At 43.8% G+C, this 57671-nt stretch carries 49 protein-coding genes, 3 tRNA genes and 3 pseudogenes; 33 read left to right on the top strand and 22 right to left on the bottom strand.

Going from position 1 to position 57671, the window contains the following annotated elements; genetic code table 11:
* Positions 1–84: 84 nt before the first annotated feature.
* From CLV59_RS10205 to CLV59_RS10215, 3 genes are all read left to right on the top strand, one after another.
* Positions 85–159, top strand: a tRNA-Val gene (locus CLV59_RS10205).
* A gap of 27 nt (positions 160–186) precedes the next feature.
* Positions 187–261 (top strand) — tRNA-Val (locus CLV59_RS10210).
* A gap of 32 nt (positions 262–293) precedes the next feature.
* Positions 294–368 (top strand) — tRNA-Val (locus tag CLV59_RS10215).
* 337 nt (positions 369–705) lie between these two features.
* Here CLV59_RS10215 and CLV59_RS10220 read toward each other — a convergent pair.
* Positions 706–2856: a cation:proton antiporter gene (locus CLV59_RS10220; RefSeq protein ID WP_111591933.1), complete on the bottom strand. Its 2151-nt coding sequence runs from the start codon at positions 2854–2856 to the stop codon at positions 706–708.
* Between the two features lie 150 nt (positions 2857–3006).
* Between CLV59_RS10220 and CLV59_RS10225 the strand changes: the two genes are divergently transcribed.
* Genes CLV59_RS10225 through CLV59_RS10235 form a run of 3 tightly spaced genes read left to right on the top strand, consistent with a single transcriptional unit; the run spans position 3007 to position 4610 of the window.
* Positions 3007–3315, top strand: coding sequence for an ATP-dependent Clp protease adaptor ClpS (locus tag CLV59_RS10225; RefSeq protein ID WP_111591934.1), 309 nt, complete (start codon positions 3007–3009; stop codon positions 3313–3315).
* 1 nt (position 3316) lies between these two features.
* Positions 3317–3961: a leucyl/phenylalanyl-tRNA--protein transferase gene (gene aat / locus CLV59_RS10230; RefSeq protein WP_111591935.1), complete on the top strand. Its 645-nt coding sequence runs from the start codon at positions 3317–3319 to the stop codon at positions 3959–3961.
* Positions 3962–4001: 40 nt separating this feature from the next.
* The gene (locus tag CLV59_RS10235; protein WP_111591936.1) at positions 4002–4610 is read left to right on the top strand and encodes a DinB family protein; all 609 of its coding nucleotides are present in this window, start codon (positions 4002–4004) and stop codon (positions 4608–4610) included.
* A gap of 86 nt (positions 4611–4696) precedes the next feature.
* Here CLV59_RS10235 and mtaB read toward each other — a convergent pair whose 3' ends face one another.
* Entirely contained in the window at positions 4697–5974 is a 1278-nt protein-coding gene (gene mtaB, locus CLV59_RS10240; RefSeq protein WP_111591937.1) for a tRNA (N(6)-L-threonylcarbamoyladenosine(37)-C(2))-methylthiotransferase MtaB, read from the bottom strand.
* Between the two features lie 82 nt (positions 5975–6056).
* Between mtaB and CLV59_RS10245 the strand changes: the two genes are divergently transcribed.
* From CLV59_RS10245 to CLV59_RS10260, 4 genes are all read left to right on the top strand, one after another.
* Positions 6057–6497: a DUF4258 domain-containing protein gene (locus CLV59_RS10245; RefSeq protein WP_111591938.1), complete on the top strand. Its 441-nt coding sequence runs from the start codon at positions 6057–6059 to the stop codon at positions 6495–6497.
* Between the two features lie 75 nt (positions 6498–6572).
* A complete protein-coding gene (locus CLV59_RS10250; RefSeq protein WP_111591939.1) occupies positions 6573–7340 on the top strand; it encodes a lysophospholipid acyltransferase family protein in 768 nt (255 codons plus the stop codon).
* Positions 7337–9781, top strand: coding sequence for a replication restart helicase PriA (gene priA / locus CLV59_RS10255; RefSeq protein ID WP_111591940.1), 2445 nt, complete (start codon positions 7337–7339; stop codon positions 9779–9781). The genes CLV59_RS10250 and priA overlap by 4 nt, the downstream gene beginning before the upstream one ends.
* 123 nt (positions 9782–9904) lie before the next feature.
* On the top strand, positions 9905–10471 hold the full coding sequence (locus CLV59_RS10260) for a hypothetical protein (RefSeq protein ID WP_146616159.1): 567 nt from the start codon (positions 9905–9907) through the stop codon (positions 10469–10471).
* A 53-nt stretch (positions 10472–10524) separates the two neighbouring features.
* Here the strand turns inward: CLV59_RS10260 and CLV59_RS10265 are convergent, their stop codons facing one another.
* Positions 10525–12498 carry a DUF3857 domain-containing protein gene (locus tag CLV59_RS10265; protein WP_111591942.1) on the bottom strand — a complete coding sequence of 658 codons (1974 nt, stop codon included), beginning with the start codon at positions 12496–12498 and terminating at the stop codon, positions 10525–10527.
* A 26-nt stretch (positions 12499–12524) separates the two neighbouring features.
* Positions 12525–13199, bottom strand: a complete 675-nt coding sequence (locus CLV59_RS10270; RefSeq protein ID WP_111591943.1) for an NAD(P)H-binding protein — start codon at positions 13197–13199, stop codon at positions 12525–12527.
* 76 nt (positions 13200–13275) lie between these two features.
* On the opposite strand from CLV59_RS10270, the gene murB reads away from it, so the two are divergent.
* The gene (murB, locus tag CLV59_RS10275; RefSeq protein ID WP_111591944.1) at positions 13276–14292 is read left to right on the top strand and encodes a UDP-N-acetylmuramate dehydrogenase; all 1017 of its coding nucleotides are present in this window, start codon (positions 13276–13278) and stop codon (positions 14290–14292) included.
* Here murB and CLV59_RS10280 read toward each other — a convergent pair.
* The 14 genes and pseudogenes from CLV59_RS10280 to CLV59_RS10345 form a co-directional block, all read right to left on the bottom strand.
* Positions 14289–15257: a YpdA family putative bacillithiol disulfide reductase gene (locus CLV59_RS10280; protein ID WP_111591945.1), complete on the bottom strand. Its 969-nt coding sequence runs from the start codon at positions 15255–15257 to the stop codon at positions 14289–14291. The two genes, murB and CLV59_RS10280, sit on opposite strands and share 4 nt — an antisense overlap.
* 64 nt (positions 15258–15321) lie before the next feature.
* Positions 15322–16203, bottom strand: a complete 882-nt coding sequence (locus CLV59_RS10285) for a class I SAM-dependent methyltransferase (protein ID WP_111591946.1) — start codon at positions 16201–16203, stop codon at positions 15322–15324.
* Between the two features lie 127 nt (positions 16204–16330).
* Positions 16331–17287, bottom strand: a complete 957-nt coding sequence (locus tag CLV59_RS10290) for a YeiH family protein (RefSeq protein ID WP_111591947.1) — start codon at positions 17285–17287, stop codon at positions 16331–16333.
* 94 nt (positions 17288–17381) lie between these two features.
* Positions 17382–18191, bottom strand: coding sequence for a hypothetical protein (locus CLV59_RS10295; protein ID WP_111591948.1), 810 nt, complete (start codon positions 18189–18191; stop codon positions 17382–17384).
* Positions 18192–18244: 53 nt separating this feature from the next.
* Positions 18245–18622 carry a hypothetical protein gene (locus CLV59_RS10300; protein ID WP_111591949.1) on the bottom strand — a complete coding sequence of 126 codons (378 nt, stop codon included), beginning with the start codon at positions 18620–18622 and terminating at the stop codon, positions 18245–18247.
* Positions 18623–18723: 101 nt separating this feature from the next.
* Positions 18724–19293 (bottom strand): hypothetical protein, encoded by a 570-nt coding sequence (locus tag CLV59_RS28870; protein ID WP_170137684.1) that lies wholly within the window; start codon positions 19291–19293, stop codon positions 18724–18726.
* A 240-nt stretch (positions 19294–19533) separates the two neighbouring features.
* Positions 19534–21465: pseudogene (gene nagB / locus CLV59_RS10310) on the bottom strand (glucosamine-6-phosphate deaminase); the annotation flags it as partial.
* A gap of 250 nt (positions 21466–21715) precedes the next feature.
* Positions 21716–24013: a beta-N-acetylhexosaminidase gene (locus CLV59_RS10315; RefSeq protein ID WP_211323793.1), complete on the bottom strand. Its 2298-nt coding sequence runs from the start codon at positions 24011–24013 to the stop codon at positions 21716–21718.
* Positions 24014–24028: 15 nt separating this feature from the next.
* Positions 24029–24793, bottom strand: coding sequence for an endonuclease/exonuclease/phosphatase family protein (locus CLV59_RS10320; protein ID WP_111591953.1), 765 nt, complete (start codon positions 24791–24793; stop codon positions 24029–24031).
* A gap of 6 nt (positions 24794–24799) precedes the next feature.
* Complete coding sequence (locus CLV59_RS10325; protein ID WP_111591954.1) at positions 24800–25684, bottom strand: alkaline phosphatase; 885 nt, start codon at positions 25682–25684, stop codon at positions 24800–24802.
* Positions 25685–25753: 69 nt separating this feature from the next.
* The gene (locus CLV59_RS10330) at positions 25754–26512 is read right to left on the bottom strand and encodes a copper homeostasis protein CutC (protein WP_111591955.1); all 759 of its coding nucleotides are present in this window, start codon (positions 26510–26512) and stop codon (positions 25754–25756) included.
* A 109-nt stretch (positions 26513–26621) separates the two neighbouring features.
* Positions 26622–27680, bottom strand: coding sequence for a N(4)-(beta-N-acetylglucosaminyl)-L-asparaginase (locus CLV59_RS10335; RefSeq protein WP_111591956.1), 1059 nt, complete (start codon positions 27678–27680; stop codon positions 26622–26624).
* A 13-nt stretch (positions 27681–27693) separates the two neighbouring features.
* Entirely contained in the window at positions 27694–28659 is a 966-nt protein-coding gene (locus tag CLV59_RS10340) for an ROK family protein (RefSeq protein ID WP_111591957.1), read from the bottom strand.
* Positions 28631–30544 carry an MFS transporter gene (locus CLV59_RS10345; RefSeq protein ID WP_211323794.1) on the bottom strand — a complete coding sequence of 638 codons (1914 nt, stop codon included), beginning with the start codon at positions 30542–30544 and terminating at the stop codon, positions 28631–28633. The genes CLV59_RS10340 and CLV59_RS10345 overlap by 29 nt, the downstream gene beginning before the upstream one ends.
* A gap of 183 nt (positions 30545–30727) precedes the next feature.
* Between CLV59_RS10345 and CLV59_RS10355 the strand changes: the two genes are divergently transcribed.
* From CLV59_RS10355 to CLV59_RS10370, 4 genes are all read left to right on the top strand, one after another.
* The gene (locus tag CLV59_RS10355; RefSeq protein ID WP_111591958.1) at positions 30728–32017 is read left to right on the top strand and encodes a sugar MFS transporter; all 1290 of its coding nucleotides are present in this window, start codon (positions 30728–30730) and stop codon (positions 32015–32017) included.
* A gap of 196 nt (positions 32018–32213) precedes the next feature.
* The gene (gene galK / locus CLV59_RS10360) at positions 32214–33356 is read left to right on the top strand and encodes a galactokinase (RefSeq protein ID WP_111591959.1); all 1143 of its coding nucleotides are present in this window, start codon (positions 32214–32216) and stop codon (positions 33354–33356) included.
* A gap of 154 nt (positions 33357–33510) precedes the next feature.
* The gene (locus tag CLV59_RS10365; RefSeq protein ID WP_111591960.1) at positions 33511–33849 is read left to right on the top strand and encodes a HipA N-terminal domain-containing protein; all 339 of its coding nucleotides are present in this window, start codon (positions 33511–33513) and stop codon (positions 33847–33849) included.
* Between the two features lie 115 nt (positions 33850–33964).
* Complete coding sequence (locus CLV59_RS10370; protein ID WP_211323796.1) at positions 33965–34771, top strand: HipA domain-containing protein; 807 nt, start codon at positions 33965–33967, stop codon at positions 34769–34771.
* Positions 34772–34828: 57 nt separating this feature from the next.
* Here CLV59_RS10370 and CLV59_RS10375 read toward each other — a convergent pair whose 3' ends face one another.
* Complete coding sequence (locus CLV59_RS10375) at positions 34829–36226, bottom strand: Gfo/Idh/MocA family protein (protein ID WP_211323798.1); 1398 nt, start codon at positions 36224–36226, stop codon at positions 34829–34831.
* A gap of 257 nt (positions 36227–36483) precedes the next feature.
* Between CLV59_RS10375 and CLV59_RS10380 the strand changes: the two genes are divergently transcribed.
* The 10 genes from CLV59_RS10380 (at position 36484) to CLV59_RS10425 (ending at position 48434) form a co-directional block, all read left to right on the top strand.
* A complete protein-coding gene (locus CLV59_RS10380) occupies positions 36484–38529 on the top strand; it encodes an alpha-L-fucosidase (RefSeq protein ID WP_111592331.1) in 2046 nt (681 codons plus the stop codon).
* A gap of 426 nt (positions 38530–38955) precedes the next feature.
* On the top strand, positions 38956–39750 hold the full coding sequence (locus CLV59_RS10385; protein ID WP_245950848.1) for a GNAT family N-acetyltransferase: 795 nt from the start codon (positions 38956–38958) through the stop codon (positions 39748–39750).
* A 45-nt stretch (positions 39751–39795) separates the two neighbouring features.
* Positions 39796–40989, top strand: a complete 1194-nt coding sequence (gene argG / locus CLV59_RS10390) for an argininosuccinate synthase (protein ID WP_245950849.1) — start codon at positions 39796–39798, stop codon at positions 40987–40989.
* A gap of 3 nt (positions 40990–40992) precedes the next feature.
* Positions 40993–41976, top strand: coding sequence for an N-acetyl-gamma-glutamyl-phosphate reductase (gene argC / locus CLV59_RS10395; RefSeq protein WP_111591963.1), 984 nt, complete (start codon positions 40993–40995; stop codon positions 41974–41976).
* 32 nt (positions 41977–42008) lie between these two features.
* A complete protein-coding gene (locus CLV59_RS10400; protein ID WP_111591964.1) occupies positions 42009–43133 on the top strand; it encodes an aspartate aminotransferase family protein in 1125 nt (374 codons plus the stop codon).
* A 2-nt stretch (positions 43134–43135) separates the two neighbouring features.
* Positions 43136–44089 (top strand): N-acetylornithine carbamoyltransferase, encoded by a 954-nt coding sequence (locus CLV59_RS10405; RefSeq protein ID WP_111591965.1) that lies wholly within the window; start codon positions 43136–43138, stop codon positions 44087–44089.
* Positions 44086–44874, top strand: a complete 789-nt coding sequence (argB, locus tag CLV59_RS10410; RefSeq protein WP_111591966.1) for an acetylglutamate kinase — start codon at positions 44086–44088, stop codon at positions 44872–44874. The genes CLV59_RS10405 and argB overlap by 4 nt, the downstream gene beginning before the upstream one ends.
* A gap of 2 nt (positions 44875–44876) precedes the next feature.
* Entirely contained in the window at positions 44877–45941 is a 1065-nt protein-coding gene (locus tag CLV59_RS10415) for a M20 family metallo-hydrolase (protein ID WP_111591967.1), read from the top strand.
* A 13-nt stretch (positions 45942–45954) separates the two neighbouring features.
* On the top strand, positions 45955–47289 hold the full coding sequence (argH, locus tag CLV59_RS10420) for an argininosuccinate lyase (RefSeq protein WP_111591968.1): 1335 nt from the start codon (positions 45955–45957) through the stop codon (positions 47287–47289).
* A gap of 224 nt (positions 47290–47513) precedes the next feature.
* Positions 47514–48434, top strand: coding sequence for a hypothetical protein (locus CLV59_RS10425; RefSeq protein WP_111591969.1), 921 nt, complete (start codon positions 47514–47516; stop codon positions 48432–48434).
* Positions 48435–48494: 60 nt separating this feature from the next.
* Here CLV59_RS10425 and CLV59_RS10430 read toward each other — a convergent pair whose 3' ends face one another.
* Positions 48495–48902, bottom strand: coding sequence for a hypothetical protein (locus tag CLV59_RS10430; protein WP_111591970.1), 408 nt, complete (start codon positions 48900–48902; stop codon positions 48495–48497).
* A 1103-nt stretch (positions 48903–50005) separates the two neighbouring features.
* Between CLV59_RS10430 and CLV59_RS10445 the strand changes: the two genes are divergently transcribed.
* The 4 genes and pseudogenes from CLV59_RS10445 to CLV59_RS10460 all read left to right on the top strand — a co-directional run bounded on the left by CLV59_RS10445 (position 50006) and on the right by CLV59_RS10460 (position 52151).
* Positions 50006–50473, top strand: a complete 468-nt coding sequence (locus CLV59_RS10445) for a hypothetical protein (RefSeq protein WP_111591973.1) — start codon at positions 50006–50008, stop codon at positions 50471–50473.
* Between the two features lie 278 nt (positions 50474–50751).
* Positions 50752–51285 (top strand): annotated as a pseudogene (locus CLV59_RS10450) (RHS repeat-associated core domain-containing protein); the annotation flags it as partial.
* A 62-nt stretch (positions 51286–51347) separates the two neighbouring features.
* Complete coding sequence (locus CLV59_RS10455; protein ID WP_111591975.1) at positions 51348–51677, top strand: hypothetical protein; 330 nt, start codon at positions 51348–51350, stop codon at positions 51675–51677.
* A gap of 27 nt (positions 51678–51704) precedes the next feature.
* Positions 51705–52151, top strand: coding sequence for a hypothetical protein (locus CLV59_RS10460; RefSeq protein WP_111591976.1), 447 nt, complete (start codon positions 51705–51707; stop codon positions 52149–52151).
* Positions 52152–52282: 131 nt separating this feature from the next.
* Here CLV59_RS10460 and CLV59_RS10465 read toward each other — a convergent pair.
* A pseudogene (locus CLV59_RS10465) lies at positions 52283–52525 on the bottom strand (helix-turn-helix domain-containing protein); the annotation flags it as partial.
* A gap of 61 nt (positions 52526–52586) precedes the next feature.
* Here CLV59_RS10465 and CLV59_RS10470 point away from each other — a divergent pair.
* From CLV59_RS10470 to CLV59_RS10495, 4 genes are all read left to right on the top strand, one after another.
* On the top strand, positions 52587–53033 hold the full coding sequence (locus CLV59_RS10470; protein ID WP_111591978.1) for a hypothetical protein: 447 nt from the start codon (positions 52587–52589) through the stop codon (positions 53031–53033).
* 1 nt (position 53034) lies between these two features.
* A complete protein-coding gene (locus CLV59_RS10475; RefSeq protein ID WP_111591979.1) occupies positions 53035–53433 on the top strand; it encodes a hypothetical protein in 399 nt (132 codons plus the stop codon).
* 914 nt (positions 53434–54347) lie between these two features.
* Positions 54348–54788: an SMI1/KNR4 family protein gene (locus tag CLV59_RS10485; protein ID WP_111591981.1), complete on the top strand. Its 441-nt coding sequence runs from the start codon at positions 54348–54350 to the stop codon at positions 54786–54788.
* 630 nt (positions 54789–55418) lie between these two features.
* Positions 55419–56018: a hypothetical protein gene (locus tag CLV59_RS10495; RefSeq protein WP_111591983.1), complete on the top strand. Its 600-nt coding sequence runs from the start codon at positions 55419–55421 to the stop codon at positions 56016–56018.
* A 128-nt stretch (positions 56019–56146) separates the two neighbouring features.
* Here CLV59_RS10495 and CLV59_RS10500 read toward each other — a convergent pair whose 3' ends face one another.
* Positions 56147–57550, bottom strand: coding sequence for a hypothetical protein (locus tag CLV59_RS10500; protein ID WP_111591984.1), 1404 nt, complete (start codon positions 57548–57550; stop codon positions 56147–56149).
* Positions 57551–57671: the final 121 nt, after the last annotated feature.

A 57671-nucleotide genomic window follows, 5' to 3' on the forward strand; every position in this document is an offset into this window, starting at 1 on the left:
GAAAAAATATTTGGTAGAATAAAAATAGATTATACCTTTGCAATCCCATCGAACGAAAGGCTCGACGGTTACGAAGAAAAAATTGGGAGTTTAGCTCAGCTGGTTTAGAGCATCTGCCTTACAAGCAGAGGGTCGATGGTTCGAATCCGTCAACTCCCACTTCATAAAATATTAAAGATCTTTTTAGGGAGTTTAGCTCAGCTGGTTCAGAGCATCTGCCTTACAAGCAGAGGGTCGGCGGTTCGAACCCGTCAACTCCCACTACTTCAAATAACTATAAAGATCTTTTTTAAGGGAGTTTAGCTCAGCTGGTTCAGAGCATCTGCCTTACAAGCAGAGGGTCGGCGGTTCGAACCCGTCAACTCCCACAGATAAAGACTCGCGTTTTACGCGGGTCTTTTTTTTGCTCGCAAAGCAGCAGAGCAGCAAAGATTTTGTTTTTATCTGATAAAGCAACGGGAATAGCAAGTGCATGTAGGTCTGGAAGCCCGTTGATATAGCATCCAAAATAAAAGAGCGAAGGCAGGAGATTTTCTCCTGCCTTCGCTCTTTTTATTTTAACAAGTATGCCATTAAAAGCAATCCTTGTTGTTATCCCAATGCTAATTAAACAACAAAATTTAGGTCCTGCTGCTTTGCTGCTTATGCTGCTTTGCGAGCAAAAAAATTCGCTCAACAGCGCCAAAGGCGCCTTTGCGAGAAAAACTACTTCTTCCCTTTGAAGATGCGTTTCACCACCTTGCCGAGTTTGTTCAGATTGGCGAGTTGTTCCTGAATAGGAGCCAGCGTAAGATCTTCCGGTTGAATACCCGCTTCCATATAATCGATGGCTGTCTGTTCCGGATATAGCAGAATGACGTTATTATCCTTGAAATGGCGGTCTATTTTGCCTGGGAGGGATTCCATATAAGCATTGTAGGAAAGCGTCCCTTTACGGGCTGTAACCACTACTACAAGGTCATCACGGGTTACTTCCCTGCTGAGTACAAGAAAATCTTCCATACCATCGAAATCCTTGAAGGTAATTTCAATACTCATTTTGGATTGTACCAGGTAATTTTCGATTTCTTTTTTAGTATTAGGTGCAGAGAATATAACGAGACGCGCGCCTGCCTGTTTGGCCAGCATCAACATTTTTTGCAGATAATGAAGGAAGCCCAGTTCATACTCCGCATTTTTAGGGAGGGCCAGCACCATTTTCTTGGTAGTGTTCAAAGGATGCTGAAAGCTGCATACATATACTGTTTCCCAGACACTCTGCAGTACGTTGTCCAGCGTACTACCGAAGAATGAACCGAGGAAACGGTCTGTGGCACTGGTTTTATCGGTCCAGCCAAGAATCACATCACTTACCATCAGTTCTTTCGTGGCGCGGGCAATACCATCCGACACGTTGAGATCTATTCTTGTAACTACCTGTAGTTGACTCTCCGTAGCGGCAGCGTGGATAACGGCTTTTTCCATCATCTTGTTGCTCGCATGGATACTCTCTTTCGCTGCCGCATTATCCTGGATGATTGCCAGCGGATAAATAGGTGTGCTTGCATGCGGGTCCTTAATCATCACCGCGAAATCCAACATGGATTCAATACGTTCCGGATTGGCTACGGGAATGAGTATACGTTCCGGTTGATCTGGTATTTCATGTTTCTCTGCGGCTTCCTGAATCGCCAGTTTACGGCCCGCACTCTCGGTGACGAAAGAGCCTACCAGACAGGTGATCAGGATCAGTACCACGGTGCCGTTCAATACATTCTCATCAACGATATGCATATTGAATCCAATGAGTATAACGGCAATCGTAGCGGCAGCATGGGCGCTGCTCAAACCAAATATCACCCTGCGTTGTACAGGACTGTAACGGAATACCAGTTGCGTGAACCAGGCCGCCAGCCATTTACTGCTGAGCGCCATTAACGTTAGCGCGCCCGCTATAATCAATGCTTCCGGACCTTTCAGCAGTACGCGTAAATCTACCAGCATACCTACGCTGATCAGGAAGAATGGTATAAACAGCGCATTACCTACAAACTCAATTCTGTTCATGAGCGGCGAGGTATGAGGGATCAGCTGATTCAATGCCAATCCGGCAAGGAATGCCCCGATAATGCCCTCTACGCCTGCTAGTTCAGCGAGGAATGCAGCTGCAAACACTAACGCCAGTACGAAAATGAAGTGAGATGTTTTGTCGTCCTTGATTTTTTTGAAGAACCAACGCCCCAACATAGGCATCAGCCAGAGTATAATGGTGGCAAATATGGCCAGGGAAATACCAAGTTTTACCCAGAATTCTGTATTGAGATTGCCTGCTTCAGCGCCGGTAATCACCGCCAGAATCAATAATACGGCGGTATCTGTGATAATCGTTCCACCTACGGCTACCGTTACGGCTTCATTCTTTGTAATGCCCAGCCGACTTGCCAACGGATACGCCACCAGCGTATGTGTGGCAAACATACTGGATATCAGCAAGGTGGCCATAAAGTTGAAATGCAGTAAATACGTGCAGACGAGATATCCCATCGTGAGTGGGATAAAAAATGTGAATGCCCCGAAAACCATACTTCGGTAACGGTTCTTACGGAATTCATTCATGTCCAGTTCCAGGCCGGCCAGGAACATGATATACAACAAACCTGCTTTACCAAACAGGTCGATACTTCCTTTCTCAATAATTTTAAATCCATGGTCCCCAATCAGCATACCAGCCAGGATAAGCCCGATAATACTGGGTATCCTGAACTTTCTGAGAATAATGGGGGCCAGCAGAATAATAAACAATACCAGTGAAAAAATAGGAATGGGATCTTTCAATGGTAAGGCAAGTTTCATCAATAATACCAGGCTATACTTCATGTGACCGATTTTAGAAAGACTACCGGAAAAATAACTGAAAAATTAGTGATGATTTTCAGGCATTATCTCCAGACATCTATATTATCATTACTCAAATGTGGATAAATTAACGAATATTCCGCGTAATTTTGCATAAAGCTTTCTTTAACAATGCTCGAACACACTAATACAGAAGTAATTACGGAAGAACAGGACGACGTTCTGGTGGCAGAGGATGAGCAGTTTCCGTATAATCTGATTGTATGGAACGACGATGTAAATACATTTGACTGGGTCATTACTTCTCTGATGGAAGTTTGCGGCCATACTCATGAGCAGGCGGAACAATGTGCGCTGATTATACATTTTAATGGCAAATACGCCGTTAAACAGGGTGAGTACAAGAAATTACGCCCTATGTATGAGGCATTGCTGGAGCGCGGTCTGAGCGTTACTATAGAGGAAGCGGTTAATCAATAACATGGTGTTCCGTCTGTCGAAAGACTTAATATTTCCGGATGTCTCTTATGCGGAGCCGGATGGACTCCTGGCAGTGGGGGGCGATTTGAGTCCTGCACGGCTGTTACTGGCATATCAATCCGGTATTTTTCCCTGGTTTAGCGAATCGCCTATTCTCTGGTGGAGTCCTGATCCCCGTTTTGTACTCTTTCCCAAGGATTTGAAGGTATCTGCCAGTATGAAGCAGGTACTGCGTAAAAAGACCTTCCAAATAACTTATAACCGCAATTTTCCCGCTGTTATCCGGGCTTGCAGTCTTATGCCTCGTCCTGGTCAGGATGGTACCTGGATTACCAGGCAGATGGAAAAAGCTTATATCCGCTTGCATGAGCTGGGATATGCCATTTCTGTGGAGGCCTGGCAGGAAGGAACGCTCGTGGGTGGATGCTATGGTATTCGTCTGGGCAGAGCTTTCTTTGGAGAATCGATGTTTAGTAGCGTTAGCAATGCCTCCAAAGCGGCATTTATCACTTTTGTGCAGGATCATGCGGATCAGTTGGGTATGATTGACTGTCAGGTAGAAACCGATCACCTCCGTTCGCTGGGAGCGGGTTTCATTCAAAGAAAGGAATTCCTGTCATTGCTTCGTACCCTGGAAGTTTCGTAACTTACTGTGACTTTCTTTTTTACCACCAAATACCACCACGATGAAAAAATCACTCTTACTCATGCTCGTCGTGTTATGCGCTGGTTTTGTTCCCCCTAAAGTAGCCATCAATGCACATCGGGACGACAAAACGCTGCTCTTAACACAACTTACCGAAACAAAAAATAACCTGCTGAAAGAAGTGCAGGGATTATCTGAAGAACAGCTGAAGTTCAAACCCGCACCGGATCGCTGGTCTGTTATTGAATGTGTGGAACACATTACCCGTGTAGAAAAAGGAATGTATGACGGAGAACAGCAGTTGGTGAAAGAACCTGCTGATCCTTCCAAGAGAGCAAATATTAAGATCACTGATCAGCAGATCATCACAGGCGTGGAAGATCGTAGTAAGAAATTCAAAGCGCCGGAACAGTTTGTACCTAAAGACGATCAAACGCCACAACAAACCATTCAGAATTTTATCACACAACGGGATGCAGTCATAGCGTACGTGACCAACACTACGGATGATCTGCGTAATCACGTGACAGATAAATCTCCTATGGGTCCTATTGATGCGTATCAGTTGTTACTGCTGGATGCAGCACATACCAACAGACATACGCAACAAATTGTGGAAGTGAAGAACAGCCCTAACTTTCCTAAGTAAGGCACTTCATGTTGGACTGGTGATGTTGAAAAAAATAACCCCGACAGTATAGCTGCCGGGGTTATTTTTTGTGGAAATATTACGGATTAACGCAGTTCCCAGTCGATAATATTGTTGCTCCATTCTTCTCTGAAAGGAGTAGTGATCTTGATGTAATTATCGGTGTAACCTTCCATCATACCGTCTTTGTTATGAGATTCGAACAGTACTTTACGGGTTTGCCCAATATGTTGTTCCGTGAAGAACTGCAGTTTTTTATGACTGAGGTTACGGAGCATTTTATTTCTTTCATGGCGTACGTTTACAGGTACTACTGGTTTGATGTCCAGCGCCAGCGTATTCGCTCTTTCTGAGTAAGTAAATACGTGGAGGTAAGACACGTCCAGGCTATGCAGGAAATCGTACGTTTCGCGGAAATGCTCATCAGATTCAGAAGGGAATCCTACAATCACATCCACACCAATGGAACAATGTGGCATGAATTGTTTGATCAGACCTACTTTCTCTGCATAGAGCTCTCTGCGATATCTGCGGCGCATGAGGCCAAGAATATCGTTGCTGCCACTTTGCAAAGGAATATGGAAATGCGGCATGAATTTGCGGCTGTTGGCAACAAATTCAATGATTTCCGCTGTCAGCAGATTCGGTTCGATAGAACTGATACGATAACGTTCGATACCTTCTACCTTATCCAGCTCCTGTATCAGTTCAAAGAAGGTTTCTTCCCTTTTCTTGCCGCCTTCGAAGCCTTTTCCGAAGTCGCCTAAGTTAACGCCAGTGAGTACAATCTCTTTGACGCCATTGGCTGCCAGTTTTTCTGCATTTTTCACCACGTTTTCAACACTGTCGCTGCGACTTTTACCTCTGGCCATAGGGATGGTACAGAAGGTACAATTATAGTCGCATCCATCCTGTACTTTCAGGAAGGTACGAGTACGATCGTGGAGAGAATAGGAAGAATGGAAAGAATTGACATCTTCGATATCGCAGGAGCAGATTTTAGCGCTGTCTCCTTTGGTGAGGTTTTTCAGGTGTTCTGCGATATTGAATTTCTCTGCAGCACCGAGAACGAGGTCTACCCCTTCGATAGAAGCGATCTCTTCCGGTTTCAGCTGTGCATAGCAGCCGGTGATCACCACCATGCTTTCGGGAGCGCGGCGCTGAATACGGCGTACCAGCTGACGGCATTCCTTGTCAGCATTATCTGTTACTGAACAGGTATTGATCACATATACATCTGCAGTGTCGTCGAAATCCGTTTTCACAAACCCGTCCTGTTCCAGTAACCTGCTCAGAGAGGAGGTTTCTGAAAAGTTCAGCTTACAGCCGAGGGTATGAAAAGCTACTGTTTTTACTTGTTCCATAAAGGACGGCAAAGGTAGGAACTTTTTATGTCATAGTCAGGTCAGGAATTTTCCCTAACTTACGCGCCGTCCGAAAAAATTTATGAAAACTGCACAGAAATATCTGCCGGTCGTATTATTGGCCCTGCTGTTGATTGCGGGCTGGCAGCAAAAATGGTGGAGGAGTGAGCCCTCCACGGCAGCTAGAACAAAATCTGTTGTCACTCGTCCTCCCAGGTCTGCCGCGGATTATTCCGGTAGCCTGTTGAATCGTCATGCGAGACTGGAATATACCAAGCACGCCAGATGTCGCATGGAATGCAGACATGTGACAGAGGGGGAAGTGCAGGAAATCCTTGCCAACGGGGAAGTAAATCTTGAGAAATCTAATCCAAACGATCATCCTTGTCCAACATTCGCCCTGGAAGGGCATTCGCAGGAAGGGCAGCATCTTCGCATCGTTTTTGCGCCTTGTGATGAGAATAATGCCCGGGTGATTACCTGTATCGACCTGGATAAAGACTGGGCCTGTCATTGCGAATGATGAATCTTGTCTGAAGAATTCATATTTAAATCGTAGTTTTCCGGTTTAATTCAAACCACTGTTCAAGGGGCGTTTATGAAATTATTATTGAAATTGTTGCGTGTTATTTATGTAGTATACGCCGCCATTATCTTCCTGGGAATCATGTTTCTCATTCTTCCGCCTATATTTCTGGCGTCTTTGCTGGGTAAGGAGAAGGGAGGAAATATTATTTTCTATTTTCTCCGGTTCTGGGCACATGCCTGGTTTCCGCTTGTAGGTATGCGTGTAACCAAGGAGCATCTTTGCAAAGAAGGTAATGAACCTTGTATTTTTGTTGTAAATCACCGTAGTTACCTGGATGCTGCCATTGCTGTGAAAGTGATGCGCCTTCCATTTCGCCCGCTTGGTAAGGTGGAAATGTCCAAAATTCCCTTTTTTGGCTTCATTTACAAGAATTCTGTTGTACCAGTAGATCGTTCTAATGCTCCGGCACGCGCGAAGAGCGTACGTGAAATGATGAGCATGCTTAAAGCCGGTATTTCGGTGTTAATGTTCCCGGAAGGAACCACCAATGAAACAGAAGCTCCATTAAGACCATTCCACAACGGCGCTTTCCGTATGGCGATAGAAATGCAGATTCCCTTGAAACCAGTACTCTATGTAGATGCAGGAGATCGTTTTCCTGCCGGAGGTCTGATGAAACTGAATCCGGGCAAATGCCGCGTTGTATTTCTGGACCCTATTCCTGTGGATGGCCTGACCCTCGACGATATCAATACGCTCAAACAACGCGTTTACGATGTAATGGACACAGAGCTGCGTAAACGCCGCAAATATCCAACATTGGAAGTCACCCGATGAAATATGCAGATGTAATATTGCCACTGGCATTACCTAAAAATTATACCTATTCTGTTCCCGATAACATGGTGGATAGTATCCAGGTAGGCAGTCGTGTGGCTGTACAACTGGGTAAACAGAAGAAGTATGCCGGTATTGTAAAGGCAATCCATCAGCAGGCGCCGGCCGACTATAAAACCAAACCTTTGCTGGATCTGCTGGACAAGGAGCCCGTCGTATATCCCACACAGTTAGCTTTCTGGTCCTGGATTGCCAGCTATTATATGTGCAGCGAAGGCGAAGTACTGAATGCCGCTTTACCTGCCCACCTGAAACTCTCCAGCGAAACATTATTGCTGCATAACGACGCTTTCGGCGACGACTATACGCAGTTGGATGATGATGAATATCTCATTGCGGAAGCCTTGCAGATACGCAAGGAGCTGCGCATTGAAGAGGTGCAGTTGATACTTGATAAGTCCGAAGTATACTCTGTGATCAAGAAACTGATTGAGAAAAAGGTTTGCCTGATCTATGAGGAACTGAAAGAAGTATATAAAGAGAAAACAGAAAATTTTGTACTCCTTCATCCTGATTATGTGGAGGAGGAAAAACTGGCGGCGCTCCTGAATGATTTCGGGCGTGCTCCCAAACAAATGGAGTTGCTGCTGGCTTATCTGCACCTGTTGAAAACAACAGGAGAGGTAACGCAGAATGCATTGCTCCGCAAATCGGGCGCTACTACCGCCCAACTGAAAGGGCTGGTCGACAAAGGTGTGCTGATGGTAGAAAAGCGAGCGGTAGACCGAATCAAACAGCATAAGCTGGAAGCCCAGATTGATTTTAGTCTGAGCCCTTCTCAGGAGCAGGCTTTGACGCTAGTAAAAGATCACTTCCAAACCAAGCAGGTTACTTTACTGCATGGAGTGACGTCTTCTGGGAAAACACAGATATATGTAAAATTGATGGAGGAATGTCTCGCCTCCGGAAAACAGGTGCTTTATCTGCTGCCTGAAATAGCCCTTACCGCCCAGATCATACGTCGTCTCCAGAAACATTTCGGACAACATATCGGTATTTACCATTCGCGTTTCAACAACAACGAAAGAGTGGAAATATGGAATAAAGTAAAGAATGGTGAGCTGAAAATTATACTGGGCGCACGTTCCAGCTTACTGTTGCCGTTTCAGGATCTAGGGCTGATCATTTTGGATGAAGAACATGATTCCTCCTATAAGCAACAAGATCCGGCTCCTCGTTATCATGCGCGGGATGCTGCGATCTATTATGCAGGACTCTTCAAAGCCAAAGTGCTGCTGGGTTCTGCCACGCCTTCCCTGGAATCTTATTACAATGCGAAACAGGGAAAATATGGATTGGTAGAGCTTTCTGAGCGATTTGGAGGTGTGGAGATGCCCGCCATGGAAGTGGTAGACATCAAAAAAGAGATGGCAGAGAAGACCATGGATGGTAATATCTCTCTGGCGCTTAAAACTGCTATCACAGAAAGTATTGCGGCAGAAAAACAGGTCATCCTTTTCCAGAACAGGCGCGGTTATGCACCTTTCCTGATGTGCACTACCTGCGGATGGATACCGCATTGTAAGCAATGCGATGTATCGCTGACCTATCACCGTAATCAAGATAAACTGCATTGTCACTATTGCGGTACGCGTTATCCTTATGTGTATACATGTGCTGCCTGTGGTAGTCAGTCGCTCATCCCTAAAAGTTTTGGTACAGAAAAGATAGAGGATGATCTGCAACAGATTTTCCCGGAAGCCCGTATCACCCGTATGGACGTGGATTCTGTCAGGAATAAAGACAGTCACAATAAGATGATCAAACTGTTGGAAGACCGGGAAGTGGATATCCTGGTAGGTACACAGATGGTGGTGAAAGGACTGGATTTTGAAAACGTAAACCTTGTAGGTATTCTGAGTGCGGATAGTCTGCTCAGTTATCCTGATTTCCGGGTAAATGAACGGGCCTTCCAGTTAATGGAACAGGTGAGCGGACGTGCAGGGCGTAAACATGCCAAAGGAAAAGTATTGGTACAAGCCAGCAATACCCGACATCCGGTACTGCATTATGTGTTGGAGCATGATTATAAAGCAATGTACGAAGCGGAGATTGCCGAGCGGCAGTTCTTCCACTATCCACCGTTTTATCGTCTGCTGAAACTTACTTTAAAACATAAAAATCAACAAACAGTAGAACAGGCCGCACAGGTACTGGCTAGCTGGTTGCAACCTCATATAGGCCAACAATTGGTAGGGCCGGCAGCTCCGCCGGTAGCGAGGGTAAGAAATAATTATTTGCAGGAAATGCTGATAAAACTGCCCCGCGATACAAAAGTTATTAATCAGACGAAATACATGCTGAGAGAGTATTTCATTCAGTTATTGGCAGAGAAGAAATTCAGGTCGGTGGTGATAGTGCCGGATGTGGATTGTGTGTAGATCTATAGCACATTTGCGTCTAGAAGGGCAACAAACTTGGTATTATAACTAATGCTATTGGTTGAAAAAAATATGTTATTTCATATCGTACCTTTGCCCCATATATCCTATAACCTAATACATATGATCTATTCTAAAGTAATCCTGACAGCCGCCATTGGTCTGTCGATTGTAGCTTGTAATGCTTCGAAATCCACCAATCCGCCTATTGATGCTGTAAAAACAGCAAGTGAACCTGATAGTCTTATAGGAAAGAATAACTACGCCAATCCGGTGGATGGAAAAGTGTATGCAAGTAGTGAAAAATTCAAGGAATACACGCCTGATGGAGGAACGCGCAAACCGAAAGGTCCCAATTACGTGAAGAATGTCACGTTATTAACCACCCAGCAAGAGGTGCCTGGCATTGTAAGTATTGATACGCTCGCTGAGTTTATTAAAGGGCAGGAAGCTTTTGTGTTGAAAAATATACAGGGAATAAAAACAGTAGGGAGATTGCTGATTCAGTTCCATCTGCATCATGGCGCGAAGCCCACTGTGATGGTATCTTATGATGGAGATTTTGATAAGAACCAATTACAACAGCTGGATGCTGATCTGCGTCAATATTGTGTGAATCATCGTACAAAAAAGGATTCTGTGGTTTATCAGATGCTATTTATGGTAAATGATGCGAACTACGCGAAATAATATTCAGGCATAAAACGAAGGGCCGGTATCGCAGATACCGGCCCTTCGTTTTATTATTTAATGAGTGTTAATTCCTGTTGTTTCAGTATCAGCACACGTTCCAGGATTTTCCGGAAGAGGTCTTTATCCGTGCCGTTGAAGCTGACATCCTTGAAATACTGTATTACAAAGAGATGTACCTTTTGCCCATCTTGTACCATGCGCATTTTTAAGCCTAACTTATCTGCTGCATTAGTGATATTCGCTGCAAAATCGTCTTTGTTTTTTATTTTATATCCCTGTGGAATATCCAGGTGGAGGCGGGTTTCGAAGTAAAATGGAAACGCCAGTTCTACCGGGTAATGACCCACTGGCATAATTGGATTCATCAACAAACTTCCACTGAGTAATTCGCCAAGTTTGATATGCTTGCTGCCATCTGCTTCATTGGTAATGAGTGAAGCGGTGAGCAGTGTGGAATTGACAACCACTGGTTTATCCATAGGTTGATAGGTAAAAGTTTCATTGGTAGCGCTGTATTTCAACACCTTTCTTTCATCCGAAGATAAAGGCAGGATGGAATTGAAAGTGCCATTCCGCATAGAAACGTCGCTGCCGGCGCGGGTAAAGGCGCGTTTCAGGTTGATGCCTGCATAGCCGCCGAACGACTGTGTTATTTCCCAGGTAGGGTTGTTGAAGTCTGTCAGGGTGGCGTCTGTACTAATATTACTTAACGTATACGCAGGCATTGGCGTATTCATCAGGTCTGTGAGTACCTGGTTTTGATCATTCACCAACGTATCCCTGGAACGTACTGCTAATAAATTGATCCAGTTGGATGGATAACAAGGAAAGCGTGTATCCATTTCCGTTGGCGCCAGCGCCTGACCTAAAGTAGGGAAATATATCAGGTTATTCTCTGCCAGTGCGGGATTCACAAGATCTTTACTGAGCGGCAATTCACTGCGGGAAGAGGTGAACATCATCTGGCAGGGAATATTGAGAAAATAGAAGAAAGAGTTAAAGAGCTTAATCATGCCCTGTTTGTCTGTTCTTTTATTGCGAATAGCTGTAGCGAGATTGCCAGGCTCTCCAAACATATCCTGATCCTCTGTGAGATCATAGGTGGTTTTGAGGTACTGTTCTATCATGTAGATCAGCTGTGGCATTGGATAGCGCTGTTTCAGGAAAGGGATGTTGTCGAGCTCTTTCTCTACCAGCTTGGCTTCCTGCTTACTGATGGCCACATAGGGAACATAAGTAGATTTCCCAAAGTCGCTCCAGGTGATAACGGTTGATTTCCCGTTTTCGGTAATGTTATGCAGTCCATATTCCACGCGCAGGAGGAATGGCTTCACATTATAGAGCGGATTAAGCGGAATGGAAGGCACATTATGCGTAGTCAGGGAGTAGATGCGGTTATTATCTTTCAGGTCTTCCCCTGGAGTAATATTAGACTGATTGGAGCGAACGAGGAATTCCATGTTTTTAGGTGCGATCAGCTTAAAATGGGCTTCTGCACAAGGAATATCCGACTGAATGATCATGTTGCCTGCGTAAGCACCCCGAACTTTCACCAGCAGTTCATATTCCACTTCATCTCCTTTTACGATATCGAGGTTATTGATAGAAATGGTGGTATTGCCAGTGCGACTGGGTGAAACCCGCACCGATTTCTCCAGACTGGTAACGGTACCATCAGCGCCGATCTTGCGTACATGCAGGCCGCGGGCCTCTTCATTTGGCTTGAGCTGAATCTGGATAGAAGAGAAGCTGTCTTTATTCAGGGCTTGCTGGACTTGCAGACTTTTATATAACGTTTGGTAATAAGAATAGCCTTCCGCTTTATCGCTGTTAGAGATATTAAAATCAACGATTTCGCGGTAGTACAGCATAAAGAACGGCACATTATACATGTTGCCGGTGGGAACAGTATGTTTTTGGGCTGTTCTGGACCAGCTTTCAGGGAAGCTATTGTCCTGCGCTTTACCGGGTTGGGATAAAGCCAATACAAATAATACGGTGAGGAGGAATATAAGTCGTTGCATAAGGAACTAAAGATACGTACAGTTCATCAAACCGAATCGGGTGTTTCTCCGATTTCCTGGATGGCATCGGATTCATAAATAGCCACTCCCGGTTCGTTCTTTTTGGCTATTTTATGCATGGCACTGGCTACAGTAGCGGCTTTGATTCCTCTGTACTTTTTCCATCTTCCCTGGAGGAGGAAGTAGAAGAGCTGGATAAGATATTTGCTGATCCACTCGCCGAAACGGAATTCCTGCCGCTGTCCGATGAGGAAGCTAGGGCGGAAAATAGAGGTGGAGGCGAAGCCAATGCCTTCAATCGCGGCTTCCAGTTGACCTTTCGTGCGTAAGTAGAAGCTGCGGCTATAAAGATTAGCACCGATAGACGACATCACCAGAAACTGCTTTACGCCATTGGCATGGGCGATCCGGGCGCATCTTACGGGAATATCAAAGTCTACTTTCCGGAAATTCTCTTTGGTGCCTGCTTTTTTGATGGTCGTACCGATACAGCAGAAGAGTACATCTCCCTGTAGCAAATTTTTTAAAGTGGCTTCATCTTCATAATCCACGATAATACTCTCCAAACCTGGTCTGGGATTGAATGCATGTTTACGTGCCAGCACGCGGACATGCGTATAATAACCGTCATGCAGTAGGGCGGAAACCAGGTGGGTACCTGTCAGGCCGGTGGCGCCAATTACAATAGCAGTTTTTTCCATGGACAGAAAGTGCTGATGTTAGTAAATCCAGTTTATCTTTGTCAGGATCTAAAGTTAAGTTTTTGAATGCTTAGTTATGCTCATATCTGAAAATGTTCTCCTGAAGCCGTATAATACTTTCGGAATCTCTGCTACTGCACGCTATTTTGCTCCTTTTACCAACAAAGAAGCCCTGGCGGCGCTGCTGGCTGATAGTCGCGTAGCCAACCATCCGCGCATGATCCTGGGCGGGGGTAGTAATATCCTCCTGACAAAGGACTACGACGGCGCTATGCTGAAAAATGAAATTAAAGGAATTGAAATTATTGGGGAAGATAACGAGCACGTATATGTGAAAGCCGGCGCCGGTGAAAACTGGAATGGCTTTGTGCAGCATTGTATCGGGCAGCAACTGGCCGGACTGGAGAATTTGTCCCTGATTCCGGGTAATGTAGGTGCCAGTCCCATGCAGAATATCGGCGCTTACGGAGTGGAGATAAAAGATTGTTTTCATGAGTTGGAAGCCTTTCATCTGCTGGATAAAAAAGTGGTGAAATTCAACAATGCTGACTGCAAATTTGGTTACCGGGAAAGTGTTTTTAAACGGGAGTTCAGAGACCAGTTTGCCATTCTGAATGTAACCTACCGGTTGAACAAGACGCCGCATTTTAATACCAGCTATGGCGCTATAGAAGCGGAACTGGAGCATATGGGTGTGAAAACGCTTTCTATCAGGGCGATTGCAGATGCTGTTATCAACATTCGTAGTTCCAAACTGCCTAATCCGGCAGAAATTGGCAATGCGGGAAGTTTCTTTAAGAATCCGTCTATTGATGCAGCGCAGTATGATGCTTTAAAAGGGGCCTTTCCGAACCTTGTAGCTTATCCTTTACCAGAAAATCATTACAAGCTGGCGGCAGGCTGGCTGATAGAGCAATGTGGGTGGAAAGGTTACCGCAATGGAGATGCAGGGGTGCATGCCAAACAATCGCTGGTACTGGTGAACTATGGGAATGCCAAAGGGGGCGATATCTACCACCTGTCGCAACAGGTAGTAGATAGTGTACAGGAGAAATTTGGCGTAACGCTGGAGCGTGAAGTGAATATTATTTAAACCCTGGTTTTGATATGCTGAATGATTTTATCAGCATGTTCGCGGGAGTTTTCTATAAACCAAACATGTGTGTCCATCCCGCCACAAACCACGCCAGCGAGGTAAATACGCGGCATATTGGTTTCCATGGTGATGGGATTATATGCAGGATATTTTTTGGCATCGTCTGAAAGGGCGATGCCTGTTTTTTCCAGGAAGCTGAAGTTGGGCTGATAGCCAGTCATCGCAATGACAAAATCGTTCGGAATCGTAACCAATCCTTCCGGCGTATTGATCACCGCTTCTTTTTCCCGTACTTCTGCCAGAGAAGAATGGAAATAGGCTTTGATACTACCTTCTTTAATACGGTTCTCTATATCCGGTTTTACCCAGTATTTAACGCGTTTTCCGATACTTTCCTCACGTATCACCATGGTGACATCTGCTCCTCTGCGGTAAGTTTCCAGGGCTGCATCCACAGCACTGTTGTTGGCGCCTACCACTAGTACGCGGCGGGTCGCGTAGAAATGAGGGTCCTTATAGTAGTGTGTTACTTTTGGAAGCTGTTCGCCGGGGATATTTAACATATTGGGAATGTCATAGAAGCCGGTGGCGATGATGACATGTCTTGCATGATATAATCCGTCCTGCGTATGGATCGTATATTCTTTACCGTTAGATTTGATTTCTTTTACCTCTTCAAACAGCCGCACATTCAGGTGATTGGACGTAGTTACTCTGCGGTAATATTCCAGTGCTTCTGGTCTGTTGGGTTTAGGATTGATACAAACGAAAGGGATATTGCCGACTTCCAGTCTTTCTGAGGTAGAGAAAAAAGTCATGTACAAAGGGTAGTTGTACAGGGAGTTGGTAAGACAGCCTTTTTCCAGTACGAGATAAGACAAACCTGCTCTTTGAGCATTCAGGGCGCAAGCTATTCCTATTGGTCCTCCGCCGATAATTATTACGTCGTATGCTGCATCCATAGTGATTGATTTTATGTATTGCCGGTGATGCTGCAAAGATATTTAATCGTGTGGAAGAGTCATGTTATTTTAATGCGGCCTGTAATACACGGAAGAATTCATAGCCTTTCATGCGTTGGCCTGATTTGCCGAAGTAGGTTGGCCGGTAGTCGTTGGCGCCGCCATCATAGGATACTTCCATATTTATATTTTGAAAGATATTATTCCATGAACCTGGGTATAGTCCGAAGTCCCAGGTTTCGCCGCCTTTTTCCAGGGAGCGGGAAGCTTCGTGAAACCCTTTGAACATATCCGGATTATCGAGGGCTGATTTATGAATGTAGGTCATGATCAGTTGTGTACCGGCAGGATAGCGGCTGATGTATTGAAAGAAGTCGGCTATTTCTTTGGCTTTCAGGTTGGAAGTAACACCTTCCCAGAGAAAGAGTGTTTTGTAGTGTTCGCGTTGCAGATGGCCGATCATTCCTTCTGAAAGGCTTTGCTGATGGATATTTACAGGGATATAATCAATAAAGGTTACTTGTTCTGGCAGGATGTTATATAATTTTTCCTGCTTTTCCAGTTGAGATTCTTTGAGATCTACTTCCACGAAATGTACGGGCATACTTGTTTTCAATCGATGTGCGCGTGTATCCAGTCTTGCATTGACAATGATGATCTGATTGATACCATGTTGATTGACGGCATTCTGAATCATGTCATCAATGAGCCGGGTGCGTGCGATGGCTGCGGTAAATGCGCCAGGCCAGCGTAATTGTAGTACCGACTTGGTTACTCTTCTGAGCAGCCCCACATTACAACAGGTGGTAACTGTTTGCATCCAGGAAGGTAGGAATACAGCAGCAAATGGATCGTAAATGATTCTTTTGGTGGCCGGGGCCGTACTTTCGATTGCTCTTGCGAATGCCATAAACAGGGTGGCGCGTCCGCCATGCATCCAACTCATAGGGGTAATAAGCGCATAATGGTTATTGAATGGGTGATTTTGGTTGCCAATCTGTTAATAACCTATTCTTCTGATTTTCCTTCAGTATTTCAAATGTAAGTAAATGCACTCAAATTACCACGCAGTATTAATGCAGCCAGAGGATGGCCATTAAAGCGCTTGCGCTGATGAATGCCCATAACAGTATTCCCAACAACAAAGGTTTCCAACCGATGCTCCGCAATACTTCTCTGGTCAGATTAGCGCCAATCAGAAATAATGTCAGGGATAATCCTGTTTTCGCACTGCTGGTCATGATATGGCTGATATTACCCAGTGTCAGGAAAGTATTTGCCAGCATGGCCAGGACGAAGATGCCTATGAACCAGGGTATTTTAATTTTGCTACCGCCATTGCGGAAGAGCAAAGAAGTAATTAAGGCAACAGGAATGATCCACAGCGCGCGGGAGAGTTTGACCATGGTGGCTACTTGCAGGGCTTCGTCTCCGTATTTGCTGGCGGCGCCTACAACAGAACTGGTATCATGAATGGCGATGGCACTCCAGAGTCCAAACTGTGTTTGGCTAAGTTCAAACAGGTGGCCTAATACCGGGAAGAGGAAGAGGGCTGCGCTGTTGAGCAGGAATATAATACCAAGGGATACAGACATTTGTTTCTCGTTGGCTTTCACTACCGGGGCTATTGCCGCTATGGCACTGCCTCCGCAGATAGCGGTACCACTGGAGATCAGGTGTCCGGTATGCTTATCTATCTTTAATAATCTGGCTAGTCCCCATCCGAGGAGGAGCGTGCAGGTAATAGAAGCGATGGTGAGCAGGAATCCTTCCTTTCCTGCTTTGAGGGCGCTGTGCGCATTCATGCCGAAGCCAAGACCAATAACAGACAATTGCAGCAGCCAATGCGTCATTTTGCCGGTAACGCGGGCAAATGGATTCCCCGTGGTTTGAGCCAGTAGAATCCCCAGCAGCAAGGCAATAGGAGGAGATACCACTGGCAGGAGCGTGGCTGCTGCAGCGGTAATAAATAAAGGCTTGCTGATGGCTGGTTGCTGTAATGTACGGGTGGTGGTTTCGGATTGTTGCATGATCTGAACTATTGATTTACAGTGCAAAGTTCAGGACATACCCCGCCGAAGTCAAATCTTTAAAAGTAATTACTCATAACCAAAAGTTATGACACTAATCAACAGAAACTATGAAGGAATTGAATTTCTTACAAAAGTCTTCTTTGAGGAATCCATCGATGCCGGGGAGGAAGTTGACCGCAAAACCGCGTTGCAGGCGGCGAGGGGAGGTTCCTTCTATGGTTAGCGGTCTGGAATGGAGCACGCCGATCAGTTGATTTCCCTGGCAGATGAGGGCCAGCCGGTAGGAAGGACTTGGATCGTCGATACCGCTTTCGTAATTATAGAAGAGGGCATAAGGGGCGAGGGTACTGTCGGCCTCCAGTTGGAAGTTATGAATAAAGGGTTGTAAGCCGGTAAGGCTGTAATCTTTATGTTGGTGGAGGAAATTAGCGGCAGCTACTTCGATGATGGTACCTTGGCGTATGCTTTTCTGTTCGGTAAATCCGTCGATGGTGGCCCACATTTTATCGCCGTTGGTAGAAACAGGCAATTTGATATCTGTGAGTAATGTGCCGGCAGGAATGCCATTAACAATGAGTTTCCGGCCTTTATGGAACAGTGGCTGACGGTATTCATCAGCAGTAATCTCGAAGTCGATATTTACTGGAAACCAGCCTTTGCGGATGGAGGCACAGCGTACAGGTACATAATCCAGGAGGGAGGCCACAGGGGAACCGTCGGGCTTTGATCTGACAGTAGCGGAGCCGCTGATACGTTCGCCAACGATTGGATTAACGGAGGCGGTGTTTTTTTGGGGGGTGTTAAACTGGGTGGAATCCAATGCACGATTGTATTTAGAGCCGCTTTTATTATCGCAGGCTACTAAAACTATGGCGCAAAACACAAAGATGATTTTCTTCATAAGTCACACATATACAGGCAACTAAGATAAAGAAAAAAGCTATACCTGGAGGATCATTGCTTCATGGAATACAGCAGTTGGCCTTCTTGTCTGATTTCTTCGATTTCGTTAAGGCTGGAGAATGGGTCCAGTGGGGACCAGGCGTGTGCGATGAGCAACTGTGTTTCTTTGCCGGCAAGTTTCTGACGGAGGGCGTTTACGGTGAGTCCGTGATTATTTTTGGGCGCGATGAAATAGATTTTAGGGTCGTTGCGGAGATGCACTACGATGCCGGGAGAGGCTTCATTGACGGTTTCCACGATGGCGGAGCGGTTTGCACATTTGTTACGGGAGACGGAGCGGCCCGGAATTCCGGACAGCAGCAGAACAACGATTAGCACACCTGCTAAAAGCAGGCCGGCAACGCCTTTGGTGGAATTACGTTTAGTCATAGTTGTAGGCATCAGGTTTAGGAAGTATAGGTCGGTACAAATTAGAAAATATTTCCGGATAAAAAATCCCCTCCTTGTGGGAGGGGACGGAATATTTTTAATTAATTTTTCTTGGATTCATCTTCGTCTTCCCAATCTTCCTCATTCCATTCTTCATCTTCCCAATCTTCATCTTCATCTTCATCTTCATCGATCAGGAGGCTGGCCGGGGAACCTGGTTCCACCTGGTTGTTACGCCAGTAGGAAACGATATCGTTGGCTTTGAGCTGAACGGGTTCAAATGATTGGATCGCGTTACCATCGAGTAGTACTTCTGTTTCCAGGGAAGATTTGATGGTATTAAAGCATTCTTCCAGGAGGCTGATGGTTTCCGGTGTGTTGCGAAGTGCGCTGTAGGAAAGGCGGATCGCATCAAAAGGGCCGCTGTTATGGAATACTTCTTCGCCGTTTTGCATAGGGAAGAGCCATACCAGTACATCGTCGCCAGTTTCTTCAGTGTTCAGGATGCCGAAAAAGTCATCCAGCTGTTCAAACCCCAGTGGGGCCAGCTTTTCAAACGCCATATTGCGCGGAGAGAATTTGGGATGTGTATCGCCTGTAATCAGGAACAGGTCACCAAATCCGGGTTTCGTTTTAGTAAAACGGAAGTCAATGAGGATATCATTTTCCATTGAAAAGCATTGTAGTTTATTGCTGTAATTTAAAGGAATAATCGGAATATTAAGGGCAAATTATACCAATGGCGTGAGATAGAAAGTTATACTAATGTTATGAAGCAGGTGTTAAGATATGGTTTAGATCAAAATAATAAGGCTATATCAAAAAAGGAAATGACGTCTCAGACGCCATTTCCTTCTTTATATTTAGTCGTCCCTGCTTATTCGGCAGGGACGCGTCTTTATATATTCAGCTTACATGAAATGGTAACGCACGAATGCTTCCATAGCGGCATACTGTTGCAATCCCAACTTATCATATAGGCTTGCTGTGTTGGCGTTACGGTCTTCAGCACGTTCCCAGAATTCGCGACTGTCGGTACCTTGGAAAGGAACTACGTCTTTCTGGCTCTGGTGGATGAAGATACCCAGACGTTTCTGGTATACCTGGTCAGGGCTCATTGGAACAGCCATTTCGATTTCATGGATCTCCCATTCCTGCCATGCGCCTTTGTACAGCCAAACCCAGCAATCTTTTGCCCAATCGTCGTTTTTCACGATTTCCAGGGCTGCGAAGATAATATCCAGACATACTTTGTGGGTACCGTGTGGATCGGCGAGGTCGCCGGCGCAATAGATCTGGTGAGGTTTGATTTCGCGGAGCAGGTCTACTGTCAGTTTCACATCTTCCGGACCCATTGGTTTCTTTTCTACCAGACCGGTTTCATAGAAAGGCAGGTTCATGAAGTGTTCATTACCTTCAGCGATACCTACGTAGCGGCAGGTAGCTTTTGCTTCGCAGCGGCGGATCAGTCCTTTGATGGAGCGGATTTCCTGCGTATCCTTCTGGCTAGGCTTTTTGCTGTTGATAAACGCTTTAGCGTCGGCCAGGATTTGGGTACTCTTGCTACCGTCGATATCGAACATGTGTTCGAAACCTACGGCGAAGTCTACGAAACGGAGTACGAACTCGTCTGTAACAGCGATGTTACCGGATGTTTGGTAAGCGACGTGTACGTCATGGCCTTGCTCATGCAGGCGGATGAAAGTACCACCCATAGAGATGATATCGTCGTCCGGATGTGGAGAGAAGATCAGTGCACGTTTTTTAGCTGGTTCAGAGCGCTCAGGGTGGTTAGGCAGCTGAGTGCCTGGTTTACCGCCGGGCCATCCGGTGATGGTATCGCGGATTGCGTTGAATTCTTTGATATTCAGCTCATATGCGGAACCGTATTGTACAATGAGGTCGTTCAGACCATTTTCATTGTAGTCTTTATCGGTCAGCATAAGAATAGGCTTGTTCAGTTTCAGGGCGAGGCCGGTTACCGCTTTGCGGATCAGACCTGGCGTCCATTCGCAATCGCCGGTGAGCCAAGGTTCTTTGAAACGGGTGAGTTCAGCGGCTGCCTGCTCATCGATGATGAATTTGCAGTTAGGATGTTGCTGCAGGAGAGACGCGGGCACTTGATCCGTGCTATGTCCTTCTACGGAGCGACAAACGATTTTCGCCTTGTGAGAGCCCCAGGCCATCAGCAATACGCGTTTGGCCTTCATGATGGAGCCGATACCCATGGTGATTGCCAGACGAGGCACCTGGCTCATATTTGGAAACTCGTAGGCATTTGCCAGACGGGTACTGTTGTCCAGGGTGATCAGACGGGTGTGGGAATTGATATTGGAGCCTGGTTCATTGAAACCGATATGTCCGTTGTTACCGATACCCAGGATCTGAATATCAATACCGCCAGCAGCTTCAATGGCACGGTCGTATTCTTCGCAATATTTTTTAATCTGTTCTTTAGGAATGGTACCATCTGGCACATGGCAGTTTCCTTCAGGAATATCCACATGATTAAACAGATGTTCTTTCATAAAGCGGTTGTAGCTCTGGAGAGCATCCGGCTCTATAGGATAGTATTCATCCAGGTTAAACGAAATAACATTCTTGAAGCTCAGCCCTTCTTCCTTGTGCAGGCGTACTAGTTCGGCATAGAGGTATTTTGGAGTGGAGCCTGTAGCCAGTCCTAATACACATTTTTGATTGGCAGCCTGGCGCTCGCGGATCAGCGCAGCGATTTCCTGAGCAATTGCTTTGGAACCCTCTTTGGCAGAGGAATGAATTTCCACAGCAATTTGTTCAAAGCTGTCGATCAGTTCGATTTCCTGATGATTAATCGTCATTTGTAAACGTTTTTGATTAGATGCGGTTTAAAAACGAGCCGGAAAATTAAAAAAAATACTGCTAATCTGTATGAATTTTTAGCACTTATTTAATCAAAATTTCTTTTTGCTGATCGAAACCTTTTCCCGAAGATTACCGTTAATATAAATGATTGTCTTTCGGGAATGCTTTTTTCATAATATAAATTGGTGTAGGAGTCAACAAATAAAAACCGTCTCTATTATGTAGAGACGGTTTTTATTTGTTGTTGTATTATTAGTTGATAATCATCTCATCTACAAATAACCAGGCGGGATTACCAGCGCCTTCGCCTCCTGCCGGAATAATGCCGAAACGTTGGGCTTCCATCTTCACAAACTTTGCACGAACGGGTGTAATATTACCTCTAACCTGGTTGATACCGTTCTGATTAAAGGCGGACTGCTTATATACTTCTTTGTACTGCTTTCCATCTTCTGAAACGGAGAATACCACTGTTTTAGGCGGATATATCCAGTTTGTTTTAAAATTCAGCGTATTCATGCCTACCTGGCGGATATCCTGAATGCTGTCCAGTTCTATCACTGCTACCATATCGCCGTTTTTGTAACCGAACCACTGGTTATCATTAAAGGAGGAAATGCCTTCGATACCATTTACCAGTGCGAAGCTGCTACCTGGGTTGTAAGCCTGGTCGGGTGGAGCATTCAGGGTAACTTTTTTGCCGAGTCCTTTATGGAAAAGGAAATGCTGGCTATATTCATTACCGAATGGTTTACCATCCTGGAATACTTGTGCGCGAACAGTGCTGGTTTGCTGGATTTGCACTGGCGCAGTATAGGCGGTTGACTGTGGGGTTGGAGCAGTGCTGTCTGTCGTAAAATATATTTTACCGCCATCCAGCTTCGCATCTAACTTTACTTCTACGCCACCTTTGTGGTTATCATCCACATTTCCCATTACTTCAAAAACGTGTTTGGCATAATTTACCTTTTTCAGATCCAGGCGTTTTACATGGAGTTTAAGTCTGTCCAGGAAATTATTATAATCTCTTTTTTCAGGTTGGCTCCAAAGCACTTCTGCAAGGGCAGTAGCGCGGGGATATACCATGTATTCCATATGTCCGGTACTACCGATATATTCTGACCAGAGGTTAGCCTGAGCGCCTTTGATATATTTTGCTTCTTCGGCGGTCAGTTCTTTTGGTACCGGTTCGAACTCATACACTTTGCTAACGGGGGTAAAGCCGCCGATAGCCAGGGGTTCGGTTTTGCCTTTAGACTGATAATGATCAAAATAAACGTGGGAGCCAGGTGTCATGATTACATTATGATGCTGTTTGGCAGCAGCGATACCGCCTTCCATGCCTCTCCAGCTCATCACGGTAGCGTTAGGGGCCAGTCCGCCTTCCAGGATTTCATCCCATCCGATGATCTGACGGCCTTTGCTGTTCAGGTATTTTTCCATACGCTGAATCACGTAGCTCTGCAGGGCATGTTCATCTTTCAGGCCCAGGGCTTTGATACGCGCCTGACATTTAGGGCATTTCTGCCAGCGTACTTTAGGGCATTCATCGCCACCGATGTGAATATACTTGCTTGGAAACAGCGGAAGTACTTCATCCATTACGCCTTCCAGGAAAGTGTATACGCTGTCGTTACCTGCGCAGAACACATCATCCAGTACGCCCCAGCGGGTGCCTACTTCGTATGGTCCGCCGGTACAGCCCAGGTTAGGGTAGGCTGCCAGCGCTGCCAGTGCGTGGCCTGGCATTTCGATTTCCGGAATAACGGTTACGAAATGTTCAGCGGCATATTTTACTACTTCTTTTACCTCTTCCTGGGTATAGAAGCCACCGTAAGGTTTACCATCGTATTTGCCGTCATTGTAGTGGCCTACCATACTTTCTTTACGTTTGGAGGCTACTTCCTGTAAGCGCGGATAGCGTTTGATTTCAATGCGCCATCCCTGATCATCGGTGAGATGCCAGTGGAAGGTATTGAATTTATGCATCGCCATGAGGTCGATGTATTTTTTGATGAAGTCTACTGGGAAGAAGTGGCGGCATACATCCAGGTGGAGGCCACGATAGGCAAAGCGTGGTTGATCCTTGATATCTGCTCCCGGAATATACATTTCGCTGGCTTTCTCCACAGGCAGCAGTTGGATCAGCGTCTGTACGCCATAGAAAGTACCCGCGGAGGTGTTACCATTGATGGTAACTGTTTTATTGTTGACATCCAGCGTATAGCCTTCTGCGTTAGCTGAATCGGCGGCGCTATGGAGGATGATCGCATTGTTATCTCCCTGGGCGGCGATCTGTAATTCATAGCCGGCGAGTTCTTTCAGCCAGCTGTTGAACAGCGATGCGGTTTGTTTGTCGGCCTCATTACTGGCAACGATTACAGTACGTTTATTCAGCAGGAAGGAGTCGGCTTTTTCCTGTACGCTTACCGGCATTGGTATGATACTTACCTTGCCTTTAGGAACGTTGGTCTTGCCGGCGTTACCGCAGCTGAACAGGCCCAGCATGGCTAGCGACAGTCCCCAGTGGGATAGTTTTTTTAAAGTCATATCGTGCATTATAATTTACTTGGTTTGTATGTCGGCCATTACCGGACGGTGGTCGGAAGCTATTCTCTCATCAATCACTTGCGCGTTTCCACCTTTCCAGGTTTTAGGAGCATGAATCATGATATAATCCAGTTTGATGGATGGTTTATCTGATGGGAAGCTAGGACCGGCATTAGCGGTGATATCCGTAAAGAATTTCGTGAATTCGCCGATTTCCGTGGTGTTTGGTTCCGCATTGAAATCGCCTGCAATGATTACCGGATATTTGCTTTTGCTGAAGAAGTTGATCAGTTGTTTGGCTTCTTGCAGGCGCCAGGTATCTTCATCTTCTACGTCCAGGTGTGTGCTGGCAAACTGAATCATTTTTTTACCAGGTAATTCCACTGTGATAATGCCAGTTGCTCTGGGCTCTTTTCCGTCTCCTACTGCCATCTGTAATGTTTGTGCAGATTTGATAGGATATTTAGAGAGAATGCCTGTACCGTAACCACCGCCATCATACCACATAGAACGGCCGAAATAGCAATACATACCGGTTAACCGGGCCAGTTCTTTTAACTGATCAATTTTTCCGGTGCGACTGGTAACGCTGTCTACTTCCTGGAGTGCTACCAGATCGGGATGTGCGTTGTTGATCACTTTTGCAATGGCTGCCAGATCGATTTCATTTTTCATGTTGGCGCCATGATGCGTATTATAAGTGAGAACGGTAATTTTATTTTGTGCAGATGCTTTGAAACCCAGTATTAGAGCTGCTGCCGCGATAAATAACTTTTTCATGAGCGATTATTTAAATGCTTCCATAACCGGACGACCAATCCATACCTGTGGCGTTTTCAGACCAAAAATCCATGCGATGGTTGCAGCAGTATCATAGGTCATGATACTGGATTTCAGCTGGTTGTTTTTACGAACGCCTGGTCCTCTCATGATCCAAGGAATTTGCATTTCTTCCATGGTTTTTCCACCATGTCCTTTTTTAATACCGCCATGATCTGCGGTGAGGATGATGATGGAGTTATCCCACATGCCAGCATCTTTGATGGCTTGCAGAATCTGGCCCAGTAAAGCATCGTTTTTCTTTACCTGGTCATAATATTCAGGCGTATTATGGCCGATATTATGTCCTACGCCGTCAGGCTGATCGAAATGGATGAAGAGGAAGTCTGGTTTTTTTGCTTTAATATAATCAATCGCCTCTGTGGTTGCAAGGGTATCATTGTCGTGCGTACCCACTTCTTTATTAACGGCAGCTTTAGGGAAGAGATAGCCGATACCTGCCCAGCTATAGATTACGCCAATTTCTGCATTCGGTTTTTGTTCGCGGAGGATGGAATAGATGGAAGGGAACATGCCGTATTTATCCAGGGTGCGGGAAGGTAATTCCGGCTTTTTGCTGTCCCATTCTGTATATCCGTGAAGTTCAGGACCTGCGCCCATTACCATAGATGCCCAGTTGACTGCACTGGAGGATGGAAGAACGCTTCTGGCTTCCAGTGTCCAGGAGCCGTCCTGCATCATTTGTTTCATGTTAGGATTATCGGCTTTAGGAAAAGAGTAGGCGCCGAAGCCGTCCATACCGATAAGAATTACGTGGCGTGCACCTTTGACCTGGGCGTTAGCATAGAGTCCGCCCAACAGCATGGCTGCTGCAAGGATAATTTTTTTCATGGTTGTTCACTTTTAACTTTAACTGAATACTAGCAATGCCTGTAGTTGGCAAGGAGCTAAAATACTCTATTATTGTAATTCTTCCAATGCTTTTTCAGCCGTTTCACGTATTAATTGCACTTCTTTTTCCTGTGTTTCGGAGATGCCATATTCAGGTACGCCGGGGATACCGCCCATACTAACGTTGGGATTACGATAGACCATTTTACTATCATTATATGCTTTAGCGGAGGTATGGAATTCCACTACGCCGGTAGTTTTTACAAGTTGTGCAATGTTGTTGCTGCGTACGCCGGAACCAGCCATGATGGCTATTCTGTCGTTACTGCGAATGACGAGTTCCTTCAGTAATTCGGCGCCTTCCACTGCGGTATTTCTGCATCCGGAAGTAAGAATACGTTCGCAGCCGGTGGATATAATGTCTTCCAGGGCTTCAAACGGATTGTCGGTCATATCAAACGCTCTGTGGAAAGTGACGCCCATGGGGGCTGCCAGGTCCACCAGTTCTTTTGTTCTTTTTTTATCTACTCTGCCGTCAGGTGTCAGGATACCGATTACCACGCCATTGCAGCCGAGTTGTTTGCAGAGGGCGATATCTCGTTTCATGGTTTCAAACTCGATATCAGAGTAGAGGAAATCGCCGCCGCGAGGGCGAATGATGGGATATATTGCTATTTTAACGGATTCGCGTGCCAGGGCGATGGCGCCGTAGCTGGGAGTGGTACCGCCTTCGAGGAGGTTATCGCAGAGTTCTATTCTGGTAGCGCCACCTTTTTCTGCTGCGATACAGGAGGAGACGGAGCCGGCGCATATTTCAAGGGTGAGCATATGTATGAATTTTATTTTGGAGCGCATCCTTCCATTGATGTGCGATGGAAGGATGCGCTCTCTCTTTTACTTAGACGGCCAACGGGCATCTAAGTAAAAGAGCTGCTATCTATTTAAAGTAGCTTTTACCGTTAATCAACACATTATTCTTTTCATTATTCAGCACAGCGTAGCTGAAGCCTTGTTGCAGGCAGTAAGCGCCTACTTCGCCTTTTTTATTCAGTGCGAGGAAGCCTACCTGGATTTCTTTTGCTTTAGAAGGACTGCGTTTCACGATACGTGTAACCGCTTCTTTGCAGGCAGCTTCAGGAGGATAGCCCTGACGCATCAGTTCCACGACGAGGTGGCTACCAACAATTTTAATCACTTCTTCGCCGACGCCGGTGCTGGTAGCTGCGCCGATTTCGTTATCAACGTAGAGGCCAGCTCCGATGATAGGGGAGTCGCCCACACGGCCATGCAGTTTGAATGCCATACCGGAAGTGGTGCAGGCGCCAGAGAGGTCTCCATTGGCGTCCATGGCTATCATTCCGATGGTATCATGGTTATAGACATTTCCTGGCAGCATCAGCGGATTGAAAGCAGTGGCGCCGGCAGGATTGCTGTCGTATGATTTGTTCTCGATATTGATGACTGGCTTGTATTCAGATTTTTTCAGCCATTCTTTCCAGGCTTTTTCTGATTCAGGGGTCAGCAGGTTTTCTTTCTGGAAACCGTTGGCCAGAGCGAATTGGAGTGCGCCGTCGCCAACGAGCATAACGTGTGGCGTTTTCTCCATAACGAGGCGGGCTACGGAAATAGCATGTGTTACATGTTCCAGTGCGGCTACAGACCCGGCGTTGCCTAATTCGTCCATGATGCAGGCATCGAGGGTAACGCGGCCATCTCTGTCGGGGAAGCCGGAGTAGCCCACGGTATGGTTATTAGGATCTGCTTCAGGAACGCGAACGCCGGCTTCCACTGCATCGAGGGCGCGGCCGCCTTTCTTCAGGATATCCCATGCAGCGGAGTTGGCGGCACGACCGAAGTCCCACGTAGATACCACGATAGGTTTACCTTTCACGAGATTTTTCTTCCCTTGTGCATCTGCTGCAGAAGCGATGCTGTCTAAAGAGAAAACAGCGGCGCCGAGGGCCGCTGTTTTCAAAAAACTTCTTCTATCTTTCATTCATGAATAGTTTTTAGTCTTTCATTTCCCAAGCCAGGGCGCTGGCGCCCAGAATAGCGGCATCACTTTCCTTCAGTTCGGAGAATAGCAATTTAACTTTATTCTGGAATATTGGGAGCACATTATTTTCCATGTGAACGCGCACTGGTTTCATGAGCAGATCGCCTGCTTTGGTCAGGCCTCCGAACAAAATGATTGCTTCGGGGCTGGAGAACATTACAAAATTGGCCAATGCTTCACCGAGGATTTTACCGGTGTATTCATAGACTTCTTTTGCGAGCGGATCATTTTTCATGGCTGCTTCGTAGATCATTTTGGAAGTGATGTCTTCCAGTGCATACTGACGGAGCGTGCTTTCCGCGTCGGGGCGGGTGGTCAGGAATTCTTTAGCTGTATTGCATACGCCTGTAGCGGAAGCGTAGGATTCCAGAGATCCGCGCATGCCGGTTCCTGGGTGGAGGCGGCCGCCAGGTTGTACAATACAGTGACCGAGTTCACCAGCGAATCCATCGTGACCATAGATCAGTTGGCCGTTGGCAACGATACCACTACCCACGCCGGTACCCAGTGTGATCATGATAAAGTCTTTCATTCCTCTGGCAGCGCCATAGGTCATTTCACCTATGGCAGCTGCGTTAGCATCGTTGGTAAGCACTGTGGGCAGGCCGAAGCGTTGTTCCAGCAGGTTAGCCAGTGGTACGATACCGCGCCAGGTGAGGTTTGGCGCATATTCGATATTGCCGGTATAGAAGTTACCGTTAGGCGCGCCTACACCGATACCTCTAATATTTTCTGTGCCGCCAGCCTGGTCGATGAGAATGCTCAGGTGACCGTGAAGTTCTGTTAAGAAATCCTCTACGTTGTCATGGCTTTTGGTTGACATCTTTCCATCACTCAAGATATTACCTCTGCGATCTACGATGCCGAAAACTGTGTTAGTCCCTCCAATATCAATGCCCACCGCTAATTGCTGACTCATAATCAATTCCTTGAGATTTTAGTATGTTTTTAACTCTGAATGCAAAGAACGCGAGATATGCGAAGCATATGCCCGGAATAATGTAGGAATAATGGATACCGATAGCAGGAATATCTGCCAGACCGCCTTGAACAGGAGGAACGAGGGAACCGCCGAGGATCATCATGATCAGGAATGCAGAACCTTGTCCGGTATATTTTCCAAGACCGCCGATAGACAGTGCGAAGATGCTTGGCCACATTACGGAGCAGAAAAGACCGCCGCTGATGAAAGCGAAAGTAGCCAGCGGACCGCTGGTAGTCAGACCAATTGCTACTGCGAGGATGCCCAGTAAGCCAAAGATCATCAGTGTTTTGGCTGGTTTATCCTGACCGGCGAAGAAGCCAATGATCTGGATAGCAATGCAGATAGCATAAGGGTATAGTTCTTTTACTTCGTTGCCTTTGAGGATGTTAGCGCCGAGCACTACGCCATAGGCTACAAATGGAACCACTACGCAGAGGATCTTACGGGTAGTTTTGGAAACGTTGAATACGCTGATGGCGCCAGTCCAGCGGCCGATCATCATAGAACCCCAGAAGAGGGATACGTAAGGGTCCAGCTGAGACTCTGCGAGGCCTTGTGGCGTCAGGAATCCAGGATGTTTCAGCAATGCGCCGAGGTTGCTGGCGATGGTTACTTCCACACCTACATAGATGAAGATGGCCAGCATACCCAGTGTGAGCTGAGGGTATTTCATAGCGCCCCATCCTTCAGGATTTTTCTGGGAAGACAGTTTAGCTACGAAGAGAATGCCGATGATACCTATGATACCTGTGATGAACAGTGGGAGTTCCATTTTGAGCCAGAGGCCCAGGAGTATCAGAATGAACATCAGGGTGATACCGAGGATGGCATTGGTTGCTTTAGGAGAAGATTCGAAAGCCTCGTTTGCTTCCGTGCTTTCTGGCATTTTTACAAATGCGAAGATGGCAGCAGCGATGAGGAACAGTACGATCAGCATGATATACAGCATATTGATTTTGCTGATATCGGTGCTTACTTCGCCGCCTTTAGCGCCGCCGAAGAGCAGCATACTAACGATGATAGGTCCGATGGTGGTACCGAAAGAGTTGATACCGCCAGCGAGGTTGAGGCGGTGAGCGCCTTTTGCCGGATCACCGAGGAGGATGGCGAATGGATTGGCAGCAGTTTGTTGCAGGGAGAAGCCCAGTGCAACGATGAACAGTGCCATGAGAATCAGGCCGAAGTAGCCGAAGGTGGCTGTCTGCTGGAAATCTGCCTGCAGAACGCCTACTACTTTTTCCAGGTTTTCTTTTTTGAAAGTACCTGTATATTCTTTGCCATTGAGGGCGAAGCCGCCAGGAACCGCAGCCAGGAGATTGGCGTTGCTGGTGTATTTGGCGCCGTTTTCGTTATTGGCGATCAGCAGAGAATAGGTGTCATTTTCTTTTTCGCGGCGAATTTTCACTTCGCGATCAGAAGTTTGTAATTGCTGTTCTGGTTGGAAACTACTGATATCCTTCACGGTTTCCGTGATAGGAACGATTTTTTCCTTGTTTACACAAGGGATCATAATTGCTGAGCCGAGTACAGAAATCAATAAACCGTAAATAATACCCTTCTTATAACCTATCTTATTGAGGATGTCTACCTTTCTTGCCGCGGATGCCAGATATAATATCAGGGAACCGATAAAGTAGGCGCTGTAGAAGGAGAAGTCAATCAGCTGAGATTCAAGCTGGGTCAGGTTAAAGTGAGATTTGCAGAACGGGATAAATATGCTGTTGGATGCAGCCAGGAAGCCCCAAAAAAAGAACACTAAAATTAGCACAAAGAAAGAAGGGTGCGTACTTTGCGCCCCTTGCCGTGATTGCTGAGCCATAAACGTGTTAAGTTACAGTGAATTTTTGCCCGATAAATGTATAAATATTTTTTTATCATTTTCTAAAAAACCGGATAAACGCCTGTGTTTTTTTTCGACGGTAAAACGTTTTAGCTAAGATATTTATGAAATAACGAATGAGTTTTATTATGTTCGCAAATACTAAAAATCATCTACTCCGCTATGTCGAACCAAACAGTAACAATGGAAGCACCTCTATCTGCCAGCCGTAGCAGCAATGCCAAGGCAATGACTGTCATCGGGACCTTATTTTTCCTTTTTGGATTTATAACTTGGTTGAACAGTGTGTTGATTCCATTTTTGAAGCAGGCCTGCGAATTATCTGATTTCCAGGTATATTTCGTGACTTTCGCCTTTTATATCTCTTATTTCGTGATGGCCATTCCATCTTCTGGTATCCTTAAAAAGGTGGGATTTGCCAATGGGATGTCGGTAGGGCTTTTCACCATGGCTATAGGCTCTCTGATATTTGTGCCTGCGGCGCAAATGCGTTCATTTCCATTGTTCCTGGTAGGATTATTCATCCAGGGAGCTGGTATGACGCTGTTACAGGCGGCCTCTAATCCCTATGTTACCATCATCGGGCCTATTGAGCGCGCTGCACAGCGTATGAGCATCATGGGTATCTGTAACAAAGTGGCGGCCATGATCGGTATCCTCCTGCTTAGTGTCCTGTTGTTTAGCGATACTACAGAATTGTCTCAGAAGATCGAAACCTTGCAAGGTGCGGAGAAAGAAGCAGAGCTGACTTTACTGGCTGGCCGCGTGATTGTACCTTATATCATCATGGCGGTTGTACTGGTCGGTTTAGGGTTCATGGTAAGAAAAGCGCATCTGCCTGAAGTAAATCCAGAGGAAGAAGCAGGTGAGAGTAATGTGAAAACGCCTAGTTCTATATTTAAGATTCCTTATCTGATGCTGGGTATTCTCTGCCTGTTTTTATATGTAGGGGTAGAGGTACTGGCTATTGATTCACTGGCCCTGTATGGAGAAGCCAGCGGTTTTACCAAAGAGGTGGCCATCCACCTGGGAATTTATAGCCTGGTTGCCCTCACTGTAGGTTATCTGCTGGGTATTGTACTGGTGCCAAAATACATTTCTCAGCGTGCTGCCCTGATTATTTGTGCGGTATTAGGTACTGTATTTACAGCGGGCGCATTGCTCACAAGCGGTAAAACCTCTGTTATATTCATTATCCTGCTGAGCTTTGCACATTCTCTGATGTGGCCTGGCATCTGGCCATTGGCTATCAACAAGCTGGGTAAATTCACCAAACTGGGTTCTGCCTTCCTGATTATGGCTATTGCCGGTGGCGCTATTTTGCCTTTGCTGTACGGTGCATTGTGCGTGAACCTGGGCAACAGACAAATGCCATATATCATTATGGTTCCTTGCTACCTGTATATCTTATATTATGCAGCAGCAGGTTATAAGAAAGGACTACCATCCTGATTAATTGCTTTATAAAGATATAACCAGAAGGCCCGACAAAACATGATGCGTTTTGCCGGGCCTTCTGCATTTTAAGCTGCCGGTTATAAAATTTACTTTTTAGCCCATTTTTTACGTTGAATATATTGCTGCTTTCCTTTTTTATTTAGATAATATGATTATTTTTAGGCGTAAATTTTACGTTTAATTAAGACGAATGATACAGAAAACAAAAGAGCAATTCATAGAACTGTTTCATAAAGAGCCATTGATTGTAGTTTCCCCCGGAAGAATCAATCTGATAGGTGAACATACAGATTATAACGACGGGTTTGTATTACCCGCAGCCATCGATAAAAAGATCGTTTATGCAGTTGCCCTGAACGGTACCCGCCAATGTAATGTACATGCGGTTTTCACAAAAGAAACAGTATCCTTTTCCCTGGATGCGGTAGTACCTACCCCAGGATGGATTAATTATATCATGGGCGTAGTAGCCCAGCTCCAGGAGCGCGGATTGAAGGTAGAGGGTTTTGACTGTGTGTTAGCAGGAGATATCCCTGTGGGAGCGGGTCTTTCCTCCTCAGCGGCAGTAGAAGGCGGGCTGGTAGCAGCACTGGATAAGCTATTTGGCTATAACCTCTCCCGGATGGAGATGGCGCTGATTGGTCAGAAGGCAGAACACACTTTTCCGGGTGTGAAATGCGGCATTATGGACCAGTTTGCGAATTTACACGGTAAAAAAGATCAGGTAATCCGGCTGGATTGCCGTAGTCTCTCCTACGAATATTTCCCATTCGAATTCCCAGGCTATAAAGTAGTGCTTTGTAATTCCATGGTCCATCATAGTCTGGCTTCTTCTGAGTATAATGTACGTCGTCAGCAATGTGAAACCGGTGTGAAAGCGATTCAGCAATTACATCCGGAAGTAAAATCCCTCCGGGATGCCACCCTGGCTATGCTGGACGAAGTAAAAGCGGAATTGCCGGCCAAAGTATATGATCGTTGCGTATATGTCATTGAGGAGATACGTCGTGTTCAGGAGGCTACAGGATTATTACAGCAAGGAAAGCTGAATGAATTCGGAAAACTGATGTATGAAACCCATGAAGGGCTTTCGAAATTATATGAAGTAAGTTGTCCGGAACTGGATTTCCTGGTTTCCCTGGCCAGCGAAAGAGAAGAAGTAGCGGGTGCACGCGTGATGGGAGGCGGATTTGGCGGTTGTACTATCAACCTCGTGGAAGCGGATAAAGTGGAGGAATATTCCGCGTATGTACGTTCCCGTTATACTTCCAAGTATCATAAAGAACCAGAAATTTATGTTACCACCATCGAGAATGGAGTAACAGTTTTATAGTTTAATTGCAAGCTGACAGGAACCGCCTTTTAAGGCGGTTTTTTTATTTTTACAAGTGATTGTTTGAGCTGTTAATTCCATGTTTTCCTATATTGTAGTTTAAGTGTACGCAAATGAGATCCAATAATACCACATCATCCAAATAAAGCCGGCAATGAGAATAGGAAAAGTCTATTACCAGGATAAACTGGCTGGCCACATAACAGCAACCGATCATGGAGAATACTTATTTCAGTATACCCCGGAATATGTACAATCATCTCCTGATTTGTTCCTGACTTTTAGTATGCCTGTACGGCGGGAACCCTACATTGAGCGGCATTTATTCCCTTTTTTTGAAGGATTGATCCCGGAAGGCTGGCTACTGGAAATGGCGATCCAAAAGTGGAATCTGAAACGTAATGACAGCATGGGCTTATTATTAGCCTGTTGTCAGAATTGTATAGGCGCCGTAAGTATTCATCCATTAATACAAGAGGAGAATGAATTGTAAATGCCTGTATTGCTATCAACCGTTACTTCATAGTGAGGCCGACTTTCATCCCCGTTGCAGTGAACTCTTTTTTGGGACAGCAGAGGTACCTGTAATTAATTATTCACTGGCAGACATGGCAGCAATGGCAAGTCAACTTATTCAGACAAGTGTGGCTGTTCCAGGTGTGCAACCAAAGCTGTTACTAGAGAAGGACGCCCTTACTATTGCGGGGAAAGGAGGTGGTAATTATATCATCAAACCACCTAATCCTGATTATTCGCAGTTGCCGGAAAATGAGCATGTCAGTATGTTAATGGCGAAAGAAGTATTCGGTATAAATACGGCCCCTCACAGCCTGATTCGCCTGTCATCTGGAGAGCTGGCTTATATTACCCGTAGGATGGACAGAACAATGGATGGGACGTTTATACATATGTTGGATATGTTCCAGGTCCTGGAGGCTTACGATAAGTATATAGGAAGTATGGAGAAAGTAGGACGGGCTATCTCCCTATACTCTTCTTCTCCCTTGTCAGATGCTGGCAATTATTTCGAACTTGTTTTGTTCTGTTTTCTTACTGGCAATAATGATATGCATCTGAAGAATTTCTCAATGATTCGCAATGGTGACTTCTGGAATCTCGCTCCTGCATACGATTTGTTGAATGTATCTATTGCAAATCCCAAAGATGTAGAAGAAATGGCGCTCACATTAGGAGGTAAAAAAAGAAAATTTAGCAGACAGTATTTTACAGATTTTGGGTTGAAGTTGGGACTGTCTGTCATTCATATCAATGATTTATTTGAGAGAATTAAAGATAAAGTTCCGAAGGTAATTGCGCTGTTAAAGCAATCTTTTTTGACAACTGAAAATCAGGAGGATTATGAGGCGCTGTTTCGTAAAAGGCTCGATATGCTTCACATTGTAAGTAGGGAATAAACTAAAACGGCGAACCAATCGGTTCGCCGTTTTGCACATAGTTAGTTCGATTCTAAATTAGTACTGGTCGTCCAGTGCGAAGATAGCTTTCCTGTTCATCCAGCGACCGCGGGTGAAGTCAGGAATATATTGTACGCTGCCGCCTTCTGCTACAGATTGTTCTGTGAGCGGAGTGATAGCATACCAGGTAGCCATATCATATACGTCGAGTGCGAATGGCGCACCACGTTTAATACTTTCCACGAAAGAGTTCATTACGAACCAATCCATACCGCCATGGCCAGCGCCGGCAGCATCATTGGCATAACGTTTCCATAAAGGATGGTCGTATTTGCCATAGTAAGAATTCGGATCGTCGAATTTACCAGTGCTTTCCCAAACGTCGTTTTGTTTACTTACTTTCTCTACATAGATCTGTTTCTGATCATCCATCCACAGCCCGTTTGTACCTTGAACGCGGAAGTTCAGAGAGTAAGGACGGGGACTGTTGGTATCATGCGACAGCATGATCGTTTCGCCATTGTTGGTTTTGATTAAGGTAGACACGATATCGCCCAGCTTAAATTCCACCTTTGCGTTTGGATGACTTTCACTGCTATTGTCTACAATGTATTTATGCAGACCTCTGGATTTGGTAGCCACGGAAGTCAGCGACAGCAGGCGGTTACCACGGTTGATATTGATAGCGTTGCAGATAGGACCCAGACCATGAGAAGGATAGAGGTCGCCATTGCGGTGTACGGAGTGGTTAGTTCTCCATTTAGCTTCGGAGAGCGCGTTTTCGCCGAATTCAACGCCACCGCCATAGTATTGTTTACCGTTGTTGAATTTAACGCCACGGAGATCATGCTGATAACCTCCCTGCAGGTGTGTCAGTTCTCCAAAGAGACCTTGACGAACCATTTGCAGTACGGCCATCACATCGCGACGGTAACATACGTTCTCCATACCAAATACCGGGATACCGGTATTCTCGCTGGTGTTTACAAGCTCCCAGCATTCCTGGATATCGGAAGCGCCACATACTTCCACAGCAGGTATTTTACCTGCTTTCATCGCAGCGATAGCCATGATGGAATGCCATTCCCATGGAGTAGCAATTACCACCGCGTCAATATCGTCGCGTTTCAGCATATTACGAAAATCTTCAGGGCCGTTAGTATATTCAGCTACTTTACGTTTAGCGCCATAGATTTTGGTGATCATGTCTCTTGCCTTAGGAACAGTATAGGCAGTGTCCGGGTCAGCAAAAGCAATTAGGTCTACATCATCTCTGCGGAGGCATAAGTTGAGGTGGCTCAAACCGCGGGCGCCAACGCCAATCAGACCAATTCTAACTTTGGGTTTCTTTTCATTGGCAAACAGTTTGGCAGAAGAACCGAGCATAGACAGGCCTATTCCTGCCGCTGCGGTGTTTTTCAGAAAACTTCTGCGATGCAGTGGTTGTTTCATCATTGTTCAGTTGTTTAAATAGCGTATAGTAAATACGTTCAGAAGAGGCTAAATTTATAAAATTAGATTTATCAATTGGGAGTCAGTGTCTACTTTTCTTACATTTTTGTGATAAACGGTGATTTTTCTCCTGACACTGATGGTTGTCAGCACTTATGCCAGATTTAACTGCTAATATTGGATCAGGAAAAGGTAATTCGGGATCGATGCTCCTGATATATCTGTTTTATCTTCGCAAGCAACGTAATCAACAGTGCTACATGAAAATAACACCGTTACTGGCAGGCCTGCTGGCCTGCAACATGGCCATCGCCCAGGAAATTAAACCTTATGGCGCATTACCTTCCAAAGCACAATTGGAATGGAATGACATGGAGTATTACATGTTCATTCACTTCGGTCCGAATACCTTCACCAATAAGGAATGGGGACATGGAGATGAAGACCCGAAAGTCTTTAACCCTACTCATGTGGATGCCCGCCAATGGGCCCGTACGGCTAAACTGGCTGGTATGAAGGGAATAGTACTTACTGCCAAACATCATGATGGCTTCTGCCTCTGGCCTAGTAAATACAGTACTCACACGGTGAGAGAAAGTATGTACAAAGGAGATATCCTGAAAGAACTTTCTGCTGCATGTAAAGAGTACGGCCTGAAATTCGGTGTGTACTTGTCTCCCTGGGACAGAAATCACCCGGATTACGGCACGCCTAAGTACAATCAGACTTTTGTAAACACCCTGTCAGAAGTACTTTCCAACTACGGCCCTGTGTTCGAACAATGGTTCGATGGCGCCAATGATGGCACCAAACCACAGAAATACGATTTTACGCTTTTCAATAATACGGTTCATAAACTCCAGCCGAATGCGGTTATCTTCAGTGATGTTGGACCTGGATGTCGCTGGGTAGGTAATGAAAATGGTATTGCTGGCAAAACCAACTGGAGTACGCTCAACATTAAAGGATATGGTCCTGGTAAGGATGCGCCTGCGCAGAAGTCGCTCAATGAAGGGGTGGAAGATGGCGAAGCCTGGGTACCTGCTGAATGCGATGTGAGTATTCGTCCGGGATGGTTTTATAGTCCGGATACAGATGATAAAGTGAAATCCATACAGGAACTGCTGACCATCTATTACGGATCTGTAGGCCGTAATGGTAATTTGATTCTGAATGTGCCGGTAGACAGAGACGGTGTGATTCATCGCAACGACTCTACCCGTTTGATGGAGATGCGCCGGGTGCTGGATGCTACCTTTAAGAATAATCTGGCGAAAACGGCTATCGTAAAAGCTTCTGCTACCAGGAGCAACAATGCTGCCGTGAATGTTAGTCACCTCATCGATGGCAACAGCAAAACTTACTGGGCTACTCCCGACAACGTTACGGATGCTACTATCACCCTGTCTTTCAAACAGCCTGTTACCTTCAACAGACTGGTATTGCAGGAGTATATTGCGCTGGGGCAACGAGTAAAAGACTTTACAGTAGAGGTGATGGAGAATGGCACGTTTAAAGAAATTGCCAAAGAGACGACCATTGGTCACAAACGTATTTTACAATTCCCGAATACGACCACCAAGGAAGTAAGAATTCATATCCTGGATGCTAAGGCTTGTCCGGTGATCAGTGAAGTGGGATTGTATAAGGCGCCAGTGTTGGTGTCTCAACCGGTGCTGCGTCGGAACAGACAGGGAGAAGTAAGTATGGTGAATGTTTCTACGGATCAGCATATCTTTTATACGCTGGATGGAAGTATGCCAGATGCTACTTCTCAGCGGTATATACCAGGACAGATCATTCCGATGGCTAAGGGAGGCGTGATCCGTGCGGTATCTTTAAATGAAGAGAAGGGTAAGGTGGAGCGTAGTGCTGTTACCGAGGCTATATATGATGTTGCTCCTGCGAATTGGGTGCCGCTGGCTACCGATGGCGCCGAGAGTGCTGCCAGGGCCATTGATGGGAATACAGGATCTGCCTGGGTATCTAGCAATGCAGCTTACCCACATGAGCTAGCTGTGGATCTTTCAGAGGTGCTGCTCCTTAAAGGCTTTACTTACACTCCTGTGACAAAAGAACATGCACCGGGCATCATATATGGTTATGAGTTTTATACCAGCATGGATGGTAAGGAGTGGAAAAAGTCGGCAGCAGGTAGTTTTGCCAACATCCGGAACAACCCGGTTATGCAAAGTGTGGTTTTTGCACCTACGATGGCGCGGTATATCAAGCTGGTAGGGACTTCTCCTGCGGTGGATGGGGATCAGCAGGCGAGTATTGCCGAGCTGGGAATTATCACTAAATAGTAAATAATAATTATATCTGTAATGCCCGTGCCGCCCAAGATGTTGGTGGTACGGGCATTTTCTGTTAAGGCAATGAAAAAAAATCAATTAACGGAAAAAAAATTGGACCAATTAAAAATATAATGTTATAACTTTGCGGATAATCTAAACTAAAGACAATATTTATCACAATTTAACGCTGAACTGAAGTTGGAAAAAACCGCAACTCATACCAACATTTCTGCATATCATCCCGCTTTAAATAAAGGGGTATATTCTGTTGGGTTCAATGTCTTTAGATACCTTTCCCGACGACCTAGGATTTGATAGCGCGCTTGACATATTAAGGCCGCTGTCGCACCATGATTCCCAATCATAAGGTGTTTCTATTTCCAGTAATGGAATATTTCAATGTAGTTTATTGATTCACGATTTCAATTTTTAAAGTTGGAAAATCAACATATCATCGTTAGGGTAGCCACTCCTGACGATATTCACTATTCAAAGACCATCACCGATGAGATGGAGTCGTCTGCAAAAGCGCGTGGAACTGGAATTGCGAAGCGTTCCCCGGCTTATGTGGAGCTGAAGATGCAGGAAGGAAAAGCTGTGATTGCTTTAACGGACCAGGGCGATTGGGTAGGCTTCTGTTATATTGAAGCCTGGGGCCATGATAAATTTGTTGCCAACTCAGGGCTAATCGTGAATCCAGCCTTCCGTGGGCATGGTGTAGCAAAGTCTATCAAAAAGAAAATCTTCGAACTTTCCCGTCAGAAATATCCTGATTCAAAAATATTTGGTTTGACCACCGGTTTAGCGGTGATGAAGATTAATTCCGAGTTGGGTTATGAGCCCGTTACTTATTCAGAGTTAACAGATGATGAAGAATTCTGGAAAGGGTGTCGTAGCTGCGTAAATTTTGATATTCTTACGTCTAAGAATCGTAAGAACTGTCTTTGTACTGCTATGTTGTATGATCCAACCGAGAAGTTGAAAGAAGCGGAAGAAAAAGCAATGGCGGCTAAAGCGGAAGCAGAGGCGGCAGAAGCAGAGATAGAGAAGATGAAGATGTCGGTTGCTGCAAATGGACGTATTCACCATGAAAGACGCCGTCATCGCCGTTTCAAGGGGAATATCAAGTTGTATGAACGCTGGTTGCGATTCAAAAGATTTGTATTGCTGAAAAGCAAGAAAGAAGGAGGCGCTGCAGGATCTAAAAAGAAATTCCTGTTCTTCCTCTGAATGAATGAAAGTAAAATATTGTTATCTGTATAAAATGTCGTTATAATGAAAAAAGTAGTACTGGGATTTAGCGGTGGACTTGATACCTCCTATTGCGTTAAATATCTGACCGAAGAAAAAGGTTATGAAGTGCATTCAGTGATTGTTAACACAGGCGGTTTTTCTGAAGAAGAACTGAAAGAAATTGAACAACGCGCGATTAGCCTGGGAGTGAAGAGCCACAAGACTGTAAACGCTATCCGCAGTTACTACGACGGCGTTATCAAATATCTGATCTTCGGTAATGTGCTGAAGAATAATACCTATCCGCTGAGTGTTTCTGCTGAACGTATGAGTCAGGCGCTGGCGATTGCAGAATATGTAAAAGAAGTTGGGGCCGACGCCGTTGCACACGGTTCTACCGGTGCTGGTAATGACCAGGTTCGTTTTGATATGGTATTCCATATTATGATCCCAGGTGTGGAAATCATCACGCCGATTCGTGATATGAAACTGAGCCGTGAAGAGGAAATCACTTACCTGCAGTCAAAAGGCGTAGCGGTGAACTTCGAAAAAGCCATGTACTCTATCAATAAAGGTATCTGGGGAACTTCTGTTGGCGGTAAGGAAACCCTTACATCCAATGGTATGCTGCCAGAAGCTGCATGGCCTACTCAGTTGACCAAAAACGGCGAAGAACAAGTGAAACTGGTTTTCGAAAAAGGTGAATTGGTAGGTATCAACGATAAAACATTCGCTCATCCTTCTGAAGCTATTCAATATCTCCAGACACTTGCCGGTCCTTATGCTATTGGTCGTGATATCCACGTGGGAGACACTATCATCGGTATTAAAGGTCGCGTAGGTTTTGAGGCGGCTGCGCCAATGGTGATTATTAAAGCGCACCATGCACTGGAAAAACATGTGCTCACCAAATGGCAGCTTAGCTGGAAAGATCAACTGGCGCAATTCTACGGTAACTGGATGCATGAAGGTCAGATTATGGACCCTGTAATGCGCGATATCGAAGCATTCCTCCAGCATACGCAGGAAAATGTAAGCGGCGAAGTATTCGTAACACTGATGCCTTACCGCTTCCAGGTGACTGGTATCCAGAGTCCTTATGATCTGATGAGCAGCAAGTTTGGTAAATATGGCGAGATGAACAGTGGCTGGTCTGGCGATGATGTAAGAGGCTTCAGCAAAATTTTTGGTAACCAGACAATGATCTGGCATCAGGTTAAAAATTCCAATAGCTAAGTGATGAGTAACAGCAAGAAAATAAAAGCAGGCATCATCGGTGGGGCAGGATACACTGGTGGAGAGATGATCCGGCTTTTGCTGAATCACCCGGATGTAACCATTGCATTTGTACACAGTCGCAGTAATGCAGGGAATCCCCTCTACGCTGTACATGCTGATCTGCTGGGTGAAACAGACCTTACTTTTACCGGCGAACTGAGTAACGACATTGATGTGATGTTCCTCTGTCTCGGTCATGGTGAATCTAAAAAATTTGTGGAAGCAAATGATATTGCTGACCACATCAAAATAATCGATCTCAGTCAGGATTTTCGTTTAGGCGAAACCGTTAAAGACAGAGTATTCGTATATGGCCTTCCTGAAATGAACAGAGAGGCTATAAAAACCGCCAGGAATATTGCTAATCCTGGTTGTTTTGCTACTGCTATTCAGTTAGGACTGCTGCCTTTGGCGAAAGCGGGTCTTCTGAAAGAAGTACATACTACAGGTATTACCGGTTCTACCGGCGCAGGTCAGAGCCTGCAGGCCACTTCCCATTTTACCTGGAGATCCAATAATATCTCTACCTATAAGGTACTTACACACCAACATCTGAAAGAAATCCGACGAAGCCTGCAACTGTTGCAGCCTGGATATACAGCAGATGTAAACTTTGTACCGGTAAGAGGCGATTTCCCAAGAGGTATCTGGGTGACTTCCTATCAGCAGAGTGATCTGTCATTGGAAGCCGCTGTGCAGTTATACCAGGATTTTTATGCTGGTCATCCATTCACGCATGTGAGCACAAAACAGATCGACCTCAAACAGGTGGTAAATACCAATAAAGTGCTGATACAGTTAGAGAAAGTAGGAGATAAACTGGTCATTCATTCTATTGAGGATAATCTGCTGAAAGGCGCTTCCGGTCAGGCTGTACAGAATATGAACCTGATGTGCGGACTGGATGAAACGGCGGGACTCAAATTGAAGTCCATCGTTTTCTAAACCATTTTTTCATTGTCAATCTGAATTTACAAATGAAACTTTTCGACGTTTATCCCGTAAACAATATAGTAATTGATAAAGCACTGGGCGCAAATGTCTGGGATGATCAGGGAACTGAATATCTGGACATGTACGGCGGTCACGCAGTAATTTCCATTGGGCATACCCACCCGCATTATGTGAAACGGCTGACAGACCAGTTGCATAAAATAGGCTTCTATTCCAATTCCATCAAGATGCCGCTGCAGGAACAACTGGCAGCCTTATTGGGGAAAATTTCAGGAAAGGAAGATTATCAACTTTTCCTCTGCAACTCTGGCGCAGAAGCCAATGAGAATGCATTAAAGCTCGCGTCTTTCCATAACGGTAAGAAAAAAGTAATTGCTTTCAGGAAATCTTTCCATGGCCGTACTTCTCTTGCTGTAGCTGCAACCGATAATCCAAAGATTGTAGCGCCGGTAAATGAAACAGATAATATTGTTTTTCTGCCTTGGGAAGACATTGCTGCACTGGAGCAGGCATTTAAAGACCATGAAGTATCTTCTGTTATCATTGAAGGTATCCAGGGTGTTGGCGGTATCCGTGTAGCCAGCGAGGCTTTCCTTCAAAAGATCCGTTCTCTCTGCGATGCGCACAATGCAGTATTCATTGCGGATTCCGTACAGTGCGGATATGGCAGAAGCGGTAAATTCTTTTCACATGACTATGCCGGCGTAAATGCTGATATCTATACCATGGCTAAAGGCATGGGAAATGGTTTCCCGATCGGCGGTATTATCATCTCTCCAAAAATTGCCCCTAGTTATGGTATGCTTGGTACTACCTTCGGTGGTAACCATCTTGCATGTGCCGCAGCCCTGGCTGTTTTGGAGGTGATCGAATCCGAAAATCTGTTGCAGAATGCAGCGAATATCGGAGAATACCTGATCGCTGAACTGAAACAATTCCAGCAAGTATTGGAAGTTAGAGGTCGTGGTCTGATGATTGGTATCGAACTGCCGGAAGAACTGGCGCACGTTAGGAAGAATCTGCTGGGAGATCATAAGATTTTCACCGGTGAGGCTAAGCCAAATGTAATTCGCCTGCTGCCTTCTCTGGCACTGACCAAAGCAAATGCAGATCAATTTTTAGAAGCATTCAGAAAAGAAGTGAAATAATAATGAAACAGTTTATTTCAACAGCCGATGTTCCCAGTGTCCCGCGTTTGGTGGAGATTGCACTGGAGTACAAGAAAAATCCCTTCAAGGATAGAGAATTAGGAAAAGATAAGACATTGGGAATGATATTCCTGAATCCTAGCTTACGTACACGTTTGAGTACGCAGGTAGCTGCAAAGCAGTTGGGTATGGAACCAATCGTTTTCAATATTGATAAAGAAGGGTGGCAGCTGGAAATGAATGACGGCGTTATCATGAACGGGAATACTTCCGAACACGTAAAAGAAGCCGCTGCGGTGATGGGACAATATTTCGATATCCTGGCCATCCGCACATTCCCTGGACTGAAAAACAAAGAAGAAGACTATACAGAGAAATATATCAATCAGTTCATCAAGTATGCCGGTGTGCCGGTGGTAAGCCTGGAAAGCGCTACCCTGCACCCACTGCAAAGTCTGACCGACGTGATCACCATGAAGGAAAGATGGCAGGAAAACCGCAAACCGAAAGTGGTAATGACCTGGGCGCCGCATGTAAAAGCGCTCCCACAGGCAGTTCCTAACTCATTTGCTCAATGGGTGAATGCATGGGGAGAAGCCGATTTCGTTATCACTCATCCGGAAGGTTATGAACTGGACGAGAAATTCACCAATGGCGCCCGCATTGAATACAATCAGGACGAAGCGCTGAAGGATGCTGATTTTGTATACGTGAAGAACTGGTCTTCCTATAAAGACTATGGAAAAATCACTTGTACAGACAGTAGCTGGATGGTTACAAATGATAAACTCAAACATACCAATAACGCAAAGGTAATGCACTGTTTGCCTGTGAGAAGAAATGTGGTGATTGCGGACGAAGTGCTGGATGGACCTAATTCCATCGTTATTCCTGAAGCAGGCAACCGTGTATGGGCTGCACAGGCGGTATTGAGTGAAATATTAAAAGGATTATGATCGACCTGTTTATCATTAAAGTAGGCGGAAACGTAATCGATAACCCGGCATTGCTGCAAACTTTCCTTGGAAAGTTTGCAGCAATTTCCGCTAAAAAGATACTCATTCATGGCGGCGGAAAAGTAGCCACCAGGATTGGAGACAAGCTGGGAATTGAATCGAAATATGTAGACGGACGCCGCATCACGGACGCAGATACAATTGACGTTGTTACGATGGTGTATGGTGGTCTCGTTAATAAGCAATTAGTCGCGCAACTGCAGTCCCGCAACTGCAACGCGATTGGTTTGACTGGAGCAGATGCCAACATCATTCCTGCTACCAAACGTCCTGTAAAGGAAATTGATTTCGGATTCGTTGGCGATGTAAGAACTACCGAATTAAATACGGCGCCGTTGATTTCCTTATTGGAAGGCGGCGTTACGCCGGTATTTGCTCCGCTGACACATGATGGAAAAGGACAGATACTGAATACCAATGCAGATACTATTGCTTCCTCACTGGCGATTGCATTGTCGAAGAAATATAATGTCAGACTGATATACTGTTTTGAGAAGAAAGGGGTATTGAGTGATCCGAATGATGATAACGCAGTAATCAACCTGATCAACAAAGAAATTTATCAGCAGTTGATGGACCAGAAGGTATTGTCGGACGGCATTCTGCCTAAGCTGGACAATGCTTTCGGTGCAATTAATAACGGAGTGAAGGAAGTGCTGATTGGCCATGCCGAAGATGTGTTGAGTAATACAACAGCAACGGTAGCAGGCACCTTAATTTGCTAACTATGTGGAACGAAAAATTATATGATGTGGCAGTAGCGCTGCTGAAGCAGATGATTGCTACCCCATCATTAAGCAGAGAAGAAGACGGAACAGCTACGCTGATCAGTGAATTTCTGACTGCCATGGAGATACCGCATGAACGGCATCTGAACAATATCTGGGCCTACAACAAACATTTTAACCCGGCGAAACCTAGTATCCTGTTGAATTCTCATCATGATACGGTAAAGCCGAATCCACAGTACACCCGTGATCCATTTAGTCCGGATGTGGTGGAGGGTAAATTATATGGTCTGGGTAGTAATGATGCAGGTGGATGTTTAGTGAGTCTTATCGCGACATTCCTGCATTTTTATCATCGTGAGGATCTGAAATATAATATCATACTCACTGCCACTGCAGAAGAAGAAATCAGCGGTGTCAATGGTATTGAAAGTATTATAGAGAGATTGCCAGCCATCGAATTTGCAATTGTAGGCGAGCCTACGCAAACGCAGTTGGCAGTAGCGGAAAAAGGGCTGATGGTACTGGATTGCACCAGTACTGGTAAAGCAGGACACGCTGCTCGTGAAGAAGGAGAGAACGCCTTGTATAAAGCTTTACCGGATCTGATGTGGTTCAGGGACTTTCGTTTCCCTAAAACATCTGAAACATTGGGCCCTGTGAAGATGAGTGTAACGGTGATCAATACCTCCAATAAAGCGCATAACGTTGTACCGGCAGATTGCACCTTTGTAGTAGATGTTCGTGCCAACGATCAGTATACGCTGGAAGAACTGCTGGAAATCATACAAGCGAATGTACAATCAGAAGTGAAGCCACGTAGCATGCGTATGCGTCCATCTTTTATACCGATGGATCATCCGTTTGTGCAGGCTGGCATTGCGGTTGGTAAAACCTGTTATGGATCTCCTACCACCTCTGATCAGGCATTAATCCCTGCAACGAGTGTGAAAATGGGACCTGGCGATTCTGCGAGGTCACATACCGCGGATGAGTACATTTATCTCACCGAAATAAAAGACGGGATAGAGAGTTATATAAAATTGTTGGAAGCCATTAACTAGAAATATCTGAATTATGAAATTGTGGCAAAAAGATAAGACATCACTGGCAGCAGTAGAGAAGTTCACCGTGGGGAAAGACCGCGAGATGGATGCCTTCCTGGCGCCATTTGATGTACTGGGTTCTATGGCCCACATTACCATGCTGGAATCTATCGGTTTGCTGGAAGCTGAGGAGCTGACAGTACTGAAAGCAGAGCTGCGTAAGATATATCATGAAATCCAGGAAGGAAACTTCGTACTGGAAGCGGATGTAGAAGATATACACTCTCAGGTGGAACTCTTGCTGACACGTCGTTTGGGCGAAGTAGGCAAGAAGATACACAGTGGTCGTTCCCGTAATGACCAGGTGTTGGTGGATCTAAAGCTGTTTCTGCGTCATGAGTTGCAGTTGGTAGTAGAGGAATTAAAATCACTCTTCGATCTGTTGCAGCAACAGAGTGAGCATTATAAAAATCATTTGATTCCAGGATACACGCATTTACAGATTGCGATGCCATCTTCTTTCGGATTGTGGTTTGGCGCGTATGCAGAGAGCCTGGTGGATGACTTGACCATGTTACAGGGAGCATATCGGGTAGTGAATAAGAATCCGCTGGGTTCTGCTGCCGGTTATGGTTCTTCGTTCCCCCTTGACCGTGAGTTAACCACTTCTTTGTTAGGATTTGATAGCCTGAACTATAATGTGGTGTATGCACAGATGGGTCGTGGTAAAACAGAAAAGCTGGTAGCCTTCGCCCTGGCAGGTATTGGCGCCACCCTGGCCAAAATGGCGATGGATGCTTGTATGTTCATGAATCAGAACTTTGGTTTTATCAGTTTCCCTGATGAACTGACCACCGGTTCCAGTATCATGCCACACAAAAAGAATCCGGATGTATGGGAACTGATTCGTAGCCATGGTAACAAACTGCAGGCATTGCCGAATGAAATTGCCATGATGATTACTAATCTTCCTTCCGGCTACCATCGCGATTTACAGCTGCTGAAAGAAAATCTTTTCCCTGCCTTCCAGGCATTGAAAGATTGTATTCAGATGAGTAAACTGATGCTGGAGAATATTCGTATCAAGGAGAATATCCTGGATGATGAAAAGTACCAGTATTTGTTTAGCGTAGAAGTGGTGAATAACCTGGTATTACAGGGTATGCCTTTCCGTGAGGCGTATAAAAAAGTGGGAATGGATATTGAGCATGGCACTTTCTCTCCTGAAAAAGAAGTGAAGCATACGCATGCTGGTAGCATCGGAAATCTGTGTACTGCACAGATTGCGGCGCAGATGGACCAGGTATTGCAAGGGTTCCCATTTGAAAATGTGGATAAAGCGCTGGAGAAATTGCTGAATAGTTAATTACTTTTGCGACAGATAAAGATCAAATCTTTGTTGACGATAAAGAGAGAACCGGGTAAGTTTCTTGCCCGGTTTTTTATTTTGAAATAGTTTTCCTGTTGATTGTTTTTTTGAAATGTGAAAACATTTGTTGTAATATTGGAGCTGCTTGTAGCAATGTTTGTTCCCGATTAACGACTCATTATAAAAATTAGCGGATTAAGATTCCTATAACCTAAACTAATATGAGAGCTTATTTTGTACTGCTGTGTGGCCTTGTTTTGTCCACATTTACAGCGTTTTCCCAGGAAATGCAGAAGACTATTAAATTTCCTCCAAACTATAAGGTGGGAGATTATGTCACCTTTTTATCTGCGAAGGCAGAATCTGCTGCTGCCAGTGGGTTTTATGAGATTTCAGTTTCCTGTCTGCGAGGGAATCATGCATCAGCTTCGGTGCATTTGGTGAGTACATCCCATGGTAATCCTGGTATTTGGAGGGAAGCAGGTAAAATCAATAGTAACCCATATGGTGCAACTGAGAAGAATGCATTTACAGTAGACGTTATGGGAGAGGGATATAGCTGCAAAATGCGGATAAGGGCAACAGGCGTTTATGGAGACAATGATACCATGGTTATACATATCAAAGTTGCCTCGCGCGCTATGACTTTTTCCTGGACGGAAATATTTGAGAATGGTACAGAAACGGCTGTGGTTCCCCGTGCTCCTATGACTGCAGATTGGAATCTTTGGGTAGGGAATCCGGTTTATCCAGATGCAGCGAAAATAGCCCTCAAAGCCGATGTGAATGGCAATGTTGGTATTGGCACAGAGAACCCTTCTGAAAAATTATCTGTTGCTGGAACGGTATTGGCAAAGAAGGTAAAGGTGACTGCTACCGGATGGCCGGATTATGTATTTGATGCTGGCTATAGCCTCCCATCATTGCAGCAGGTGGAGCAGTACATTAAAGCAAACAATCATCTTCCAGAAGTGCCATCTGCGGCTGAAGTAGCAACAAATGGTCAAGATTTGGGAGAGATGAATAAAGTATTGCTGAAGAAAATAGAAGAGTTGACATTATATCTGATTCATCAGCAGCAAAAGTATGATGAGGAGATAGCAGGATTGAAGAAAGAGGTAGAAAAATTGAAAAAGAAATAGTTATAAAAAAGCCTTCCGGCACGCGGAAGGCCATATATTCATGGATAAAGGGAATCGTATTTACAAGGCAGGAGCTCCTGTACCGTCAACGATAACTTCTTCTGCCACTCCGTTATTAATCATACGTACTGAATAGCGATCAACGCCATTAACAGTTTTGAGTGGAGTTACGTCATAAAGGGAAGCCCCGTATTTATTTTGGAATGTACTCAGTACATCAGGGGAAACATAACCTTCTCTTACAGGGAGTGCGGGTTGAGGCCACATCATTCTGTAGTAATAATCATTCGAATTCATATTCATATTGCTCATGGATATGTAACGATCATGTTTACGTTCCCTTCTTTCTTCTCGTCTTTCTTCTCTCATCATGCGATGCCGGTGACTGGCAAATGCTGTTGATGGTGTCATGGCAATGGTTGTCATACCCATACCAGCTGCTAATAAATAAACTATCACCTTTTTCATAACCTTGATTTTTTGAGATGATTAGAACCTATTTTGCCCTATAAAGGTCCGATATTATGTGTTAAAGTGCGCATATCTGGCGAGGTCTGGGCTTGGTGCAAACTCGACCTTATATGGAATAACTATTTGTAACAGAGTAGGTAGGGATATATAACAACTTGAACAGTTGGGGGCAATTTTAACATAGTATAAATATTGGATTTGGGCAATGTGAGGCGCGCCACAGGGAACGTACATGCTCTTTAAGTCAACATCTTAATCCTATTTGTAGGATGATGAAATAGCAATAAAAGAAGATGCTTCATATATTCGTTGCTATAAAGAAGAATTTTTGTACACTGTGAAACTATGAAAATGTAGCTGTCCTTATACCTGAAGCGAAAGCCGCTGATAATTTCCGTACATACTTCTTGGCGTTAACCAATTTGTAACATTTACCGTGTTAAGACTGTGATTACCCTTGATGGCGAATCCAAAGATGTATATACAAGGTCAATTCGTTAATATAATGATGAAAAAAATACTAGATATACTTGCACTTTTATTAATGGGTGTAATTGTACTAATTGAAACAGGTAGTAGAAATTATATTGTACTAGCAATACTTTATTACATATTGATTGCCTCTGTTTATTATCACTATAGATATATTATAATAGGCAAAAAATATTATAATACTGATGAAGGGCGGCCTATTTGGTCTATAATTCTTAATAATATATGTTTTTATGCCGGAATAGGAGGGGTATTTACTTTGTGGAGCGACTGGACGAGTTATCCTTGGTATCTTCTTTTACCTAGATTACTAGTTTGGATTATGGTGGGAATATTTCCAATAATTTATTATAAGAATCTTTGGAAAAAGGAATAAGATGAATTAGAAGTAAAGGAGATATTAAAATGAATGATGGCAGGAATACCTTCTAATGCTTTAATGGGAACGAAATATCCGAAGAATCGGATGAGGTATTATGGGAAGGAGTTGCAGGCGAAAGAATTTGGAAATAGAAGTGGATTGGAGTGGTATGATTATGCGGCGAGGCAGTATGATGCACAGGTAGTATCAAACAACAAAATAAAGGGACTATTATTAAATGAGTACCATGGTTAGATTATTGGGTATGTTTTTGGCCCTTATGTGTTGCAGTTGTGGCTTTAATATTACTGATGGTCCGGGACCACAGGTTAGTTCTTCTGTTGAAATTTCGCAGGAAGCCGGAACGTTTATCTGTGAATATAAAGGAAAAACAGCAGATTCCACCGCAAATGATATTCCCATAAAACAAATTTTTATTGAAAAACAATATCACTTTGTAAGAGACTTTTATCTGAAGAAAGTTATAAGTTGTTGCACTTCGCAACTTGTAATAGTTACAGAACAACCATTATCAGGTTACGCTGCTGATTGGAAGCTAAAAGATTTTACAAGACAGTCTTCTTCTTATAGAGTCATCAAAGAACTGAATGAAGTACAGTGTCCGGATTCCATTTTGTTGAACTATATTAGTCTAAATGGAAAAGGAGAAGCAGGTGGGATAATTAAAGCATATTATGTGTATAGAGTGAAATAATTAAACTGTAAACTTACAAATATGTACTTTTCTGATTACTATTAGAATGATACTAAAACTAAATTTACTTTTTTGATTCGTTGGATGACTGATATACATAACTAAATAAGCATATCAGTAGATATAATTAAACTGAAAGAGAATAGCAAAATATCCCAATTTCTGAATTCTATATTAATCGAATGTTTATTCTTCTAAATAGGAAATGGTATCTGAGTTATAATTCAGTATTGGCTCTTTAATGAAAGAGATTTAAGAAAAACTATTATTATCCGTTTGGGTTGACGATGGCGGGGATTTCTTCTAATGCCCTTGTAGGTACGAAGTATCCTGAGAATCGGATGAAGTATAATGGGAAGGAGGTGCAGAGTGAAGAGTTTGGAGATGGAAGTGGATTGGAGTGGTATGATTATGGGGCGAGGATGTATGATGCGCAGGTGGGGAGATGGCATGTGGTGGATCCAATGACAGAAATGGATGATCATTTATCCCCTTACAATTATACTCGTAATAACCCAATAAATTTGGTGGACCCGGATGGTATGTTTTCTACACATACTGATTCAAGTGGTAGGGTTATAGCAGTCTATAATGATGGTGATTTAGGAGTTTATAGACATATGAATGCTACAAGTGAAAAGGATCTTAAAAAACCTGAAAAGGGCAAAAAAAAGAAGGGTAATAAAACAAATGATACGTCAAGAGGTGGGGAGAAGATGGGAGAAACTCTTTTTTGGGATGAGTTTATTATTCCTGATACTCAAACTCAGCTGGGAAAATTGATTTTGGTACTACATGGGATGAGGCCATAAATAACCTTCATGCAGAAGCGAAGAAAATAGTTGATCTAAAAGAAATTGGAGAAAAATCAAAATTGAATCAGCCATTTGATCTGAAAAATGTTAAAACCTATGCTCCATATGGTCCAATGACTGGCAGATTATTAGATGGAAAGTATCATACAGCTCGTTCCGCCGGCAATTATCTAGCTGGTCTCAATGGAAGAACTGGAAGGTTCCTTGGACGTGGAATAACTTTTGAAACTTATATGAAATTAGCAGGAGCTTTGCAACAAGGGCAATACAATAAAGTAAATGCAGCAAAGATTGTTTTATTCGGAACAAGTTATGGACCCACCCCTTGGTATGGAGAACAGGAATATACAGGAAGGATGGTCAAATTAGGTTGGTTTTCATCAAGATAAGAGCATTCATATTAAAACCCATACATAATGAGAATATTAGTCATTGGAGGAATAGTTATTGGTATCGGCTTCGCTTTGTTCATCTTATTTTATGTAACCATTCCTAGTCGAAATGCAGATGTATATAACGAAGTAATTGCTTTGCAGTCTTCAAATGGAAAATCGCGTATATACTTGAAGAAAAAGGTTTGGGGAATGACTTCTGATAATCAGGTAATTGTTATTTCAAATTCTGCGAACAAGGAGTTCGAACCAAATAAGAATGCGGATTATTTTTTTTCCGGACTTGTACCTTTTTTGTATAAGTTCGATCACGATACATTATTTATTTATACATTGGAAAGTGCCAATGTTCCGCCCAATTTTCATTCGGATATCCATGTCATTCAAAATATAATGGATAGTCCTGAGCTATATAAATTATATGACAATGAATCATATAAGAAATTAGGAATCAGTTTGCTAAGCCGTTGACGGCTTAGGGTTGAATTATAGATGGAAGGTATTGATTGAGATTAAACTTTTAAATAAGAGCGATATCTAAATTAATTTATAATGTAAAGAGCCGGAGGCCATGACCTCTGGCTTTTTGCATCTGTTTAAGTTTAAAATTTATTAATAAGTGCATCCAGCGTATAAAGGATATGCTGTTTATCTTCCTCCGGAAAAGAAGCAAAATCGTTCAGCCTTTTAAGCATAGCCTGGTCTTTAAGCACATCCTGCTTTTTAGTCTCCCCTAACAGAAACCCCACGGTAGTATCCAGAACGTTAGCAATATTCTTCACTACATCGATAGTGGGTTTTACTTCATCTCGTTCATACTTACCGATAATAGAATGATGCACGCCGAGTTGCCGCGACGTTGAATATGCAGTGAAATTTTCAGTGACAGTTAAATATCAAGCGAATTTGACTAAAAGTGATGTGGAAGGGAATAAGGATATAAAGAATAATTATATTAGGGTTGAAGAAAGTAATCTAGAAGGAAGCTCCTATACAATGACTCGCAATTCTCAGAGTGGTGGAAATGTGGGATTATATATTACACCGGATGTCAATAGACCAGAAACGACAACTGAGTCACACGAATACGGACATGGAATCGGTTTGACTCATGCTGGTTTTAATCAGCTTGGAAAAGGTCAACCGAATATAATGGTAGCTAGAAATAGTATTGTTGATCCAGAATATCAACTTGATCCGAACGCAGAACCTAATAAAATGGATGGTGGTTTCGTTAATCCTGATAAACGCAAAGTACCCCAACAAAATATTAACGATTTGAACTTAGGGGCACTTGAATTTATCAACGGGAAAACAAATGTCGGTATTTTTGTAAATAAATATTTTGAATAATATGGTGATTAGTTTAGGACTTTGTTTGGTATTAATGCCAATAAAACCTGCAATAAGTATAACCCAACCCAAGCCATCGGATTCCCTCCATATTCCATATTTTGACCAAAAGATTTGGCAATTAGATTCGCTTGGGTGTTTAGATAAAAGAGCTGATTTCTCTGAAACGTTATTATTAAATAAGGATGGCATGATTGGTAAAAGAAGGGTGTTTATTGAGGCTCTCCTTGGAGTGCCCAATCGTTGGTCATATGATAAAAAGAATGCTTATTATTATATGACATCTGGTATTCAATGTCAGGAAAATTACTATCGTAATGGTAATTTAGTAGAGGTGTTGACGTTATGTCTAACATATAAAGGAGATACTTTAACAGATTTAATAGTATTCTTTCCATAAGGTTTATAAGGGTTATCGTCTTTTATATAATTGTATTGAGCAAAACCTGCGTGGAAAAGAGCCAAGTAGGTGAGGGAACTTGACCAACAGATAGATTTGCTTTTAGATTTTGTTGAAAGAAGGATGGATGGTATTAAGATAGGATGTGAGAAAAGCTTATATTTTACTACTTAATAACTGCAATATTGAACTGAGGAGTATGAAAAATAGGCGGCAATTATTTGCTTCCTTAATGAACGATCTTGCAAATACTGATCTTTAGTAAATGTAATTGTATGCTGTATATAGATAAGAATGAAGGTTTGATTAATTATTTATCAGGAAAGTATAGCTTAATAAGCTCCAAGTTATATAGAATGGATATTTATAATGATGCTAAATCAGATCTGATAGTTGATTTATATTTTGAGTTATTGTATACACCGGTAAATAGTCGGATCAAGCTTACTTTTACCGAGATTGAAGAGTACTCATTTTACCATCATCGGAGTAATTATTTCTATAATGTTGAACGATTAAAGTTTCTTAGAAAAGATAACTTTATGTATCTAAGTATAGATCCATACGATGAAGACCAGAATATTTCAATTGAAGATCGGGATTTTATTCTGAGTAAGAATGTAGAAGGTTATTTTATATAACTTGTAGTAAGCCACGGCCACTGCCTGCTGACCGATGGAACAGCTATGCCATTGACTGCTTCTCTTGCTTTCTGGAAAGTTTTGGGTGCTTGATAAAAATAAGATGGTGACTCATTAGTTCTGCTGAGATAAATATTAATCAAATCCCAGAAAGAAATCGTTGTTGTGTATCATATATTAGTGACAACGTATGGAGGCCAAAATGAATAGGTGTATTATCTAAAACTGAATGGTTCGTACTGAAATAAGTTGAACGTTAAATGATTATCCTGTTTGCATTTATCTGCCTGGATTTTTCTTTCTATAGATATGGATTATACAATTAAAAAGTTGGTGTCTAATCTTGAGCAAAACCCTGCTCTCACTCTTGTAGAGTTTGGAATGGTTGTTCAGAGCCTTCCATTTGATTTCCCCTTGGATTATTTAGACTATATGAAGGAATGTAACGGAGGAGAAGGTGTGATTGGCGAAGATGGTAGATATATTCGTTTTTGGCCATTAGAGGAGTTGATGAAGGCTAATGAGGATTATTCAGTTAGTGAATTTGCACCTGGACTCTTTTTCATTGGTACAGATGGTGGAGGTACTGCATTGGGATTTAAAAAAGCAACTGGTGCTTTTATAGAGATTTCATTTATAGGAATGTCTGATAATGATGCTGTTGAGCGGGGCTGGACTTTTGAAGAATTTCTGGTCTTCTTGTCAAGGGCCTAGTATTATTCAATTTATTTGTCGATTATTATATAACAAGGCCTTCAGTTAAAAGCGGTGTTTTTTACAACTGTTTAAGTTTAATTTTTTTGATCAACACATCTATCTACAAATGTTACAGTTACACCTTAAAAGTAAATGGAAAACTAAGTCGTTTACAGAGCGAAGATTTTTTATACTAGTACTCTTTTTGGTACCTAATATTATGTATGGCCAGGTTGATAACTACTATATAAGTACTCCTAGAAAGAGTATTGAGCGTGCGTATTACTTTAGGATAATGGACTCATTAGTTGCAGTAGCCCCCAACGATACCTTATATGAATGTCTTAATTGTGTGCGATTTATGAAGGATGAAACGGGGATACCATCAACTGGAAAGGTTACATATTTTGGGCAGTTTGATTTTACGAAGGAAGATTTGCGGAAATGGCATGACTGGTATGATAAGAAATACAATAAGCAAAAAACTTCAACATAATCCTCATCTATTAATAAAAGTATTACATGATTTGGTTAATGCCTATACTAATTACATGAATACTTGGAAAACAGATTTTTTTAATAAAATAACGATGAAGAAGGATGAATTTTTTATCTCTTGATACACCTACAGTAATAAAATGTTAAAGAATGAAATATTTAGCTATAATATTTAATGGTATTTTGATTTCAATGCAATTGCTTATTAGTTGCAAAAATGCAAATAATCATAAGGAAGGTCAGGACATTATCGATTCTAACAAAAATGATAGTCTGAAATACAATAATCTTATAGATAAGACCATTAATGAGTTGGATGAAGATTCAGTAGAGCTTAGCAGTATTTATAATTCATATTTACAACAGTATTCCGATTCGATAAAAATTGATACAACATTTAATTATAGTGGTAGTAAAGTTCAGATCTGTTTCCAACATTATTGTACATATGACAGCACCTTGATATTACCAGAAAAGTATATTGAGATTTACGGGATAAAAAAATTCGTTACACACAGCTTTGAATCTTCGTTAAGTGTGAAGATGAATGGTAAACGTATTATTGACACAATCATTAAGAGAAGTATGTTTGAAGATACTATTCAGACTGAGTTAGTAAAATATGGAGTGCTATTATATCCTAATTTGACTTTTAATAAAAAGAATCAAATTGAAATTGATTATAGTCTATCCATTCCGCTCACAGATGTTGGTAGAATGGTTTCATTTCCAATAAATAACATTAAGTAGTTAACGACAATGCCATCTCTTTAATTTGTGAGGGACTACATATTTTCCGTCGGTGTCTAATAGTTCCAAATAGAAATGTCCATTGGGAATTATTGAGTTGGAGATTTATTATTAATGATGAAACTTTCCTAGAAATTATACCCCATCCTCAACTTTACAGGGTCCGTCCTCGGAACATGACTATTATACAAGAAATCAAATAAAAGACTCACGTCTCCTTTCATTTTTGAGCTTACCTTATATTTCTTTTTGATTCCTAATAATGCACTCTGCGTCCAAGATTCGGGGTTAGGGATATTGGTGGTAACCTGGATGGGTTGGTAGTTTTGTTCATAGCCGCCATTCAGGAAGAAAGTGTTTTTGAGTTTCCAGTCTACAAATGAGCGGAGTCCAAGACCTTCGTTACTGAAGGCGATGTGATTAAAGCCCTGACCTAATCCTAATTTATAGGCCATGCCTATTCCTGCGACACCATTTTTATGAAATTTATAGCCGATTTGAGCGGCGATATCGCTGGTAGTAGGGTAAAAGTTGGTGTTTCGCTGAAACTGGATATTTCCGCCGTATTCGAGTCTCTGTATGAATCTTTTAGATTTCATTTCATTGGGCTTGAAGTTGGGCATTTCACCTGCATTATCCAGATCGGGAAAGTTCTTTTTGAGTTCATTCATTTTGGCGCGGGCTTCTCCCATAGAGGCGCTTACGGCCTGTGAGGCGTTGGGCCCTCCGCCAAGTCTTTGCTGAATAGCTTGTTCAACCTGGTTCCGGGTCTGTAAACCTTCTAAGTTGGGCGTTTCTCCACTGCCGCCTGCGCCAGTGCCAAGTAGGCTGGCGAGATAGCTGTTTTTAGCCATAAAGTCGTTATAGGCAGGGATTTTCTGCGCTATTTCCAGCGCTTTCTTTTCTACTTTCTTATGATCGCTGAAGGTTTCTTTCAGTTCTTTTACCTGTGCGGCATAGTAGTAGGCTTCCTTATTGATGCCTTTAAGACTCCCTGCGAGATCCGGTATTTTTCCCAGTTGGGCATTCAGCAGTTGTCTGCGGGACTGGATAAAAGATTTTGCCTCATTCAATACAGCCAGCTTATCCTGTAGAGCGGTGACGGATTCCAGACTACTGTTCAGTTTGGGCAATTGTACACCCTGGGCCTGTTTGAGAAAACTGAGCGTATTAAAGAGCGAATCTGTACTTAGGTTGTTTCCTAAGAGCTTTTTGCCTGGAATATGATCGGCTTTGGACTTTAGTTTATTTTTCAGAGCGGTATACTTATCCTGACTTTGGTCGAACATTTTTCTTGCTGAAGTGGAATCTATCTTCATCATGCGCTTTTTCATCTTCTCTTCATATTTGGAAAGACGATTCAACGCTTTTTCAGTTCTTTTAGTCAGTTGCCGATCCAGTACATCTGCTTTACGCTGGACGGTATTGTAATATTTATTCGGGATGTCTATGCTTTTCTTTATTAGGCTATCCTGTGCATTTACATGGATAGTGCATACAGCAAGAAGAATGATCAGGTATACGGGTCGCATTAAATAAAGTTAATATTAGGGCTAATGGATGTTGGACAAATATAGGATAATATTGATATTCAGAATGACAGAGATACTGAAGATTGTGATAGGAGTGATTGTTTAGTCGTTCCGGATACAA

Source organism: Chitinophaga dinghuensis (assembly GCF_003259435.1).
In the GTDB taxonomy this organism is placed as follows: domain Bacteria; phylum Bacteroidota; class Bacteroidia; order Chitinophagales; family Chitinophagaceae; genus Chitinophaga; species Chitinophaga dinghuensis.

What these genes read in the sequence shown, in the direction of transcription:
- CLV59_RS10220 (WP_111591933.1), bottom strand. Translation starts at nt 2,856, where the DNA reads ATGAAGTATAGCCTGGTATTATTGATGAAACTTGCCTTACCATTGAAA.
- CLV59_RS10225 (WP_111591934.1), top strand. Translation starts at nt 3,007, where the DNA reads ATGCTCGAACACACTAATACAGAAGTAATTACGGAAGAACAGGACGAC.
- aat (WP_111591935.1), top strand. Translation starts at nt 3,317, where the DNA reads ATGGTGTTCCGTCTGTCGAAAGACTTAATATTTCCGGATGTCTCTTAT.
- CLV59_RS10235 (WP_111591936.1), top strand. Translation starts at nt 4,002, where the DNA reads ATGAAAAAATCACTCTTACTCATGCTCGTCGTGTTATGCGCTGGTTTT.
- mtaB (WP_111591937.1), bottom strand. Translation starts at nt 5,974, where the DNA reads ATGGAACAAGTAAAAACAGTAGCTTTTCATACCCTCGGCTGTAAGCTG.
- CLV59_RS10245 (WP_111591938.1), top strand. Translation starts at nt 6,057, where the DNA reads ATGAAAACTGCACAGAAATATCTGCCGGTCGTATTATTGGCCCTGCTG.
- CLV59_RS10250 (WP_111591939.1), top strand. Translation starts at nt 6,573, where the DNA reads ATGAAATTATTATTGAAATTGTTGCGTGTTATTTATGTAGTATACGCC.
- priA (WP_111591940.1), top strand. Translation starts at nt 7,337, where the DNA reads ATGAAATATGCAGATGTAATATTGCCACTGGCATTACCTAAAAATTAT.
- CLV59_RS10260 (WP_146616159.1), top strand. Translation starts at nt 9,905, where the DNA reads ATGATCTATTCTAAAGTAATCCTGACAGCCGCCATTGGTCTGTCGATT.
- CLV59_RS10265 (WP_111591942.1), bottom strand. Translation starts at nt 12,498, where the DNA reads ATGCAACGACTTATATTCCTCCTCACCGTATTATTTGTATTGGCTTTA.
- CLV59_RS10270 (WP_111591943.1), bottom strand. Translation starts at nt 13,199, where the DNA reads ATGGAAAAAACTGCTATTGTAATTGGCGCCACCGGCCTGACAGGTACC.
- murB (WP_111591944.1), top strand. Translation starts at nt 13,276, where the DNA reads ATGCTCATATCTGAAAATGTTCTCCTGAAGCCGTATAATACTTTCGGA.
- CLV59_RS10280 (WP_111591945.1), bottom strand. Translation starts at nt 15,257, where the DNA reads ATGGATGCAGCATACGACGTAATAATTATCGGCGGAGGACCAATAGGA.
- CLV59_RS10285 (WP_111591946.1), bottom strand. Translation starts at nt 16,203, where the DNA reads ATGAGTTGGATGCATGGCGGACGCGCCACCCTGTTTATGGCATTCGCA.
- CLV59_RS10290 (WP_111591947.1), bottom strand. Translation starts at nt 17,287, where the DNA reads ATGCAACAATCCGAAACCACCACCCGTACATTACAGCAACCAGCCATC.
- CLV59_RS10295 (WP_111591948.1), bottom strand. Translation starts at nt 18,191, where the DNA reads ATGAAGAAAATCATCTTTGTGTTTTGCGCCATAGTTTTAGTAGCCTGC.
- CLV59_RS10300 (WP_111591949.1), bottom strand. Translation starts at nt 18,622, where the DNA reads ATGACTAAACGTAATTCCACCAAAGGCGTTGCCGGCCTGCTTTTAGCA.
- CLV59_RS28870 (WP_170137684.1), bottom strand. Translation starts at nt 19,293, where the DNA reads ATGGAAAATGATATCCTCATTGACTTCCGTTTTACTAAAACGAAACCC.
- CLV59_RS10315 (WP_211323793.1), bottom strand. Translation starts at nt 24,013, where the DNA reads ATGACTTTAAAAAAACTATCCCACTGGGGACTGTCGCTAGCCATGCTG.
- CLV59_RS10320 (WP_111591953.1), bottom strand. Translation starts at nt 24,793, where the DNA reads ATGAAAAAGTTATTTATCGCGGCAGCAGCTCTAATACTGGGTTTCAAA.
- CLV59_RS10325 (WP_111591954.1), bottom strand. Translation starts at nt 25,684, where the DNA reads ATGAAAAAAATTATCCTTGCAGCAGCCATGCTGTTGGGCGGACTCTAT.
- CLV59_RS10330 (WP_111591955.1), bottom strand. Translation starts at nt 26,512, where the DNA reads ATGCTCACCCTTGAAATATGCGCCGGCTCCGTCTCCTCCTGTATCGCA.
- CLV59_RS10335 (WP_111591956.1), bottom strand. Translation starts at nt 27,680, where the DNA reads ATGAAAGATAGAAGAAGTTTTTTGAAAACAGCGGCCCTCGGCGCCGCT.
- CLV59_RS10340 (WP_111591957.1), bottom strand. Translation starts at nt 28,659, where the DNA reads ATGAGTCAGCAATTAGCGGTGGGCATTGATATTGGAGGGACTAACACA.
- CLV59_RS10345 (WP_211323794.1), bottom strand. Translation starts at nt 30,544, where the DNA reads ATGGCTCAGCAATCACGGCAAGGGGCGCAAAGTACGCACCCTTCTTTC.
- CLV59_RS10355 (WP_111591958.1), top strand. Translation starts at nt 30,728, where the DNA reads ATGTCGAACCAAACAGTAACAATGGAAGCACCTCTATCTGCCAGCCGT.
- galK (WP_111591959.1), top strand. Translation starts at nt 32,214, where the DNA reads ATGATACAGAAAACAAAAGAGCAATTCATAGAACTGTTTCATAAAGAG.
- CLV59_RS10365 (WP_111591960.1), top strand. Translation starts at nt 33,511, where the DNA reads ATGAGAATAGGAAAAGTCTATTACCAGGATAAACTGGCTGGCCACATA.
- CLV59_RS10370 (WP_211323796.1), top strand. Translation starts at nt 33,965, where the DNA reads ATGGCAGCAATGGCAAGTCAACTTATTCAGACAAGTGTGGCTGTTCCA.
- CLV59_RS10375 (WP_211323798.1), bottom strand. Translation starts at nt 36,226, where the DNA reads ATGATGAAACAACCACTGCATCGCAGAAGTTTTCTGAAAAACACCGCA.
- CLV59_RS10380 (WP_111592331.1), top strand. Translation starts at nt 36,484, where the DNA reads ATGAAAATAACACCGTTACTGGCAGGCCTGCTGGCCTGCAACATGGCC.
- argG (WP_245950849.1), top strand. Translation starts at nt 39,796, where the DNA reads ATGAAAAAAGTAGTACTGGGATTTAGCGGTGGACTTGATACCTCCTAT.
- argC (WP_111591963.1), top strand. Translation starts at nt 40,993, where the DNA reads ATGAGTAACAGCAAGAAAATAAAAGCAGGCATCATCGGTGGGGCAGGA.
- CLV59_RS10400 (WP_111591964.1), top strand. Translation starts at nt 42,009, where the DNA reads ATGAAACTTTTCGACGTTTATCCCGTAAACAATATAGTAATTGATAAA.
- CLV59_RS10405 (WP_111591965.1), top strand. Translation starts at nt 43,136, where the DNA reads ATGAAACAGTTTATTTCAACAGCCGATGTTCCCAGTGTCCCGCGTTTG.
- argB (WP_111591966.1), top strand. Translation starts at nt 44,086, where the DNA reads ATGATCGACCTGTTTATCATTAAAGTAGGCGGAAACGTAATCGATAAC.
- CLV59_RS10415 (WP_111591967.1), top strand. Translation starts at nt 44,877, where the DNA reads ATGTGGAACGAAAAATTATATGATGTGGCAGTAGCGCTGCTGAAGCAG.
- argH (WP_111591968.1), top strand. Translation starts at nt 45,955, where the DNA reads ATGAAATTGTGGCAAAAAGATAAGACATCACTGGCAGCAGTAGAGAAG.
- CLV59_RS10425 (WP_111591969.1), top strand. Translation starts at nt 47,514, where the DNA reads ATGAGAGCTTATTTTGTACTGCTGTGTGGCCTTGTTTTGTCCACATTT.
- CLV59_RS10430 (WP_111591970.1), bottom strand. Translation starts at nt 48,902, where the DNA reads ATGAAAAAGGTGATAGTTTATTTATTAGCAGCTGGTATGGGTATGACA.
- CLV59_RS10445 (WP_111591973.1), top strand. Translation starts at nt 50,006, where the DNA reads ATGGTTAGATTATTGGGTATGTTTTTGGCCCTTATGTGTTGCAGTTGT.
- CLV59_RS10460 (WP_111591976.1), top strand. Translation starts at nt 51,705, where the DNA reads ATGAGAATATTAGTCATTGGAGGAATAGTTATTGGTATCGGCTTCGCT.
- CLV59_RS10475 (WP_111591979.1), top strand. Translation starts at nt 53,035, where the DNA reads ATGGTGATTAGTTTAGGACTTTGTTTGGTATTAATGCCAATAAAACCT.
- CLV59_RS10495 (WP_111591983.1), top strand. Translation starts at nt 55,419, where the DNA reads ATGAAATATTTAGCTATAATATTTAATGGTATTTTGATTTCAATGCAA.
- CLV59_RS10500 (WP_111591984.1), bottom strand. Translation starts at nt 57,550, where the DNA reads ATGCGACCCGTATACCTGATCATTCTTCTTGCTGTATGCACTATCCAT.